This window comes from Chryseobacterium sp. CH21, from assembly GCF_004119445.1.
GTDB lineage: Bacteria > Bacteroidota > Bacteroidia > Flavobacteriales > Weeksellaceae > Chryseobacterium.
This window is the reverse complement of record NZ_QICI01000023.1, coordinates 1-57,671: the sequence shown is the minus strand read 5'-3', so window position 1 is coordinate 57,671 and position 57,671 is coordinate 1. Positions and strand designations below refer to the sequence as shown.

At 35.9% G+C, this 57,671-nt stretch carries 51 protein-coding genes and 3 pseudogenes (1 of these 54 running past the window's edge); 18 read left to right on the top strand and 36 right to left on the bottom strand.

Going from position 1 to position 57,671, the window contains the following annotated elements; translation table 11 throughout:
- Positions 1–606, bottom strand: the beginning of a protein-coding gene (locus BOQ62_RS04045) for a sugar MFS transporter (protein WP_129037337.1). It extends 816 nt beyond the left edge of the window; 606 of the gene's 1,422 nt are visible here — the first part of the coding sequence; it begins with the start codon at positions 604–606; its stop codon lies off the left edge, out of view.
- A 439-nt stretch (positions 607–1,045) separates the two neighbouring features.
- On the opposite strand from BOQ62_RS04045, the gene BOQ62_RS04040 reads away from it, so the two are divergent.
- The gene (locus tag BOQ62_RS04040) at positions 1,046–3,322 is read left to right on the top strand and encodes a polyribonucleotide nucleotidyltransferase (RefSeq protein WP_129037335.1); all 2,277 of its coding nucleotides are present in this window, start codon (positions 1,046–1,048) and stop codon (positions 3,320–3,322) included.
- A gap of 138 nt (positions 3,323–3,460) precedes the next feature.
- On the opposite strand, the gene BOQ62_RS04035 is transcribed toward BOQ62_RS04040, so the two are convergent.
- From BOQ62_RS04035 to BOQ62_RS04010, 6 genes are all read right to left on the bottom strand, one after another.
- A complete protein-coding gene (locus BOQ62_RS04035; RefSeq protein WP_129037333.1) occupies positions 3,461–5,881 on the bottom strand; it encodes a TonB-dependent receptor in 2,421 nt (806 codons plus the stop codon).
- Positions 5,882–5,887: 6 nt separating this feature from the next.
- Complete coding sequence (locus BOQ62_RS04030; protein ID WP_129037331.1) at positions 5,888–6,328, bottom strand: MarR family winged helix-turn-helix transcriptional regulator; 441 nt, start codon at positions 6,326–6,328, stop codon at positions 5,888–5,890.
- Between the two features lie 101 nt (positions 6,329–6,429).
- Positions 6,430–9,672, bottom strand: coding sequence for an ABC transporter permease/M1 family aminopeptidase (locus BOQ62_RS04025; RefSeq protein ID WP_129037329.1), 3,243 nt, complete (start codon positions 9,670–9,672; stop codon positions 6,430–6,432).
- A gap of 2 nt (positions 9,673–9,674) precedes the next feature.
- Positions 9,675–10,547 carry an ABC transporter ATP-binding protein gene (locus tag BOQ62_RS04020; protein ID WP_129037327.1) on the bottom strand — a complete coding sequence of 291 codons (873 nt, stop codon included), beginning with the start codon at positions 10,545–10,547 and terminating at the stop codon, positions 9,675–9,677.
- A 199-nt stretch (positions 10,548–10,746) separates the two neighbouring features.
- Positions 10,747–10,950 (bottom strand): helix-turn-helix domain-containing protein, encoded by a 204-nt coding sequence (locus BOQ62_RS04015; RefSeq protein WP_002980904.1) that lies wholly within the window; start codon positions 10,948–10,950, stop codon positions 10,747–10,749.
- Position 10,951: 1 nt separating this feature from the next.
- Positions 10,952–11,467 carry a DUF2975 domain-containing protein gene (locus tag BOQ62_RS04010; protein ID WP_129037325.1) on the bottom strand — a complete coding sequence of 172 codons (516 nt, stop codon included), beginning with the start codon at positions 11,465–11,467 and terminating at the stop codon, positions 10,952–10,954.
- Positions 11,468–11,807: 340 nt separating this feature from the next.
- Here BOQ62_RS04010 and BOQ62_RS04005 point away from each other — a divergent pair, with 340 nt between their 5' ends.
- On the top strand, positions 11,808–12,149 hold the full coding sequence (locus tag BOQ62_RS04005) for a TfoX/Sxy family protein (RefSeq protein ID WP_129037323.1): 342 nt from the start codon (positions 11,808–11,810) through the stop codon (positions 12,147–12,149).
- 160 nt (positions 12,150–12,309) lie between these two features.
- Here the strand turns inward: BOQ62_RS04005 and BOQ62_RS04000 are convergent, their stop codons facing one another.
- The 5 genes from BOQ62_RS04000 to BOQ62_RS03980 form a co-directional block, all read right to left on the bottom strand.
- The gene (locus BOQ62_RS04000; protein WP_129037321.1) at positions 12,310–13,401 is read right to left on the bottom strand and encodes a DNA polymerase beta superfamily protein; all 1,092 of its coding nucleotides are present in this window, start codon (positions 13,399–13,401) and stop codon (positions 12,310–12,312) included.
- Position 13,402: 1 nt separating this feature from the next.
- Positions 13,403–14,299 (bottom strand): HNH endonuclease, encoded by an 897-nt coding sequence (locus BOQ62_RS03995; protein ID WP_129037319.1) that lies wholly within the window; start codon positions 14,297–14,299, stop codon positions 13,403–13,405.
- Positions 14,300–14,471: 172 nt separating this feature from the next.
- A complete protein-coding gene (locus BOQ62_RS03990) occupies positions 14,472–14,804 on the bottom strand; it encodes a hypothetical protein (protein WP_129037318.1) in 333 nt (110 codons plus the stop codon).
- Positions 14,777–16,318: an ATP-binding protein gene (locus tag BOQ62_RS03985; RefSeq protein WP_129037316.1), complete on the bottom strand. Its 1,542-nt coding sequence runs from the start codon at positions 16,316–16,318 to the stop codon at positions 14,777–14,779. Before BOQ62_RS03985 ends, BOQ62_RS03990 begins: the two co-directional genes overlap by 28 nt.
- Before the next feature lie 85 nt (positions 16,319–16,403).
- Positions 16,404–17,156, bottom strand: a complete 753-nt coding sequence (locus BOQ62_RS03980) for a DNA polymerase beta superfamily protein (protein WP_129037314.1) — start codon at positions 17,154–17,156, stop codon at positions 16,404–16,406.
- Between the two features lie 330 nt (positions 17,157–17,486).
- Here BOQ62_RS03980 and cobT point away from each other — a divergent pair, with 330 nt between their 5' ends.
- A complete protein-coding gene (cobT, locus tag BOQ62_RS03975; protein WP_129037312.1) occupies positions 17,487–18,491 on the top strand; it encodes a nicotinate-nucleotide--dimethylbenzimidazole phosphoribosyltransferase in 1,005 nt (334 codons plus the stop codon).
- 55 nt (positions 18,492–18,546) lie between these two features.
- On the opposite strand, the gene BOQ62_RS03970 is transcribed toward cobT, so the two are convergent.
- On the bottom strand, positions 18,547–19,539 hold the full coding sequence (locus BOQ62_RS03970) for a hypothetical protein (protein WP_129037310.1): 993 nt from the start codon (positions 19,537–19,539) through the stop codon (positions 18,547–18,549).
- A gap of 179 nt (positions 19,540–19,718) precedes the next feature.
- On the opposite strand from BOQ62_RS03970, the gene BOQ62_RS03965 reads away from it, so the two are divergent.
- A complete protein-coding gene (locus tag BOQ62_RS03965; RefSeq protein WP_129037308.1) occupies positions 19,719–20,501 on the top strand; it encodes an adenosylcobinamide-GDP ribazoletransferase in 783 nt (260 codons plus the stop codon).
- Positions 20,486–21,040, top strand: a complete 555-nt coding sequence (gene cobC / locus BOQ62_RS03960) for an alpha-ribazole phosphatase family protein (protein WP_129037306.1) — start codon at positions 20,486–20,488, stop codon at positions 21,038–21,040. Before BOQ62_RS03965 ends, cobC begins: the two co-directional genes overlap by 16 nt.
- Positions 21,041–21,337: 297 nt before the next feature.
- Here the strand turns inward: cobC and BOQ62_RS03955 are convergent, their stop codons facing one another.
- From BOQ62_RS03955 to BOQ62_RS24215, 4 genes and pseudogenes are all read right to left on the bottom strand, one after another.
- The gene (locus tag BOQ62_RS03955; RefSeq protein WP_129037304.1) at positions 21,338–23,092 is read right to left on the bottom strand and encodes a hypothetical protein; all 1,755 of its coding nucleotides are present in this window, start codon (positions 23,090–23,092) and stop codon (positions 21,338–21,340) included.
- A 309-nt stretch (positions 23,093–23,401) separates the two neighbouring features.
- Positions 23,402–23,644: pseudogene (locus BOQ62_RS24225) on the bottom strand (RNA-splicing ligase RtcB); the annotation flags it as partial.
- A gap of 5 nt (positions 23,645–23,649) precedes the next feature.
- Entirely contained in the window at positions 23,650–24,135 is a 486-nt protein-coding gene (locus BOQ62_RS24220; RefSeq protein ID WP_410494178.1) for an RtcB family protein, read from the bottom strand.
- Complete coding sequence (locus tag BOQ62_RS24215; protein ID WP_410494177.1) at positions 24,132–24,782, bottom strand: hypothetical protein; 651 nt, start codon at positions 24,780–24,782, stop codon at positions 24,132–24,134. Before BOQ62_RS24215 ends, BOQ62_RS24220 begins: the two co-directional genes overlap by 4 nt.
- 159 nt (positions 24,783–24,941) lie before the next feature.
- On the opposite strand from BOQ62_RS24215, the gene BOQ62_RS03945 reads away from it, so the two are divergent.
- From BOQ62_RS03945 to BOQ62_RS22350, 3 genes are all read left to right on the top strand, one after another.
- Positions 24,942–25,277 carry a HopJ type III effector protein gene (locus BOQ62_RS03945; protein WP_129037302.1) on the top strand — a complete coding sequence of 112 codons (336 nt, stop codon included), beginning with the start codon at positions 24,942–24,944 and terminating at the stop codon, positions 25,275–25,277.
- A 70-nt stretch (positions 25,278–25,347) separates the two neighbouring features.
- A complete protein-coding gene (locus tag BOQ62_RS03940; RefSeq protein WP_129037300.1) occupies positions 25,348–26,367 on the top strand; it encodes a helix-turn-helix transcriptional regulator in 1,020 nt (339 codons plus the stop codon).
- 106 nt (positions 26,368–26,473) lie between these two features.
- Positions 26,474–26,611, top strand: a complete 138-nt coding sequence (locus tag BOQ62_RS22350; protein WP_164723343.1) for a hypothetical protein — start codon at positions 26,474–26,476, stop codon at positions 26,609–26,611.
- Between the two features lie 368 nt (positions 26,612–26,979).
- Here BOQ62_RS22350 and BOQ62_RS03935 read toward each other — a convergent pair whose 3' ends face one another.
- Together BOQ62_RS03935 and BOQ62_RS03930 are read right to left on the bottom strand one after the other, a co-directional pair.
- Positions 26,980–28,164: a DUF1501 domain-containing protein gene (locus tag BOQ62_RS03935; RefSeq protein WP_129037298.1), complete on the bottom strand. Its 1,185-nt coding sequence runs from the start codon at positions 28,162–28,164 to the stop codon at positions 26,980–26,982.
- Positions 28,165–28,317: 153 nt separating this feature from the next.
- Positions 28,318–29,700 (bottom strand): DUF1800 family protein, encoded by a 1,383-nt coding sequence (locus tag BOQ62_RS03930; protein ID WP_129037296.1) that lies wholly within the window; start codon positions 29,698–29,700, stop codon positions 28,318–28,320.
- A 375-nt stretch (positions 29,701–30,075) separates the two neighbouring features.
- Here BOQ62_RS03930 and BOQ62_RS03925 point away from each other — a divergent pair, with 375 nt between their 5' ends.
- From BOQ62_RS03925 to BOQ62_RS03900, 6 genes and pseudogenes are all read left to right on the top strand, one after another.
- Positions 30,076–30,639, top strand: a complete 564-nt coding sequence (locus BOQ62_RS03925; protein ID WP_121487098.1) for a hypothetical protein — start codon at positions 30,076–30,078, stop codon at positions 30,637–30,639.
- A gap of 116 nt (positions 30,640–30,755) precedes the next feature.
- Positions 30,756–31,805, top strand: coding sequence for a glucokinase (locus BOQ62_RS03920; protein ID WP_129037294.1), 1,050 nt, complete (start codon positions 30,756–30,758; stop codon positions 31,803–31,805).
- Between the two features lie 150 nt (positions 31,806–31,955).
- Positions 31,956–32,513 (top strand): YceI family protein, encoded by a 558-nt coding sequence (locus tag BOQ62_RS03915; RefSeq protein ID WP_129037292.1) that lies wholly within the window; start codon positions 31,956–31,958, stop codon positions 32,511–32,513.
- A 77-nt stretch (positions 32,514–32,590) separates the two neighbouring features.
- On the top strand, positions 32,591–33,217 hold the full coding sequence (locus BOQ62_RS03910; protein ID WP_129037290.1) for a YceI family protein: 627 nt from the start codon (positions 32,591–32,593) through the stop codon (positions 33,215–33,217).
- A gap of 118 nt (positions 33,218–33,335) precedes the next feature.
- Positions 33,336–33,977 (top strand): alpha/beta hydrolase, encoded by a 642-nt coding sequence (locus BOQ62_RS03905; RefSeq protein ID WP_129037288.1) that lies wholly within the window; start codon positions 33,336–33,338, stop codon positions 33,975–33,977.
- A gap of 107 nt (positions 33,978–34,084) precedes the next feature.
- Positions 34,085–35,427 (top strand): annotated as a pseudogene (locus tag BOQ62_RS03900) (ammonium transporter).
- Positions 35,428–35,593: 166 nt separating this feature from the next.
- On the opposite strand, the gene BOQ62_RS03895 reads toward BOQ62_RS03900, so the two are convergent.
- A complete protein-coding gene (locus BOQ62_RS03895) occupies positions 35,594–36,217 on the bottom strand; it encodes an FMN-dependent NADH-azoreductase (protein WP_129037286.1) in 624 nt (207 codons plus the stop codon).
- A 31-nt stretch (positions 36,218–36,248) separates the two neighbouring features.
- Positions 36,249–36,854 carry a Crp/Fnr family transcriptional regulator gene (locus BOQ62_RS03890; RefSeq protein WP_129037284.1) on the bottom strand — a complete coding sequence of 202 codons (606 nt, stop codon included), beginning with the start codon at positions 36,852–36,854 and terminating at the stop codon, positions 36,249–36,251.
- 181 nt (positions 36,855–37,035) lie between these two features.
- On the opposite strand from BOQ62_RS03890, the gene BOQ62_RS03885 reads away from it, so the two are divergent.
- The gene (locus tag BOQ62_RS03885) at positions 37,036–38,454 is read left to right on the top strand and encodes an L-serine ammonia-lyase (protein ID WP_129037282.1); all 1,419 of its coding nucleotides are present in this window, start codon (positions 37,036–37,038) and stop codon (positions 38,452–38,454) included.
- Between the two features lie 108 nt (positions 38,455–38,562).
- Here the strand turns inward: BOQ62_RS03885 and BOQ62_RS03880 are convergent, their stop codons facing one another.
- The 6 genes from BOQ62_RS03880 to BOQ62_RS03855 form a co-directional block, all read right to left on the bottom strand.
- On the bottom strand, positions 38,563–39,405 hold the full coding sequence (locus BOQ62_RS03880) for a prephenate dehydrogenase (RefSeq protein WP_129037281.1): 843 nt from the start codon (positions 39,403–39,405) through the stop codon (positions 38,563–38,565).
- Positions 39,406–39,674: 269 nt separating this feature from the next.
- Complete coding sequence (locus BOQ62_RS03875) at positions 39,675–40,148, bottom strand: hypothetical protein (RefSeq protein WP_129037279.1); 474 nt, start codon at positions 40,146–40,148, stop codon at positions 39,675–39,677.
- Between the two features lie 38 nt (positions 40,149–40,186).
- Entirely contained in the window at positions 40,187–40,912 is a 726-nt protein-coding gene (locus tag BOQ62_RS03870; protein ID WP_129037276.1) for a hypothetical protein, read from the bottom strand.
- Between the two features lie 193 nt (positions 40,913–41,105).
- A complete protein-coding gene (locus BOQ62_RS03865; protein ID WP_129037274.1) occupies positions 41,106–43,859 on the bottom strand; it encodes a glycosyl hydrolase 108 family protein in 2,754 nt (917 codons plus the stop codon).
- Between the two features lie 3 nt (positions 43,860–43,862).
- Entirely contained in the window at positions 43,863–44,714 is an 852-nt protein-coding gene (locus BOQ62_RS03860; RefSeq protein WP_129037272.1) for a PAAR-like protein, read from the bottom strand.
- Between the two features lies 1 nt (position 44,715).
- The gene (locus tag BOQ62_RS03855; RefSeq protein ID WP_129037270.1) at positions 44,716–45,738 is read right to left on the bottom strand and encodes a LysM peptidoglycan-binding domain-containing protein; all 1,023 of its coding nucleotides are present in this window, start codon (positions 45,736–45,738) and stop codon (positions 44,716–44,718) included.
- Positions 45,739–46,184: 446 nt separating this feature from the next.
- Between BOQ62_RS03855 and BOQ62_RS03850 the strand changes: the two genes are divergently transcribed.
- Positions 46,185–46,832, top strand: coding sequence for a hypothetical protein (locus BOQ62_RS03850; RefSeq protein WP_129037268.1), 648 nt, complete (start codon positions 46,185–46,187; stop codon positions 46,830–46,832).
- Between the two features lie 6 nt (positions 46,833–46,838).
- Here BOQ62_RS03850 and BOQ62_RS03845 read toward each other — a convergent pair whose 3' ends face one another.
- From BOQ62_RS03845 to tsaE, 9 genes and pseudogenes are all read right to left on the bottom strand, one after another.
- Positions 46,839–47,366 carry a hypothetical protein gene (locus tag BOQ62_RS03845; RefSeq protein WP_317127357.1) on the bottom strand — a complete coding sequence of 176 codons (528 nt, stop codon included), beginning with the start codon at positions 47,364–47,366 and terminating at the stop codon, positions 46,839–46,841.
- Between the two features lie 133 nt (positions 47,367–47,499).
- Complete coding sequence (locus BOQ62_RS03840; protein ID WP_228413658.1) at positions 47,500–47,901, bottom strand: hypothetical protein; 402 nt, start codon at positions 47,899–47,901, stop codon at positions 47,500–47,502.
- Positions 47,902–48,005: 104 nt separating this feature from the next.
- Positions 48,006–50,285 carry a cation:proton antiporter gene (locus tag BOQ62_RS03835; RefSeq protein WP_228413656.1) on the bottom strand — a complete coding sequence of 760 codons (2,280 nt, stop codon included), beginning with the start codon at positions 50,283–50,285 and terminating at the stop codon, positions 48,006–48,008.
- 267 nt (positions 50,286–50,552) lie between these two features.
- On the bottom strand, positions 50,553–50,756 hold the full coding sequence (locus tag BOQ62_RS22925) for a hypothetical protein (protein ID WP_228413654.1): 204 nt from the start codon (positions 50,754–50,756) through the stop codon (positions 50,553–50,555).
- 5 nt (positions 50,757–50,761) lie between these two features.
- Positions 50,762–51,262, bottom strand: a complete 501-nt coding sequence (locus BOQ62_RS03830; RefSeq protein ID WP_228413652.1) for a LytR/AlgR family response regulator transcription factor — start codon at positions 51,260–51,262, stop codon at positions 50,762–50,764.
- Positions 51,237–52,010: a histidine kinase gene (locus tag BOQ62_RS03825; protein WP_121487112.1), complete on the bottom strand. Its 774-nt coding sequence runs from the start codon at positions 52,008–52,010 to the stop codon at positions 51,237–51,239. Before BOQ62_RS03825 ends, BOQ62_RS03830 begins: the two co-directional genes overlap by 26 nt.
- Positions 52,011–52,027: 17 nt before the next feature.
- Positions 52,028–52,398: pseudogene (locus BOQ62_RS03820) on the bottom strand (hypothetical protein).
- Entirely contained in the window at positions 52,398–53,588 is a 1,191-nt protein-coding gene (locus BOQ62_RS03815; RefSeq protein WP_129037264.1) for an alanine dehydrogenase, read from the bottom strand. The pseudogene BOQ62_RS03820 and the gene BOQ62_RS03815 overlap by 1 nt, the downstream one beginning before the upstream one ends.
- A 67-nt stretch (positions 53,589–53,655) precedes the next feature.
- Positions 53,656–54,063, bottom strand: a complete 408-nt coding sequence (gene tsaE / locus BOQ62_RS03810; protein ID WP_129037261.1) for a tRNA (adenosine(37)-N6)-threonylcarbamoyltransferase complex ATPase subunit type 1 TsaE — start codon at positions 54,061–54,063, stop codon at positions 53,656–53,658.
- A gap of 280 nt (positions 54,064–54,343) precedes the next feature.
- Here tsaE and dnaG point away from each other — a divergent pair, with 280 nt between their 5' ends.
- Positions 54,344–56,329 carry a DNA primase gene (dnaG, locus tag BOQ62_RS03805; protein WP_129037259.1) on the top strand — a complete coding sequence of 662 codons (1,986 nt, stop codon included), beginning with the start codon at positions 54,344–54,346 and terminating at the stop codon, positions 56,327–56,329.
- Between the two features lie 113 nt (positions 56,330–56,442).
- Entirely contained in the window at positions 56,443–57,129 is a 687-nt protein-coding gene (gene clpP / locus BOQ62_RS03800) for an ATP-dependent Clp endopeptidase proteolytic subunit ClpP (RefSeq protein ID WP_027373257.1), read from the top strand.
- The last annotated feature ends 542 nt before the right edge of the window (positions 57,130–57,671 follow it).

The window sequence follows — 57,671 nt, the reverse complement described above, 5'->3', positions numbered from 1 at the left end:
CAGTAAAAGAATTCCTGCGAAAATAAGATAAGGAATTCTTGTTGCTACTGCACTGAATGATCCGTCCGGAGATGAGAAAAATTCAAAAATAAGGTGGCCTCCAAGCACAGGAGCAATCGTTGTTCCGAATGCATTGAATGCCTGAGTCATATTCAGTCGGCTGGAAGCAGATTCTTCACTTCCCAGCAATGAAACATAAGCATTGGCAGTAATCTGCAGCACTGTGAAACCCAACCCCAGAATAAACAAAGCTCCCAAGAATAGAGGATAATACGAAAACGTAGCTGCCGGATAAAACAGAACACAGCCAAAAGCCGCCAGAAAAATTCCGAACAGGATTCCCTTTTTATACCCTAATTTATTGATGGGATCTCCTTTCGTGATAGAGATCATAAAATAAATCAGTGATCCGATAAAGTAAGCTCCGAAGAAACAGAACTGCACCAGCATGGACTCGAAAAAGGTAAGATTGAAAAGTTGTTTCAGATAGGGAATCAGGATGTCATTCATACAGGTGATGAATCCCCACATAAAAAACAGCAGGGTGATGGTAATCAACGGCACCGTATAATTCCTGCTTTGAGATTGTACTTCTTTATTAATCATAAACATTTATTTATCTGTATTAAGGATAGTTCCTTAACTTTTTTACCTACAGCATTGTAATTGGTGAAGTAGGGCAAATATAGGGATCAGCCTATTGGTTTGCAATAATTTTATTGTTTTTTAGTTTAAAATAAATACTTTTTTTCAAACTAACACATTATTTTCATTTTTTGAGACAATAATACAAAAACAACAGGATTTTTCAATACATTATTCTCAAAAAACACTTTTTTATTTTCACAAATGATGAGTAAGTTGATATTACCCATACAAATTTTAAAACTTTCATCAATTGATAGCCAATTTTTTGTATTTTGAAAGTCTATTTATGCAATTGAAAAATTTAATATATCATTATTATATAGTACCTTTGCACACGAAATTTAAAGAGTTTAAATATTAATTCATACTCAATACGGAGTATTAAGAAGACAAATTTATGAGTATACCTCAAGCGTTTACAGAAATGATTACTCTTGCAGATGGCAGAGAAATCACTATCGAAACAGGGAAATTAGCCAAGCAGGCTGACGGATCTGTGGTAGTAAAAATGGGTGGAACAATGCTTTTAGCAACTGTTGTAGCCAATAAAGAAGCCAATCCTGGTGTAGATTTTTTACCATTAACAGTAGATTATAGAGAAAAATTCTATGCAGGTGGAAGAATTCCTGGAAACTTTTTCCGTAGAGAAGCAAGACCTTCTGATCAGGAAATTCTAACAATGCGTTTAGTAGACAGAGTTCTACGTCCGCTTTTCCCTGAAGATTTCCATGCGGAAGTACAGGTGATGATTTCATTAATTTCTTACGACGGAAAAACAATTCCTGATGATTTAGCAGGTTTAGCAGCTTCTGCAGCTATCGCTATTACTGATATCCCTTTCAACGGGCCTATGTCTGAAGTAAGAGTGGTAAGATTTGACGGAAAACTTGCAATTAATCCAAGCTATGAAGAATTGAAAAATTCTGAATTAGACATCATGGTTGGAGCTACTAAAGACTCCATCGTAATGGTAGAAGGAGAAATGAAAGAAATTTCTGAGCAGGAAATGTTAGAAGCTATTAATTTTGGTCATGCTGAAATTAAAAAGCAAATTGAAGCTCAGGAAAGATTAGCAGAAAAAGTAGGTAAGGCTTTCCCTAAGAGAGAATATTCTCACGAAACTCATGACGAAGAAATTCGTGAAAAAGTTTGGAAAGAAACTTACGATAAAGTATATGAAGTAGCAAGAACTCCATCTGGTAAAGAAGAGAGAGGAGATAAATTCAAAGCGGTTCGTGAAGAGTTTTTAGCTCAATATGCCGAAAACGAAGAAGAATTGGAAAGAGTAACTCCTTTCGTAAAAGTATACTACCATGATGTAGAGAAAGAAGCTATGCGTCAGATGATCCTTGAAGACAATATCCGTCTTGATGGTCGTGATCCTCAAACGATCCGTCCAATTTGGTCAGAAATTGACTATCTTCCGGGAGCTCATGGTTCTGCAATATTTACAAGAGGTGAAACTCAATCTCTAACAGCAGTAACTTTAGGTTCTGTGAAGGATGCCAATATGGTAGACAGCGTAATCACGCAACACGACGAAAAATTCTTCTTACACTATAACTTCCCTCCATTCTCTACAGGTGAAGCAAGACCTCTAAGAGGAACTTCAAGAAGAGAAGTAGGACACGGAAACCTTGCTCAGAGAGCATTACAGGCGGTTATTCCTGAAGAAAATCCATACACAATCAGAATTGTTTCTGATATTCTGGAATCAAACGGATCATCTTCAATGGCGACAGTTTGTGCAGGAACATTAGCATTGATGGATGCAGGGGTGAAAATTACAAAACCTGTTTCCGGTATTGCGATGGGATTGATCACAGATGCAAAATCTGGTAAATTTACTGTACTTTCTGATATCTTAGGAGATGAAGATCACCTTGGTGATATGGACTTCAAAGTAACAGGTACGGCAGATGGTATTACAGCTTGTCAGATGGATATTAAAATCCAGGGACTTTCTATGGACATCATGGAAAAAGCTTTGATGCAGGCTAGAGACGGAAGATTACACATTTTAAATAAAATTACTGAAACGATTTCTGAGCCAAGAGCTGACGTGAAGCCTCATGCGCCGAAAATGGTAGTAATGGAGATTTCTAAAGACTTCATTGGTGCTGTAATCGGGCCTGGAGGGAAAATCATTCAGCAGATGCAGAAAGATACTGATACTGTGATTGCTATTGAAGAAATTGGAGAAATCGGACGTATCGAAATTGCAGGAACAGACAGAGAGAAAATCAATGCTGCTGTTGCTAAGATCAATGAAATTACTTTCGTACCGGTTATAGGTGAAGTTTACAAAGGTAAAGTAGTGAAAGTAATGGACTTTGGTGCATTCGTAGCGATTGCTAAAGGAACAGAAGGACTTCTTCATATTTCTGAAATTGAATGGGCTCGTCTAGATAAAGTTCCTTATGCAGAAGGTGATGAAGTAGAAGTGAAGTTCATGGGTTATGATGATCGTAAGAAAATGAAACTTTCCCGCAAAGTTCTTCTACCAAGACCTCCAAGACCGGAAGGACAAGGTAGACCAGAAGGTCAAAGAAGACCAGAAGGACAAGGAAGACCTGAGGGACAGAGAAGACCGGAAGGACAAAGAAGACCTGAAGGAGAAAAACCACAAGGAGAAAAACCAGTGGAAAACGAAACGCCTTCTAACGAAGCTTAATAAGATTCATTCTTAAGCATAAAAAATCCCTCAATTTGAGGGATTTTTGCTTTTTTAGGTCATTGCAAAATATGTAGCATTGAAGCAATCTCACTTTTGGAAATTATAAGATTGCTTCGCCTTCAGCTCGCAATGACGTTATTTCGTTCCAATTCTCTGTTTCAGATCCTCAGCGCCTCCTGTCTTTCTTGGCTGTCCGTTTTTGGAAGAACCAAAATTATAAGTATAAGAGATTGTAGCCACGCGTGTATCTCTTTTTACTGCGAAGTTCTCTATATAATCATTATAAACTGTTTGGCCTTTGATATTACTTGTAAAAAACATATCGGTAAATGCCAGCTTTAAAACACTGTTGTTTTTAAATTTCTTTTGCGCTCCTATATTCAGATACCAGTTCGGGCTCATATTCAGGTAAGCGTAGACTTCTCTGGCCTTGTAATTTCCGGTAAGTTCGGCTGTGAATCCATTTCCCAGTTTAAAGGAGTTGATGCTGTTAATGCTAAATGTAAAGTTCCCCTTATTATTGATCTGAGTGCCGGAAATATTTCCCGTGTAGGAGCCATAGTAAAAATTGGCACTGTTGTTCATATCCCACCATTTGGTCACTTTCACCGGAGCAATCAGGTTTAAACCGAAATAAGAAGCAGAACTCAGGTTTTCAATCGTCTGTACCGTTACTACCTGTCCGTTTTCTATGACAGGTTTTAAGATGTCTGTGATGTTGTCAGAAGTCTTGCTATAGCTTAATGTGGCAAAATACTTATTGCTCAGGCTATAGGTCAGTTCATAATTCATCGTGATTTGCGGGTTCAGATCAGGATTTCCGGCTTTCAAAGTTGTAGGATCAAGATAGAATTTAAAAGGATTCAGCTGGTTGTAGCTGGGCCTTGTAATTCTTCTGCTGAAATTGATTTCAAGGTTGCTTTTTTCCGTCAGATCATAACTCAAAACAGCACTTGGGAATAGTTGAGTATAATTTCTTTTATTGATCTGATTGGTGGTGATCTGAGTTCCTTTTACATTCGTGTTTTCAAGTCTTAAACCTCCGGTAGCTTTGAATTTTTCCCATTTTTTGGAAACATTTCCGTAGACCGCATTGATGTTTTCCTCATAAATAAAATGATTGGTTTTATTAAGATCAGGAATGAGAGTGCCGGAAGTTGCATTGAAGAACTTCAGGTCATTATCTGTTTTAACAAAACTGGTTTTTACTCCACTTTCCAGTTTCCAGTCGTTGCTGAAGTTTTTCGTAAGATCAGATTTTAAAGAATAAATATTCAGGTTTCCATCCATATCTCCTTTAATAATGTCAAGATTATCTGCTCCAGTGGATATTTCATGCGTTCTTGTATCAAAACTCTGTAAAGATGAATTGGCATAATTGATGTAGTCAAAATCGGTAGAAATATCAGAACCCAGAGAATCAATCGTGTATTTATGATTAAAGTTGAATGAAAGATTGGTCCATTTGTCATTCGATCTGTTGACGGTGGTGAATGAGCTTTCCGGAAGATAGTTGCTGCCGAGCGTTACGTTGGAATTATCCCCGTTCACATTGAATTTGTTGGAAACCAATCCTACAGAAAATCCGAGTACATTTTTATCGTTCAGGTAATAATCCATTCCCGCTTTGGCCACATGGCTGTTGAATTTGAATCTCAGATAATTATCCTGTACATAAGCCTTTTTGAAATTATTGTCTTCATAAAAGTTTCTGTCGAGAACCAATCCATTGTAAGCTTCCCTGTACGCAAAGCTATAATTTCCGAAAATATTGATCTTTTTATTTCTATGATTGATGCTAAAACTGTTGTTGTTTTTCACATATTTACCGGTGCCTAAAGACGTAGAAATGCTTCCGTTAGTTCCTTTTCTCTGCTCCTTTTTAAGTTTGATATTAATAATGGCAGATCCAGCTGCATCATATTTTGAAGAAGGGTTGGTGATGAATTCTATCTTCTCAATGGTAGAAGAGGGGATCCCTTTCAGGTAATTGGCAAGATCAGCTCCGGTCATAGGCGTGTTTTTACCATCGATCTGAATTAAAAGGTTTCCTTTCCCGCGAAGACTGATATTATCGTTGTTATCAATATTCACTCCCGGTGCCTTTTCCAGAACTTCAAAAGCTGAATTTCCTGTGCTGGCAATGCTGTTTTCAACATTCATGATCATTTTTCCGTCCTGTCTTTCGATAAGAGGCTTGGCTTTTGTAATCGTTACTCCTTCAATAGATTTTACATTCAGGTCAATGGGGTTGAGGATTTTACTTTTGGTCAGTGAAATATTTTCCGAATGATACACTTCAGCACCATTTTTATTAATCTTTAGCTGATAAGTTCCTTCTTTTAAATCATTAAAATTAAACTTACCATTGCTATCGGCAACTTCTGTTTTGATTAATTTCTGCTCTGCATCAAAGAGATTAATTTCCATTTGTTCTGTTTTGCCGGATTGTATGTTTCCTGACAAAGACAAACTCTGTGCATTCTGTTGGGCTGCTAACTTACTGTTGAACAGGATCAGCATCCAGACAAGTAAGAGTGAAAATATTCTGGTCATAGCGTTTTACTTTTTAGGGTTGAGACAGTTTTCTGAAATTTTCAGTAAAGCAGAATACATCACTTCCAGTTCTTCATTGCTGATTCCCTTTAAAGCTATTTTACGGTTCTTTTCTACAATATTCTGAACCTCTTTGATCACTTTAACCCCGGAATCTGTCACTTCCAATTGGGTTTTTCTTCGGTCTTCAGGATGAACTTTTCTGATAATGTATTCGGATTTTACCATTAAATCAATTATTCTGGTCACAGAAGCATTGTCCTTAAAAACAAGATCACCAATTTCATTCTGGGTAATTCCCGGGTTTTCCAGAATCGCTTTGATGATGAGCCACTGATCAATGGTGATCGTGAAACCATGGGTTTTCAGCTGGCGCTGGGCATAGTTTCTGTAGGCTCGGATGGCTTTGTCTATGTTGTAGAATATAATTGAATTTAATTTTTCCATAATTTTAAATTTAAATTGATATATCAATTATTGATATATCAATTAATTAGTAAGTCATCATTTTACTTTGTTACAAATCCTGAAAAATAATTTATAAAAAATTAAAAACTGTTGGCTGGTTCTTTGGGTTTTGCCTTTACAGAAGCACTTTTATACCCTGAAGTAAAAGTTATATTTTCTATGGTTTTAAATAATCTGTCGATTTGTTTTCTGGTGTAAATATCCGGAGCAACATTATAAAACTCATTGATCAGATCCAGAGAGGTAGGTTTTTTGGGATATTGACTGTTGTTGAGAAAATTTTTCAATGCGATGTTCACTCTTTCTTCACCTAACAAATTACTCAATTGTACCATTGCTGCAACTCCTTTAGAATACGAGATATGAGGAACATCTCCGGTTGCTTTATAGATCGGGACATTTTCAGACAATCCTTTTTCATTATCGTAGATCTGCTGATGTACGTTGATTCTTTCCATCATTTTATCCTGTCCATGCATTTTTTTGTAAAGCATCATTTCGGTATACATCGCAAGGGTTTCGGTAAGCATCACAGCACCTTCTCTGTCATCAGGATTGATCTGGCTGTTTCCCCACCAGAGATGAGAAAGCTCATGTCCTGCAAGCTCATTGATAACATCCTGCTTTTTGTCTGCCTGAATGTTGGTGTGAAAAACCATGTCTTCCGGCATAAAGACAGCAGATGGATAGGCTGTCGCCGCAAAACCTCTTGTGAAAGAGGAAATTTCTGCAAAATTGATGGTTTTAAAAGGATATTTTCCAAAATTTTGCTGACAATAATCTAACGTAAGTTTTGCATTTTCAAGAAGGTGATTCACATTTTCAAAGTGTTTTTGATGATAAAAAATATTGATATCAATTCCTTTGTAATTCATACTTTTTATCTCATATTTTGCTGATGAAACGGCAAACCGGAAAGGAATCTGATCTGCTTTATACTCGAAATAATTACGTCCTGATGCTGACCATTTTTTGATGAGATCCCCTGTTCCTATAGCGCTCTGTCCCTTTTCAGTGGAGATGATCATATTCAAATTGATAAAATCTCTTTTTGAAACTTCAGGAGCTTCCGGTTTATTTAGTTCAGTGAGTTTTCTAAGCTTGAAACGGTTTCGTTCTTTTTCATCCTGAATTTCATAATCCTTTTGATAACCGATCGTTGGATAATATCTGCTGATCCTCATAAAAGATCCGTTTTCAATAACGGCATTGAAAGACTGGTGACCGTTTACGGCAAACCATTGATAAGATAGTGTAAAATCAAGGGAGGCTATTTTGCCCGGCAGAAGAGGCTTTTGTAACGAAACTTCGGTGATGTTTTTATGAATTTTTGTCGTTTCAGTACCTGATGTCATGACAGCAGATTCCAGTTTTAAATCCTCATTAAAATTGATGAGAATCTTATGGATAGGTTGATCTGTTTGATTTTTAAGCGTATATTTTCCAACAATCTGATAAGCATTTTCCGAAGGATAGAGTTTAATTTCTGTGATAATATCAGAAATATTAGGTTGTGGAAGCTTTTCATATTTCCGATAGTTTTTTTCATATGCTGCGGAACTTAAAATAGCTTGATCCTTATCTTTAGGAATATAACCTTTCATAAACTCTAGTCCTGCAAAGATTCCTGAAATCAGCAGAAGAATACTAAAGCCACTCGCAATGACAGGCACTTTTTTAATTTTTATAATGCTGTTGAAGATCCATAGAATACTGATAATACCCGCTCCAAACAGGAGCCTTTGAGCAAAAGCCTTTTCATAGATTCCATAGCCGTTGAAATCACTGTAAGTTCCCTTAAAATCGGAAAATATTCTGAAAAGAGGATAGGAAATCAATTTCCCTGAAACCGGCCCCGACAATACAAAAACAGAAAGTATCGAAACTCCAAGGGCAATGAATTTGTTGGGAATCCTGTCATTTATCAAAAGAATCAATCCGGAGAACAGAATTAATGGAAAAGTATTGAACAGAAAAACACCAAGATAAGCCTTCCAGTCTATATGAAAATACTGATAAGCTGCCTGAAAAATAATCCCCTGAATAATCAAAATACCAGTAAAGAAAAACAGTAGAAAACAGATGGAAATAAAATGTCCGGTTAACCGATTCTTTGATAGATAAGTACTGTTTTCAATCAGAGAAAATCCCGAGGTTTTGCTTCTCCAATAGACATCATTCAGAAAATAAGCTGAAATAAGAAGTCCGAGCAGATGAAAGTTTTCTGAGATGGTTGTCGCCATAAGTCCTGATCCTGCATATTTCTGGGGAAGACGAATCCCTTTTTCAATTTCGGCATACATTTCCATTCCTACACAAAACAATAGCAGAATAGAAACTGCCGGAACAGCAACACTTTTGAAGAGATATGTAAGATCCGTTTTAGCAAAAGAGAGTACAGACCGGAAAGAGCTCCACCCACTAAATATTGGTGCAACGGTGGAATATTCTGCTTCATCCGTTTCAGATAATGTGAGCAAATTTCCTATTGTTTTTACTTTCCGTCCGGAAGTATTGGAGAAAGAAAATAATTTGAGTGAAAGCAGAAGAATTCCAACAGATATAAAAAAGAATAAAGTTCTATTAAATAAAAGATAACCAGAGAAAGGAACCATGTGACTGTTTTTCTGATGAGCAGTAAGATCACGAGCTTCCATAAAATAAGCGGACAATCCAAAAGGATCTATTAAAGCCGAAAATTGCTGTGTTTCCAATGATTGAGGAAGGCTTCCCGCCATGAATGGTGAGTTGGAAAACAACAGGATAATCATATAAAAAACATACAGTAGCAATCCACCTATTACAACCAACAGTTTTTTCTTTACCGTAGCTGCAATGAAAAACAGAAAACTACAGACCAGCAGACTGTTGATAAAACCGAAGATGAATAAAGGATATATATAATGAAGAATATTAAAACTTTCCTGCATCTCACTTCCGGTACGCATCATCTGGCCTGTAAGAAAGCCTGTCATTAAGAAAGAAAAGCTTAAAAAGGTCTGTAGAAAATAAGTGCAGAATTTTCCTTTTAAATAAGTGAATTTTGAAAAAGGAAATGAAAAAAGAATAGTGTCAAATTTTGAATCCTGATCTTTAAAGAGCAGCTGCAATGCATAAACAGTAGCAAAAAAAATCACAGCAAGACTCAGCATTCCGGTCATAAAACCGATGGTATATGGTGAGTTTAAATAAATTCCTTCTCCTACAGAAAGATTAAACTGACTGCCGCAAAATATGCCCATTCCTATTAAAAGTAAGGCCACAAGATAGGTGAGCCAGTGCTTGGAAGAGCGTCTGGCTTCGAATAAAAATAGAGTGTTCATGATTAAGGTTTTTGGGTGAGTGTGTGGAAGTAAACGTGCTCCAGTAAAGGTGTTACAGGACTGAAGTCTTTCGGGGATTCTTCAGAAAATACCGTAATGTGAAGTTCTCTCTCCAAAAGCTGCCTGCTGATGATTTCATAATTGGAATGATAGCTTTCCAGTTCATTTTTGTGAATAGGTTTTGACCAGATTCTGTTGTCAAGCTCTGCAATGAGTTTTCCCGGATTTCCTTTTCTAAGGATTTGTCCATGATTCATCACCGCCATTTGTGAGCATAGATTTCTTACATCTTCAACGAGATGGGTGGACAGAATGACGATCACTTCCTGGCTGATATCGTTGAGCAAGGTATTGAATCGGTTACGTTCTTCCGGATCCAACCCTGCCGTTGGCTCATCTACAATGATGATTTTCGGATCTCCCAATAAGGCCTGGGCAACACCGAAACGCTGTTTCATTCCACCCGAAAAAGTATGGACTTCTTTTTTAGCAAAATCGGAAAGGTTGACTTTTTCCAGCAGACCTAAAATCTGATTTTTACGTTGGTTTTTATCGGTAATCCCTTTCAATAGGGCTATATGCTCCAATAGATCGTGCGCTGAAACTTTTGGATATACACCGAAATCCTGTGGAAGAAACCCTAGATTCTGTTTAATATAATCCGGATTTTTGACGATATCCACTTCATTGAAAAGCAGTGTTCCGGAGGTCGGTTTCTGAAGCCCGACAATGGTTTTCATCAAAGAAGATTTTCCGGCTCCGTTCGGACCAAGCAGTCCAAACATTCCGTTGTTGATGTCAAGTGAAATGTCTTTAATAGCCTGGAAACCATTTTTGTACGTGAGGCTAAGGTTGTTGATGGTTAATGTGTTCATAACGTTGTGTTTGGGGAATAGAAGGACAGGCGGCCTTTCGGCAGCGATTTTAGAAGTTAGAAGTTAGAAGTTAGTTGCTGGGTGCTGGAAGATGGAGGTTGGAAGCTAGTTGCTAGATGCTGGAAGTTAGAAAAAAACTTTTACACTCCCACTCTCAGACGCTCAAACTCTCCAATGCTCTCACTCTTAAACCCAACAACTACTCTTTAAATTCAAGAATATCTCCCGGCTGGCATTCCAGGATTTTACAGATGGCTTCAAGGGTATCGAAGCGGACTCCTTTGGCTTTGCCGGTTTTAAGGATAGAGAGGTTCACGGGTGTGATACCCAGTTTTTCTGCCAATTCTTTACTCTGCATTTTTCGTTTGGCAAGCATCACATCTAAGTTGACTATAATTGGCATTTTAAATAAATAGGTCTTGTTCGTTTTGCAAATGTAGTCCTTGCTTGAAGATATTCGCAAGAAACAGACAGAAAATTCCAAGCATAAAGTGAATAAACACGAGTCCCCATATCATACTTTCCACTTCTACGAAGAAACTCGCGATCATCACCAGTGGAAGTGGAAGAAAAATATTATACAGGTAAAATTTCTTAAGCTGAGTGATATTTTCCTGAGTAAACAGTTTCTGCTGGAAAAACACTTTGAAAACCCTGGCAGATAACCAGAAAAAGATTCCATAAGTGATAAGAACAAGTATAAAAGAAAATATCATATAAGGGTAATTGTTTTCGATATTCAGGAACGGCTGTTCTGTAAACGGAAAATTGATGTGAAGGAACTGTCCTTCTTTATAAGGTGTAACAGCATATCCGGTAATCAAACAGAATATGGAATAGGCAAGCGTGATTATGTATCCAGCCGAAAGTAAGGCACAGATATAAAATAAAATCCTTGAAATAATTTTGGTCTGGTTCATGGTACGAATAGTAATTGATATTGCAAATGTATAATTAATTATCGTAAAACAATAATTAATTTAAATAAAATTTTATTTTTTTGAAATGAAAATCCATCAATAGACTGAAAGAAATAGTGTGATAATCATGGTTTTTAATTAATTTTAATAACAAAAAAGTTAACCGACTTATCCCTTTTTATTAATACTCGAGTTTAATGATTAACAAAGGTTTTCTTATTGATAGCCCTTCGACAGGCTCAGGGTGACAACTCGAATACTAACCGAAATTTTTAAGTGTGTCAGGCTGAGCTTGGCGAAGCTATTATTACTAAAAGGAATAGGTCAAAAAATTGAAATCATGGCTTACAGTACAGAACTTGCCGACAGGGTACGTGAACGGCTTTCGATAGAAAAAAATATAGAAGTTGAAGAAAAGAAAATGTTCAGCGGGCTGTCTTTTCTGGTGAACGGGAAGATGTGCATCAACATCAGTCATGATAATCTGATGTGCCGCTACAATCCCGAACTGGAAGAAGAGGTTTCCGAGAAAGAAGGATTCCTGCCGATGATCATGAAAGGAAAACAGCTGAATGGCTATTGCTATGTAGAACCCATTGGTTTTAAAAAAGCAGATGATTTTGAATATTGGATTAAAATTTGTCTTGAGTATAACCCGTTGGCGAAGGCGGCGAAGAGATGAGTTGTAGAGTGAGAGAGTTTGAGAGTTTGGTGCGGGGTTTTTTGAGTTTCGGGATTCGGGTGACGAGGTTTGAGGGTTTTAGGTTGGAGAGTGTTTGAGAGTGGGAGTGCTGGAGTTTAACAGTCCCACTATTCATAACTTATCATTTATCATTCATAATTTATAACTCATCATTATTGTATAGCTTTTTTCTTATTTCAACCAGTATTTTTGTTGTTTTTTCCAGATCCGGATAGTTGGGTAGAGTGGAAGAGGAATAATGGTTTTCTATAGATTGTATCAGGGTTTCTGCTTTTTGCATGACGCTTTCATAAGATTGGTTTCCTGCTTTAATATCTAAGAGTTCATCACGGTTTTCTACACGGATCGTCAGAGAATTGGTTTTAAAAATCTGTTCGCAGGACTGCAGCAGTCGGATGGTGTGCATCATATTCTTGCTGTCGTAATTCTGTCCGTGAGTCTGATTGACGTTGTAGCGGTCTTCATTGCGATCAGCAACCCATTTCCAATATTCCCTGTAATCTTTGCAATACACAGAATAGGCATCCAGATTGCAGTACAGATAGGCAACCGGTTTCTCATCTTTAGGAACAGATGATAAGGAAACCTGATTAGCTTCTTCATTCTGAATAATTCCCTTATATCCCAATGTCCCAGATTCATCATAAAATAAGGCATACATTCCCTTGGTATGATCAATGCTTATCAAACCGCAATTTTCCTGTGATAGATCACTCCGCCCTGCAGATACAGGAAATTCATGCAGCCATTTTTTCAACGGTACAGAACCTTGTCCATCAAGGATAAAGCAGAAATCCAGTATTGATTTTCTTTCTTTATCAATCGGATTTAAAATCTTTTTGTTGAGACCCTTTGCCTTTTTGATCTGTGAAACAGCATAGCCTGCAAAGGTATCTTTGCACAGTTTTGACAGGAAATCTTCAGTTTTCAGCAGATCCATCAACGGATGTTTGTATTGAATGAAATCCTCCGGACTTGCCAGAATTTCCAGAATATTAGGATTATTTTTCTGAAGCAGCTCTACAAACCTTCCTATTTCATAATAGGTAAGATCATTTGTCTCATTGGAAATCTGCGGAATATAATTCAGTCCAAAGAATTCTTCCTTCGGCAGATAATACACCCCTCGGATATCCGTATCAGAATTCTCTGTTGCCAACCCAAAAGCCCGGCTTCCGGAAATGGCTTCGAAGAGGAGAAGGTTTTTATTTTTTAGGTCTTGGATGGTCATACTACTTTAATAATTCATCAAGAATATCTTTTTTAAATTTTGAAAAAGGTCTTTTATGATAATCTTCTTCTTTAGCTTCTATGCCGAAAACCATTCTATATGCCTCTTCTTTAGACATTGAGAATTCTTCTGTGAATGTTTTGTTTAACAAATTATCTAAATAATTTTGAGAATATTTATAGCGTAAATCTAATAAGTCTTTGAGCTCTCTAGTAGATTGAGTTTCATAAATCTTATCGATTTTATTAAATTCAATAGTTCTTTTTGCTTTTTCACTAGTTGATTTTATGATTGCCTTTGGTTGATTAATAGAACTAAAAAAATAGCTAAAAGAAAATATAGAAGTTTTATCATCTAAATATGGATGGTTAATGTTTTGTAATGCATTGTCCCAACCTCCATCTGGAGCATTATTATGTTTAATGTGATTACATGAATGACAACTTGGAATTAGATTATAAAAACTCAATGCAAGAATCGGATAATCTTCTTTTGGGAACCAATGATCAAGCTCGGCTCGTGCATTATTAAGTTTATCAAAATCTAATGTATAGTTTCGATTACAATATACACAGGTATCAATTTCTAATAAATTTAAAAATTCTTTATTTGGGAAATTATTATAACCAGTTTGAATAAAAAAACTTTTTATTAGCTTTAATTGATGACTGGATAGCCCCTTCTTTTCGAATTCTTTATTTATTTTAAGTAATCTTTCCGGCTTAGCACTTATTAGTTCATCTTTATATCTATCTAAAAAGTACAGAAATTCTGAGGCAAGATTTTTTTGAGTTTTTTCTCGTAATATATATCCCTTTTTAATAGTTTCCTTGAATAGCTTACTAACTTTTTCATTATGGAAATCAATTGCTTCTTTTGTTGGATTTATGTTTAACATGATTATCTTTGAATATTTAATCCTAACTCTTGTGCTTTTTTCATTAATTCCTCAATCTCTTTTTCTTTGTTATATTCTTCAGGAAATTTCTCGAAATACATATCTTCTAATTTGTATTTAAGAATTGGTTCGTCAATAATCCCAATTATTTTTTTTGCTTCAACATTTTCAGTTATTGGACTTTCATTACCATTAAATATTTAATAACCTCTTCAATTTTTTCTTTTGCAAAATCACCCATTAAACCATCTTTAATAAAGAAACTATCAGATAGTAAATCTGTAATGTTAGCACCAAAAGATTTTGTAGGTTTTTCATTTTCTGATAAAACCTCTGTTTTATTCTCTTCCTTTTTCAAATAGGCAACGTTTCTATTTGGAATATCTGATAGGGTCAAAGGGTCATGTGTTGTAAAAATAATTTGTATGTTTTTAATTTTATCTTTTACCGAATTTATCAGAATAGGTAAAGTGGTTGTCAGAGCATTAATATATTTTTTTTCCATTCTGGATGAAATCCTAAATCAGCTTCATCTAATAAAAAAATACAATTTTCATTATATTGATGGTCTCCAAATCTTTTCAAATAATCGTAGATTGAAGAATATAAATCTAATAAAGCTTTTTCTCCTGTTGATAATTTTTTTGTGGATTTAATTTCTAATATATCTCTACTTTTATTAGGAAGCGATTCTGTTAATTGGTCTTTAAGAAACTCGTATGTTTTGATAAATTTATTAAAAGCTTCTAAGTCTAACTTCTTAATATCTATTTCAAGCCCACCTTCAATTTCTGTAGTAGATTCTTCATCTATAAGTTGATTTATCTGTCTATAAAAATCTAGTATATTTTTGAAAATAAGTATATGATTTTTTATTATTCTATTGATAGGCTCGATTTTAAATCCACCAGGAAAAGTTCCATTTTTTAGGCTATTATTATCTGTTAATTCTTTTAATAAAATTTCAGAATCTTCAATATTTAGTTCATTTTTGCCTTTTAGTAAAATTCGATAAAAAGATTTGCTTGTTTGAGTAATGTATTTATTGAAAAAATGATGCAATTTTTCCGTAAAGTTTTCTGCTTCCAAAATTTTATTAAAATCGTAACCTCCATTATCATTATTCATTGCAAAGGTATCATTGATAACTAAAAATGATAGAATATTTACTTCTAAATTTTTTTTAAAATCTTTTCCATCGTGAAGGAGGTGAGAAGATTCTTCTGAGCTTTCATATATACTCCAAATACTTGTTAATTCTTCTTGTAAACCTTGGTTATTATTAAAAAAATCTTCTACTTCTTTTTCGCTTTCAAAACAGAAGCGTTGATATTTTGCTTTATCCATTAAATCATTTCTAACTCTGTAAAGGTTATTTCCTATAGTTGTTTGTATGTAAACCCTTTCAAAATCATCTTTATAGAGTTGGTTTGCTTTGATCGTTAATTTTTCATAAGAGGGAAAGTGTTCATATTTTGTTTTTAAATTTTCAAGTAGGTCTGTGTTTTTTAGAAAGAATAAATGTCTTTGAATATTTTGAATATAAAATGTAGAAATTGATTCGCTATGATGTTGTATCATGCTTATTTGTGAGTTAATATCAGTTAAATCATAATCAATAACAGGAGAATAATAAATTGTTTCAATTTCATTCTTCTTAATTTTAGCAACCTCATCAATTTCAAATTTTTCAGAGAAATAACAATAGCTGTCTTCTAATAAATTTTCAAAAATAAAAATAGAATTAGAGATTTTATCCTGTCTGTCATAGGGAGAAAATGTTTTATTTAAGTTTTTAAAAAGGCTAGTTTTTCCTGATCCATTTTCTCCTACAATTGCAGAGACTAATGATATATTATTACCCCAAAAATTTTCAATATGATTTGTATTTGGAACTTTGGTTATTTCATATTTATTATCTTGTTTATATTTAACATCATAAATGTATTTTCCTCCAAGGTTTAGTATTGTGTCAGAAAACAAAAAATGGTCTTTTAAGTATATTGCTACAAGTCTCATCGTTTTATAGAATTATTTAGTTTTTTCTAATATATTAATATTTCATTATAGTTTCTCAAAAATGAACTACGGTTTCCCGTAATCCTTAACATTTCTCCAATATCTCCCTAAAAACCCTCTCCATCTCACCCTTATCCGCCTTTCCTCCTGATAAACCTTTAGATTTTTCCTCATTATCTGCTATCGTTTTCTCAAGAAATTCAAACAGTTCCCAATCATTCGAATGGTAATAAGATTCTCCTTTGGTAGCTTTTAAGGCAACGAGATCTTCTATTTTTCGTTTGGTTGTATCATCTGTTAACACAAGTAGATCACTGAACAATACAGGAGGAACCGTTCCTTTTTCTATGATCCACTTTCCTGTTAATGTTGTTCGTAAGCAATAAAAATAACTTTTTAATTTTACTTCATCGCTTCTGCAGGCTTCCAGATATTTCTTGCTCATGCTTAAATAATGATAAGAAACCGCTACCGGAGAAAAGCAGGCATCAGCCAAGGGTTTAAAGAGTTCTACAAACCTTTCATCCGCTTTATAAACGATAGGAGAGTAGAACCAGCTCAGCAAAGCCGCATTCGATTTCAGTAAAAGATGAAAAGTCTTTCGCAGATCCCAGCCGGAGCCGTCCAGATCATCTTCTGTCATAAATTCTATCGTCTCATCTTTATCCCAGGGAGAAAGATACCAGTCTTTGTCATGACGGTATATGAAACGTATATCATAATCACTGTCAGGAGACGCAAAACCCCACGCTCTGCTTCCTGATTCTACTGCCAGAAGGACTCTTACCCCTTTTGCAGCTTCAACTTCTTTTATTTTTTCAAGTATTTTTGATGTCATTGTTTGTTATTTATAATGCAAAGTAAGGGGGTATGTACGTAATGTACTTGCGTAGCTTTTTTAAGTTTCGAGATCCGGGGTTCGTGGGGACGGGTTTTAGGGTTTGAGTGTGGGAGAGTTTGAGAGTTGAGAGTTTCGGGATTCGGGGGGAGGGTAAGAGAGCAGGAGAGTTGTAAGGATGAGGGAGTTTGTGAGAGGGTAGTTTTTAGCTTCTTGCTTCCTGCATCCTGCATCTAGCCTCCAGCTAATAAAAACTACAAACAAACACTGCAAAATATCCACCGTTTTACTAATATTGCATTTTTCCATTTAACATAACTATAAACATCCATGTTATCATCAGAATTACAGCATAAAATTGATTTTAAAACAAAACCTTTAGGGGCATTAGGACACCTTGAACATATTGCCCACAAAATCGGAATGGTTCAGAAAACCACTTCACCGAAGCTATTGAATCCTCATATGGTGGTTTTTGCAGCCGATCATGGGATTGCTACAGCAGGCGTAAGCGCCTATCCACAGGAAGTAACCTATCAGATGGTAATGAATTTCCTTGGTGGAGGTGCCGCTATCAATGTTTTTTGCAGGCAAAATGATATTAAAATCAAGATTGTGGATGCCGGAGTGAATTTTGATTTTCCGGAAGGATTGGATCTGGTGGATAAAAAGGTTAGAAAATCCAGTCGTAATATTCTGGAAGAACCTGCTATGACTCCTGAAGAATATCAGCAGGCACTTAAAAACGGAAAATCCGTAGTTACTGAGATTGCAGGAAAAGGCTGTAATATTATCGGTTTTGGTGAAATGGGAATCGGGAATACTTCTGCTTCTTCTTTGATGATGAGTAAGCTTTTTGATATTCCTGTTACCAACTGTATCGGACGTGGAACAGGATTGAATGATCATCAGTTGGACAATAAGATCAGTATTTTAAAAGAAGCTATTGAAAAATATCCGGTTGAAATGACCGAGGATGAAATTGCTCAAACCTTTGGCGGATTAGAAATAGCTCAAATGATCGGAGCAATAGAAGAAGCTTATCACCAAAATATGCTGATTATGGTAGATGGATTTATCGCCACTGTAGCGGTAGCCACCGTCTGGAAAAAGAATCCTGAAGTGTTGAATAACTGTATCTTCTGTCATGTAAGCAATGAAAATGCCCATCCTCAGCTGTTGGGATTGATGAGAGAGCAGGCTATTTTAAATCTTAATCTGCGTCTGGGAGAAGGAACAGGTTGTGCTTTGGCATACCCGATTATTCAAAGTGCAGTTAATTTCCTGAATGAAATGTCAAGCTTTGAAGATGCTCATATTTCCAATAAATCTTAGTTTTAGAAAATAATAAAGGGGCAATGAAGCCCCTTTTATCTTAAATTAATGACAATTAGTAAGTATGTGCAATATCTTTACCTGTAAACATCATTCTTACAGGTTTATTTTGAATAGCACCTTCATTGAATTTGTATGCATTAAATACAAACATGGTAGAAATATATCTGTATAAACCATCATCTACCAAATATAGTTTTCCGGTATTGGTGTTTCGTACCAGTTGGGTTCCTGCAGTGATATCAGGTCCTCTTTCTCCTGTATAATCTTCTATATTTACTTTAAATACCAAATAGGCTTTACCCTGTACAGCAAACAGATTATTGATCACTGCAAAGGATTCGATACGTCTCAATGTACTTTCAAACACAATATATAAATTTCCTGTAGCATTATCCTGGAAAAACTGCCCGTCACGAACACGGTATGCTTTAGGTTCAGAATCTTTTAAGTAGAAAGCAATACCTTCATAAACAAATCCATTTTTTCCATCTCCCAATTCATTCTTATCTCTGGTGTAGAAGTGAGTTTTTTTATCAGAATTAAAATACCTGTAAATCGGAAAACTTCCTGGCTCATCACCATTGTAGCTGGTACCAAGATCTCTTTTCTCCCAGTAACTTTGTCCCACTAACTCATTAGGATTAGTTGTTAATACCAGATCATTACTTCCTGTATGAAACCATCTTGTAATGACCGGACCCGGTCCATCTGCGGAACCTAATAATCTTTCCTGAAAGTAATAGCTTAATCCAGGATAGGATTTAGGAAGTTCGGAGGGTAAAGGAGAAGTATTATACAGATATTTTTTGGTCAGATCACTGTAAAATCCGTAAATAGGATTGGTTAAGTAAAAAGATTTTGACCAGATTCCTGCCGGAGGAGGAGTGGGGGTGTCCGGATTATCTCTGAAACCTCCTTTTGCTAATTGGTTAGGAGCAGATCCGTTAAGAGTTTGTGACTCATTTAAACTTTCCAGTTCATCACCCGGAGCTGAACAGCTAGCCAGGGACATAGCGCATAATGCAATGAAATAAGACTTTTTCATTTGATTTTTTTCGTGGTTATTACGGTACAAAAGTATAAATACTACCGAATGTAAAGGATAAATCGAAGGTGATAAGATTCATGTTTCTTATTTTTTTAATCGATCTCTTTACCATTGTTGAAAGCTTTCCTAATTTTACGGAAATTGATTAATCCAGTTTTTATATTAAAAAAGAACAGATGAAAGACCTCAAAAATGAATTGATTTACTTTGCTACGGCACTTATGTTTTTCACAAGAATTCCGGTTCCGTTTACCATTCCGTACTCTGGTGAGATTATGAATAAATCTCAGAAATATTTTGCCTGGGTAGGCTTGATCGTAGGGTTTATCAACGCTTTGGTTCTTTATCTTTCTACACTGCTTTTTAATCTTGAAATCGGAATTGTTCTCATGATGATTTCCAATGTTTTGCTGACTGGAGCTTTTCATGAAGATGGCTTTACAGATATGTGCGACAGTTTCGGGGGCGGATATGGAAAAGAAAAAATCCTGACAATTATGAAAGACAGCCGGGTAGGAGCGTATGGTACGATAGGGATCATTTTGCTTTTTGCTTTAAAATTTTATAGTATTCACGCCCTTGGAATGAGTAATCCGGTGGGAGTTTTACTCATTGTCATTTTAGGACATACGATAAGCCGTTTTATTGCGGGAACGATGATTTACACTCATCAGTATGTAACTGATATTGATGTCAGTAAATCAAAACCTTTAGCGAATAAACCGTTGGATAAGATGGCTTTGCTGGTAGGATTCATCAGTGTTTTAATTGCATTTGCCCTTATTCAGGACTGGCATTTGATTTTTGCTTTTGCGCTCGCGTATGTGGGAAAGATGTATATGGGCTGGTATTTTAAAAAACATATTGGGGGTTATACAGGCGATTGTCTTGGTGCCGTACAACAGGTTTGTGAAGTCTTATTTTATTTAGGAACAATCATCGTATGGAAATTCATGTAATCCGTCATACCGCTATAGAAAATCCTGAAAGCCTGTGTTATGGTTTTGCTGAAATGCCTTTACAAAAAGATTATATTGAAGATTTTAAAACGATGGATCTCGATCAGGATTATGATATAATTATTTCAAGTCCTTCTCAACGCTGTTATCGTTTAGCCGAATATTTTACATTTGATTATCAGACAGATGGAAGACTTCGTGAGATGAATTTCGGGAACTGGGAACTGAAAAAATGGACAGATATTCCTGAAGAAGAAATCAATCCTTGGTATCAGGATTTTGTAAGTGTAAAAGCTTCAGGCGGTGAAAGTCTTCTAGAAATGCAAACCCGGGTTCTCAGCTTTTGGAATGAATTGATTCAAAAAGATAAGGGAGAAAAAGTACTCATTATCACTCACGCAGGAGTCATTCGTCTGATTCTTCAGGCTGTACTTCAGTTTCCATTGGAGAATATGTTCAGTATTCAGATTGATTATGGTAAAAAAGTGATTATTAATGTGAATGAAGGAATACTTTGTGTTAAAAAGATGAATGTATAATATTGGGAAAGTTCTATACTGATATGAATTGTTTAGATTCCTACGAAATGACACAATTGGAATGATGTTCTATCCACACAGTTTGTCATTCCGTAGGAATCCAGCCACGATGCTGTAAAACACACAGCCAGAAACAGTACAATCCTGATCAATATCCCAACTGAAGACGTGAAAATTCCCCTCCCTCGGAGGGGTGGCAAAAATTCAAAGAATTTTTGACGGGGTGGTTCTCAACGTTTCCCTAACCCAGTCATCACAAAAAACGCCACCCGATACCATCAGATGACGTCATGGAATTTATTTAAAAATTCTGATAAAACTATCTTTCTCCAGGCTTTCCAGTGAGAAATCAAAATCAGCTTCCGCTTTTTCTGTGGTAATCTCACCTCCAAGTTCTTTGATAAGCTCATTGAAAGGCATGGCTTCATACCATTGCTGATACAATGCCGTGGTGGCCATCATGGAAACCTGGCTATTTCCTGAAACATGTGAATGTCCTGCTCCGAAATTCAACAGTACGAAACATTGCTTTTCGTTCTTTGTTACCAGCATTCCGAGAATCATTTGCTTCTGAACAGAATTACATCTGGCCTCAGCAAAGAGATGATTAGGATTCATCATATAATCATAGGAAATATCGTCTCCTTTTCCGATCACAATTTTATATCCACAGTTTGCATCTCCACTGAAAACGTTATTCATGACAAGTGTTGGTTCACAAAGACCTTTATTGGCATAAAGATATTCCACAGCACCGTTGGGAGCAGACGTCATATCTCCTGAGTACATCAACTGTCCGTTACCATGATTATAAGCGGCATTCCAACCAATTTTTCCAGCGATATTCAATCCTGAAAGGTCAAGGTCATTCGCACCCCATTGGTCTTCCCAATAAATACCTACAGCCAGTCTATCACCATAAAAACGCGTTCCGGTAGGAATATTTCCAACAAACATCTTTTCGGAAGTTGGTAACGCAAATTCTACATTCTCTGGGAAATAGAACTTCTTTCCGGAAAGGTTTTCATATTTCAGTTTCAAAAAGTCCAGAATGAAATCATAATTGAACTGATTCACGTAAGTTTCCTTACCTTTCTTAGTCCATGATTTTCCGTTTCGGACTCTGTAAACGAAAGTATCCTGACCGTACATTCTTGAGTAACACGCTGACAATGCTTTGAATAACGCAAACGGTGTCACATTTTCCAGCCAATGCCAATCGCTGTTTTCCAGTAATGTGTTGGTAGCATCATTCAAAGGATTTGATATCAATGGCTTATGATGAGTCTTAGATAACTTTGATATTTTATTGATCGCTTTTGGTGCTCTGTTTTTATAAGCAAGGAATAACGGCTTAAATCTGTTAAAAATTTCCGCCATTTTTTCCACTCCAAAGCTTTCAAACAGATAGGTTGGATTGAAGTTACTTTGCTTGATCAAATCAATCAAATCATCATTTTTAATTAAAAGCGTTGTGTTAGTGGTTTTATAAATAACATAACGGAAAAACTCAACCGGATTTTCAGGATAAATATCATAAAGATCAGCTATTTTTATAACCGCTTCTTTATTTCTGATGTTTTCTTTTCCGGTAAAATCATATTCCAGCTCCGTATGTAAAATAGAAAGCAAATCATCAATAGTTTCTTCTTTTAAAGCAATACCTGATCTTAACAAAGAAAGACATTTTTCCTGCATTTCTTCCACAGAGTAGGCTTTGATAACTTTAAAAACCAGCTTTATATCAGGAACATTCAAGATTTCATTGGGAATGTAGATTTCACTTTGGAAATCACTTCCATACGTTGAAATATAATGAGTGATCTGTTCAAAAAATAAATCAATTCTGGAAGTATTCTTTATTTTCTCCCAGGATTTATGAAAGGTCTTATTCAAATCATTTCCATTCAGTTTTTCCTTTGTATAAAAAGAGATGATTTCATTTTTTGCCCATAAAGCATCTGGTTCAATGATGAACCCATCATTAGAAATAAATGGCTTTTCATCAGATTTTCTGGCCAGTACTGCATTGAATAATTGTAGTGTTTTCATTGTTTAAAGTTTAAAAAATAAGTGAGGAGTAGATTCATTAAAAGTGAAGGGTATAGGAACTCCTTTTACCTATAGTTTATAAAAAGCGGGGAGTAATTTATCCAAAAAATATAGGAACTCCCTTTGCCTTATAAGTTGTAAAAAGGCGGAAAGTAAATCTGGAAATATAGGAACTTTCTGTGCCTTTAATTTTTTTAAAAAATAACTTTTTAGTGCTGTGAAATTTGGGTTATTGTTTTTATTCAAACCTTATGGGTTTCTAAAACCCGTAAGGTTTTTTTTATTAATTATAGATTTTGTTTTTTAAAATCATGCTTTTCTGAATTTCTTCTTTTTCTTCCACGGAGCATTTTTCTGAACGTCTCCAGCCATAATACATCCGTAAGGCATCACTTCATCCAGAACTTCGCAAAGTCCATATTCTTCTATCTGTGCTCTTACATTCTTTGCACTTTTATAAGCGCTTGGCAGTTCAGAAATATCAACCTCATTGGAGTAGAAACGGATATCTAATCCTGCTGTTTCTTCATTGAAAATTTCCTCAGTTGTTTTATGAGCTAACGATCTTTTATGCTGGCTTCTGCTAAAATTTCTTCCTGCTCCATGTGGGGCAAACCTAGGTTTCTTTCATTTGTTTTTCCCTGAACAATCAGTACCGGTTCTGCCATATTCAAAGGAATCAATCTTGGTCCCGTAATATCGGGCATGAATTTATCATCCAGTGGAGTCGCTCCTTTTGCATGATAGAACAGATCTCCATCTTTGAAAACAAAGTTATGCTCGTTCCAATATCTGTTTTCTTTCTCCATTTCCAGTTTATTCAGCACGGCATCATGAAGAGAAGTATGGTTTTCTTTTGTCCATTGTCTTATCAGCTGCAGCGCTTCCCAATAGGATTTACCTTCATTGGTATCATAAGGAATCCAGGCATTTTCTCTTAATGTTTCAGGAGAGATTTCCTGTCTGAAACGGTTGGCCACCTTCATTCCTTTATCATATAATGCTGCTCCCGGAGCTCTTGATCCGTGGTGCGTTACCATCATGGTATTTCCTGTATTTTTGGAAATTCCAACAAAAGGAAGTGGTTTCCGTCTCCCTGAGTTCCCATATGAGAACGGGCAATGCTGATCAGTTTTTCATCATTTAGGAATTCATTTTCTCTGAAAGCATCCATCAGTTCCTGGGACATCGGCATCTGTTCCCCTCTTGGTCTCCCTCCATATCCGAAATGAGTAATTGAATGTGCTGCATCCAAAACATCTTTAGGATTGGTTTTTCCAAAATCTGTCAGCATTACGGAACAACAGATATCAGCACTATGGAATCCTGGATGAATAGCATTTTGTGCAACCACTACACCTCCAACAGGAATCTGACCTTCAGGACCTGTAGGGCAGGCATCCGGCATTAAAGCTCCTCTAATCAGCGTAGGGGTTTTCATCAGAACTTTCATTGTTTTGATTACTTTTTCCACATTATCATTCTCACTTTCGTGCTCCGCACGTATGTTGATCATAAAATCTTTAGCTGTTTCATGAAGCGGAATAAGATCCGGCTGTTTGAACTTTACCAGATATTCTGTGATCTGATGTTCCTCCAGATTATTCTCGTTGATATAGCTAATGGCATCTTTAAACCATTTTGCTGGTCTATATCCTAATTCGATTAAATGATTTCCATTAAATTCCATTTTGTTTCATTTTGATGATGCAAAGTAATAACCTTGTTGCGCAATAGTTTTGCGCAGATAAAGAAATTTTAATTATTTTTACAAAAAGTTTGTGAAAATGACGAAAAAGTAGATTTACTAATTCGTAAAAATAGTATATAATTTAAAAAAACAAGGCTCATGGTATTATTAGAACAATTAAAACATTTCCCTGAAACAATTCAGTTCAATGATGTTATTGCTCACATTGATGAAAATTATGAATTTACTCCTACCGCATTTCAAAACGGAGACACTACCAATCAGGCAGGACAGAATAATGGTTCTTGTAAAGTGTTCAGCTTCGCAAGCATTCATGATCTGAAAAAAGAAGAAACCCTTTGGCTTTTTGGGGAGTTCTATCGTGAAGATGTTTTGAAAAACCCGGAGGGAACTGATCACCAGAATATCCGAAACTTCATGAAGTTCGGTTGGGAAGGGATTACTTTTGACGAAAATGCTTTGAAAGAAAAATAATCTTTAAGAAAAGAGCAGAAAAAAAGCAGATTTGCTTATTAAAAAACACCAAATCATTAAACACTAAGGTATGTCATCCAATAAAAATGCTCTGATCCGGTATAAAACATTAGATAAATGTCTTAAAAACAAATACAGAAAATATACCCTGGAAGATCTCATTGATGAATGTTCGGAAGCATTATTTGAATATGAAGGAAAGGAATCTTTTGTAAGTAAGAGAACCGTTCAGCTTGATCTTCAGAATATGCGGAGTGAAAAATTCGGATATGAAGCTCCTATTGAAGTCTACGAAAGAAAATACTACCGTTACAGTGATCCGGATTACAGCATTCATAATATCTCTGTGAATGACAGTGATCTGAAAGCGATGAATAATGCTGTTCAGATTTTAAAACAGTTCAAAGACTTTTCAATGTTCAAGGAGATGAATGGAGTGATCCAGAAACTGGAAGACTCTATCCACTCAACCAGTCAGAAATCGATTATTCATCTGGATAAAAATGAACAGTTAAAAGGCCTGGAGCATATTGATATTCTATATGAGAGTATTGCTAATAAAAAAGTACTGAAGATTCTTTATAAAAGTTTTACAGCAAGAGAATCTAATATTTTTACGGTCCATCCGCAGCTCTTGAAGGAATTCAACAACCGTTGGTTTCTGATCTGTCTTTACAAACAGAAAATGTACAATCTGGCATTAGACAGAATGGAAAGTATTGAAGTAGATGATAATCTTCAGTATATTGACAAAGATCTGGATGGAGATGAATACTTTAAAGATATTGTAGGAGTAACGGTTTCAGAATCAATGGATCCAAGAAATGTAGTGTTCTGGGTAGATGCCGGAAATGCTCCCTATGTAAAAACCAAGCCGCTGCATAAAAGTCAGGAGATTATAAAAGAAGATGTTGAAGGAACTTTCTTTAAAATATGTGTTCAGATCAATTTTGAATTAGAAAGGTTGCTTCTTGGGTTTGGTGACGCTTTGATTGTTCATAAACCTCAGAAATTAAGAGTGAAAATGGAAGAGAAATTTAAAACAGGAAGTAAAAATTATCAGAATCTGATTGTACCTGATGAAAACTAATCTGTTTTGAATGTACCATCAATAAAGGATTATTACAGATAATTTATTTTTACATTTTATCTTGGCTTGGAAATTGTACTAATCATCCAATAATACCAAGTTAATTATGAAATCAAGAATATTTAAAGCATTAATTGCAATCTTAGCACCCATAGCGATAGAATATATTGTTAAAAAAATATCTGAAAAACTTGACAAGAAAGAAGATCAGAAAGAAAAAGAACCAAAGCAAATTACGGCTTAAACGTAAAAGTAGTTAAAATTTAAAATTATTTAAAAAGAGACTGTCATGAGGATGTACGGTCTCTTTTTTTTTATTGATGGATCTTTTTGATGAATGCTGAAAACCACCCCGTCAAAAATTCTTTGAATTTTTGCCACCCCTCCGGAGGAGGGGAATTTTTACGTCTTCAGTTGAGGTATTGGCCAAGGTTGTAATTTTTCTCTTCATACCTATTTCTGGATCATTGTGGCTGGATTCCTACGGAATGACAAACTGTGTGGATGGATCATCATTCCAATTGTGTCATTCCGTAGGAATCTAAACATACTTATTATCCATTTTTTTAGGTCAATGCTTCTAAAAAAACTTTTGTGACTTTTGCGGTTTCCCTACACAAAATCATAGATACCGTCTTTCCATCCCAATACCTTGGAGGAATCCGCTTTAAGCCAGTTTTTCAAAATGGTAGCATATACTTTTCTGAAATCTTCTTTGTAGATAAGATCGCCTTCATTCAGATTTTGTAGATCAGGAAGCGCATTCAGTATGCCTTTTCTCTTAAGGTTTCCGCTGATAAAGAACATCTGGTTGGCGGTTCCGTGATCCGTTCCGTTGCTGGCATTCTGAGCTACACGACGACCAAACTCTGAAAATGTCATCAGCAGTATATTTTTGAAGAGTCCATTACTTTTCATATCGGCCACAAATGATTTTACCGCTTCATTGATGTCATCGAATAATTTTTTCTGTCTGTCATTCTGATTGACGTGCGTATCAAAGCTTCCTACAGAAAGATAGTACACCTGAGTATTGATATCAGATTTTATCAACGAAGCAACGGTTTTAAAATCCTTTCCTAACTGAGAATTGGGATAGATTTGTTCTGTCTTTTTGGCTTTGCTTTTTTCAAAAATATAATCAGCATTATTGATGGTAGAACCTAAGGTCTGATATAGATAAGACACTGTTTCATCATCGTGATGATGGTCGTAAAGAGATTTAAAATATTTTTCCTGACTGGTTTGATAAAGTCTTTTAGGATCTTTAAAGGCAAAAGCTTTATTATTTTCACCTTTTAAGGCAAGACTTAGCATGTCGTCAACTTCCAAAGCCTGGGTTGGATGATCACAACGATAGCATTCTTCATCCAAAAAACGTCCTAACCAGCCTGTTTCCAGAAACTGATCGCTTCTGCTTGCCGATTGCCAGATATCCATGCTTCGGAAATGAGATTTGTCCGGATTGGGATACCCTACGTTATTCATCACGGAAAGCTCTCCATTATCAAAAAGTTCTTTAAAATAGGAGAGTGACGGATTAATTCCTGCTTCATCTGTCAACGGCATAGAATTCTGAATGGCCAGTGTTTTCCTTTCCCTGAAATAAATATCATTTTTAGTGGGAATAATCGTATTCAGGCCATCATTTCCGCCTGTAAACTGAAGAACTACCAGAATATTCTGATTGGGATTCAGCGCTTCATCCAGGGTCATGGCTTTTAAGAAATTCGGCATCAGCATAGAAGCGGTGGCCAATGAACTTATTTTGAGGAATTCTCTTCTTTTGATTAACATAATTTTGCTTTTTTAGGATAAAGGTGGCAGGTGATAGGTTGCAGGTTATAGTGCTAGGTTGTATTTATTAAAATTTATTTGATAATATATAGATGGCAGTTAAGCTATACTGAGACAGCAATTACCTACTACCTGCAACCTAAAATCTTTTCCCTACATTAACTGGTATTCCGGAGTAGACATCAGGTTGATGACATTCATTTTTATGCTCTTATCAGAAAAGTTCTTGACAGAGTTCATATCGAGACTTTGAGTATTCTGCAGAAGATAGTCTTCACAGTTTTTATGGGCAAAAAGCTTTTCTATACGATCCCAGTCGATGGTGATATTCGGGTTTTTAAAGCTTTTGTTTAGAACGGTTTCACGGGATTTCATGCCCATGTCTATGTCATCATCCTGTCGGGGACTGTATTCTAAAGGCCGGAGACCGGACCATATCTGCGGAACCTGAAGTCTCAGCATCAAAGTTGAGCTGTCGATCCATGATTTTCCGTTGGGCCAACCAGCTACGTTGGGAGGATAAAGCAGCATTTGTCCCAATAATTTCTGATACACGATGAGGTTTTCAGGATTTTGAATTTGCATAGGGAGAATTCGCATAATCCCAGCCATTAGCTCTATGGGTGATTTTATACGATTTCCCATATTCTTTTGATCATAAAACCATGAGCTTGAGAATATCTCAGTCATTAGTTTCTTGATGTCATATCCTGAATTATAGAAATTGGTACTAAGTTTACTGATCATTTCCTGATCAGGTTTTTCATTGACGAAAAATTTGTAAATCTTAGTAGTGATAAATTGTGCAGTGGTCTTTTGTTCCAGAATAATATTGAGCACATCACTTCCATCGAAGTTTCCGGTTTTTCCTAAAAAAGTTTTGCTGCCTTCATCATGAAGGTTTTTTCTTTCCTTAAAATTTCCTTCCTTATCATAGCTCCATCCTGTAAAGGCTCTGGCTCCTTCTCTTACATCTTTTTCAGTATAATTGCCTCTGCCCATGGTAAAAAGTTCCATGACTTCACGGGCGAAATTTTCATTAGGATGATCCTTTTTATTCTGCTGATTGTTAAGAAAATTAAGCATCGCAGGCGACTGGCTTACTTCAAAAAGCAGATCTTTGAAATTTCCCAGTGCATTTTTTCTGATCGTATTTAAAAGCTGTTTGTTGAACCTCGGATTTTGTACTCTTGATGCAAAATGGCCATGCCAGAAAAATGCCATCTTTTCTCTCATCTGTTCCTTACTGTTAACGATTGTGTTCAGGAAATTAAGATTCAGTTCGTTATTTTGTTCCCTGTTGATCCGCTGCATTTCTTTCTTCTTTTCTGCAGGAGCTGTACTGCTCATATAATCTGCCGTCAAATCAGGATCTGGAGTATCATAAGTAATTTCGATGAAGCTCCCTTCTTTCAATAATTCATTCATCAACGTTTTAATGTTTTTATTTTTCAAATCGTCAATTTGATTAACTCCAACACCAAAACCTGCCCGCCAAAGAAGATGCTTGTTTTTTAATAATGAATCAGCTATCATGAGAGAATTTATTTTTTTGATGTATTTCGAAGATAAAAGTTAAAATAATAAACGGGTTAAGGTTTGTTAATATTGCAGAAGGCAGGAAGCAGGAAGCTGGAAATTATTAGGTATATTAAAGTAGGATTAGTTTTGGGTGGTATATTTCTTCCAACATCCAGTCTCCAATTTCCTTTCCGATGTGAAATTTTCTATTAACTCACTTTTTACTATCATTTTTGATAATTTTTGTTAAACAAACATTTAAATTTTGTTAAAAATAATTCATTGATATTCATTGTTTTATGAATTATTCGAGTGTTAAAATCAAAGAAAAACCCTTGCTTGGCATGATTTTTACATCTTCTTGTTTAGTAAAATTTAAAAATTAGAGTTATGAAAATGTTTAAACAAGCAATAGTACTTGCTGGAATTTTAACAGCAGGTATAGCAAGTGCCCAAAGTTCTCAAATGAATAATATGATCAAAGTAGGCGCAAATGTTGGTTTAGCAGTTCCTTCAGATAATCTTTCTGCTGCAGTAGGAGTGGATGTAGCTTACCAGAACCTGATTACACCAGGATTCGGATTAGGTATCGCATCAGGATATACTCACTATTTTGGAAAAGAGAACAACGGATATAAAAACAATGATGTAGGAGTAGTGCCTGTGGCAGCTTTAATCAGAATTTACCCAAAACAAACAGGTTTCTATTTCGGAACTGATTTAGGATATGGGTTCCTGGTTGGAGATAAAACAGTAGCATCCAACACTAATGTTGAAAGAGCAAGCGGAGGTTTCTACATCAAACCGGAGATCGGATACCACAACAGAGACTGGAATTTCTTCGTACAATACCAGAAGGTTTTTGTAGGAACAAAAGGAGATTTGCCAGGTCAGGACTATAATGTGGGGAATATCGGTGTAGGATTCGGTTACAATATTCCATTAGGAAAGTAGTTAGATTTAATATATAAACAATTATTAACCAAAACCTTTTCACGAAAGTGGAAAGGTTTTTTTGTTCTGTGCAGGATTTACAAAAACAATTATTATATTTGGTAAAATTTGAGGTTATGATTCTGAATCCAAAATTTCCACTTTATTTACCAGGAGTAGAGAACAGTAATAATGATAATGTTTCTATCATTGGGGCAAGTCTCCGTGAAGATATAACGATCTTAGGCTATTTCATTTCCGGGAACGGAGGTCTTGAGATACAAGTACAAAATAAATATGCAACTAAAGAATATGCTTCTTTTTCAGATATTTTAAAGAAGTTTATTCAGGATAATCAGTTGCAGAATGTAAAACGTCTTGGAATGGCTGTACCAGGCCCTGTATTGGACGGAAAGAGTAGTCCTGCAAGATTGGGCTGGAATTTAGATGTTGAAGAATATGCCCGTGATTTCGGGTTTGAAAAGGTGGATATGCTAAATGACCTTGAAGCTTCTGCTTACGGAATGGCTCTTCTTGAAGATAATGACCTTGAAGCCATTTATACAAGCGGACATCTTGAAAAAGGAAATGTAGCCGTTCTTGCTCCCGGCAACGGATTAGGAGAAGCGGGATATTTCTTTGATGGAAAATACCTGAGACCTTTCGCAACAGAAGGAGGGCACTCAGAATTTTCACCAAGAACGAACGTAGAAGTTGAGTTTTACCAGTTCCTGAATAATATCTATGGTATTGTAAGCTGGGAAAATGTACTTTCAAAGTCTGGGTTATTCAATATTTACAGATTCTTAAGAGATGTAAAAAGACACCCTGAACCGGAATGGTTAGGAGAACGTCTTGCACAGGGAAATTTTGTGGAAGAACTTTATAAAGCTGCTGTAGAGGAGAATGTTTTGATCTGCAGAATTGCTTTAGATACTTTCCTTGAGTTCCTGGCAAGAGAAGCTAACAACCTTACATTAAAGCTTAAAGCTACCGGAGGGTTACTGATTGCTGGAGATATTCCACAGATGATCGCAGAATATATCGATAAGGCGAAATTCTATGAGAAATTCAAGATCAGTGATAAAATGGAGGAAATGCTTAAAAATACTCCCATCTATCTGGTCAAGCAAAATCATACAGCATTAAATGGTATAGCACTTTATACGGCTTACTACCAACTATAAAATACAACTCCGGATTTTCCCGGAGTTTTTTATGGGATGATATTATTCATGAAAATAATAATTTTTATTGATATACATCAATGAAATCTATTGAATAAGATACTTACATTTGTATCGTTAAATAAGTAAACAACTCTATTCAATGAAAAAATATTTTTATTAGCAGTTTTAGCTGGTGGATTAGCATTCGGACAGTCAAAGAAAGTAGTAGCGTCTGATGTACACTGGTGGGGATATAAAGTAGCAAAATCTGAGGCTAGCTCTCACGACGGTACTGTAAAAGTAAAGTCTGGGGATATGGTAATGAAAGGAAACCAATTGGTAGGCGGAAGCTTCGTATTGGATATGACTTCTATCAATGCTACTGACCTTACAGGAGAATATCAACAAAAACTGAACGGGCACCTTAAGAATGGTGACTTCTTTGAAGTTGAAAAATTCCCTACAGCAAGCTTCAAAATTACAGGAATAAAGAAAAACAACGATAAAGTGTATAACTCTCTTGTAACCGGAAACCTTACTGTAAAAGGAAAAACAAGCCCAATCTCTTTCCCTGCTAAGATTTCTTACAGCAAAGGAGTAGTAAGTTTAGTATCAAACAAATTCTCTTTCGACAGACAAAAATTTGACGTAGCGTACAAGTCTACAATGCAGGATGTTTTTGTGAAAGATGATATTGATATGCTTGTAAAGGTAACTGCTCAATAAATTAATCAAAAAAAGATTATTAAAAGTGTAGAAGTTCTACACTTTTTTTATTTTTGTTGAATTGTAAATAAAAAAGAATGAAAAGATTACTATTGTTTGCTATGGTGTGCGCAAGTATATCATTTGTTTCTGCTCAAAAGAAATTTGATAAGGTTGCAAAAGTGACTTCATCAGAGATCAGATGGTGGGGGTATAAAGTGGTGAAAACCGAAGCTTCTTCCCACTCAGGAACGGTAAAGCTAAAAAGCGGAAAATTCAATTTTGACCATACGGTTCTGGTAGATGGAGAGTTTGTAATAGATATGAGAAGTATGATAGCGGGAGATGTTTCTGATGAAGATCAGATCAAGCTTACCAACGATCTGAAAAGTACCAACTTCTTTGAAGTAAAAAAATTCCCTGTTGCAAAATTCCATTTGACTAAAATTATTCCTTTAGCAAACAGTGAATACAATTCTACAGTGTACGGTGACCTTACCCTTAAAGGAGTGAGAAAAACAATTTCTTTCCCTGCAAATGTATATGTTACTCAGTTTACAACATCTATTGAATCTGCAAAGTTCTCCCTGAACAGAAGAGACTTTAAAGTATTCTATCAGTCTTCATTGAAAGATTATTTCATCAAGAATGAAATGGACATCCAGTTCAAAGTGACGACTGAAATGTTGGATAACGAGAACAGAATTCAAAAGAAGAAAAAATAAGATCTATTTTATAAATACAGAAGAGCAGTTCGTGAGGGCTGCTCTTTTTTTATGTTTCATTGAATAAAGATTACGTGCGGTCATTCCCTTGTTTCTGTATTTTTCATAAATTAGTGGTATGAAAATTTATATTGTAAGTGGTCTGGGAGCAGACTTTAAAGTCCTTGAAAGAATAGAGTTTCCCGAACACTATGAATTAATTTTTATAGATTGGCTTATTCCTGAAAAAAATGAACCTTTTGATACCTACGTTAAAAGAATGGCAGAAAAAGTAGATGATTCTGAGCCGTTCTGCCTGTTGGGGTATTCTTTTGGAGGAATTATGGTGCAGGAAATTAATCAATTGAAACCTGCAGAGAAAGTAGTCATTCTGGGAAGTATAAAATCGGATAAGGAAAAGTCTAAATTTATTAAGACCGGTGAAGTTACCAAAATCCCAAGAATATTGCCTGTGGGTTTATTCAACGATAAAGCAGCCAATGTATATGCTGTTGTCCGAAAACTTTTTGATCCTAAAAATCCTAAACTTTTACAATATTTTAAAGTCAGAGATCCTTATTATCTGAAATGGTCTGTAGAAAAGGTTTCCGAATGGAAGTTTGAGGAAAATCCTAATGTAATTCAGATTTTGGGAGATAAAGATATTGTTTTTCCCATCCGTTATTCCAATCCTGATTATGTAGTGAAAGGGGGAACTCATCTTTTCCCGGCTACCAAATCTAAAGAGGTTTCCAAAATACTGAAGGAGGTGTTTTCTTAAAAAAATAAATATTATTGATTAAATAGTGTTTTTATAGGGGTGTCTGTTTAAAAATATGATTTTTATGAAATTTATGTTTAAATTTGATAGGGTTAAATATAAATTTTATGAAAGTAGGATTAAAGTGGATCGTTTCATTCTCTGTTATTTCACTTGTAGCTATCGGAGGTTTATTCTGGAATCCGGCTTCAGGTATTCCTGATACGGGAGAATTTCTAAGTGAAGATAAAATTGTAGGCGCTGATGTAGCCTGGATTTTGGCCGCGGCCGGACTTGTTCTGCTCATGACACCAGGTCTTTCTTTCTTTTATGGAGGAATGGTCGGGAAAAAAATGTCATTTCTACCATGCTGCAGAGCTTTATTGCTTTAGGAGTGATCTCTATGGTTTGGGTGGTCTTAGGTTTTTCTTTGTCATTTGGTGAATCCCTGGGCGTTACTATTGCCGGAAAACATTATGGAATCATTGGAAATCCCTTAAGTTATCCATTTTTTAACGGGGTAGGAAATCTGCCTCATAAACTGATGGCACCTACTATTCCGTTTATTCTGTTTGCCCTGTTTCAGATGAAATTTGCCGTTATTACTCCGGCTATTATTACCGGATCTTTTGCAGAAAGGGTTCGTTTTATTTCTTATTTATTATTTATTGTTCTTTTCAGCATCTTTATTTATACTCCTCTTTGTCATATGGTGTGGCATCCTGACGGCCTTTTGAACAAATATTTTGGAGTGAAAGACTTTGCGGGAGGAACCGTGGTACATATGAGTGCAGGTTTTGCAGCTCTTGCCGGAGCTATGGTGGTTGGCAACAGAAAAAATCCGCATCATGAACCCTCCAATATTCCGTATGTACTTCTGGGGACGGGAATGCTGTGGTTCGGATGGTTTGGTTTCAATGCAGGATCTGCACTGAGTGCTTCTGTCTCTGCGGCTACTGCTTTCGGAACAACCACTATTGCTTCTGCTTCAGCAATGATGACCTGGATCTTTTTTGACAGAATCAATGGGAGAAGCGTTTCTGCTTTGGGGGCTTGTATTGGAGCAGTTGTAGGGCTGGTGGCCATTACTCCGGGATGTGGTTTTGTAAGCATTCAGGAAAGCCTTTTTATTGGATTTATCACAGCAATAGTTTCTAATATAATGGTGAACTGGAAAGGGTTAAAGAAAATAGATGATACGCTGGATGTTTTTGCCTGTCATGGAGTAGGGGGAATTATGGGAATGATTCTTACCGCTATCTTTGCTCATGGTGAAAAGGCAAGCTTATTACATGGAGGGCTAGAGGTTTTTCTTCATCATATGGCAGCATTAGTTTTGGTTTCTGGTTTTACATTTTTCGGTTCATTGATTTTATATAAAGTGACAGATGCTATCATTACTCTCAGAGTTTCTGAAGAGTCTGAAAATAAGGGGCTTGATCTGTCACAGCATGAGGAAAGTTTCAGCTGAGAAAAAGAGTAAACTGTCTCAAAAATGTCATTCTGAATGAAATGAAATGTAGTGAAGAATCTTACCAGTCTGGTTATTAAAGATTATTCCTTCGTTAGAATGATAAATGCCCAATAATTGAGCTTTTGAGATAGCCTGCTGAGTGTTATATTAAATCAAAAATACTTTATTGAATGGATTCAATGGCTTCGAAGATTTTATTCTTAGAATTTTCAAAGACTTCACCTCCGAATTCTTCATTATCTAAGGAATGAATGGTGACATCATTCACGCCCATAATTCCGAAAATATGTTTCAGATAAGTCGTTTGAAAATTGATGTGGCCGTTCTTTTCATTTTCTCCATATCCGGTATCACCACGGGTTGAGAGAATAAAAAGCTTTTTATTTTCAAGAAGTCCTACATAATCACCATCCGGAACTCCAGATTTGAATTTCCAGGTTTCATTAATCCGCATCACCTGATCGATATAAGCTTTCAATCCGGACGGAATAGACCAGTTGTACATGGGAGTTCCAATCACATACACATCATGTTCCTTGAGCTCTTTGACGAGTTCATTGCTCAGCTGTAAAGGTTTTTGGTTTTCTTCAGTTTTATCTCTAGATCTTTTGAAAGCTCCTGCAATCCAGGATTCATCAATATTGGGAATCGTATCAGTTCCTGCTTCTCTGTAAGTGAACGTGTCAAGAGGATATTTGATTGTCCAGTTTTCAACGAAAAGCTGGGTTAATTTTCTACTGTAAGATCTTTCATTTCTTACACTGGCATTAATAATCAGTATTTTCATTTGTTAAGAATTTATACTACAAAATTCCTAATTATTTAATCCTGAAAAATTGATCTAGTTCAAGAGGATTTATTTTTTTCCTAATTCTGCTGATGAATTCAGGAGTTACACCAAGATAGGAAGCAATCAGGTACTGAGGAACTCTGGAGGAAATGTCGGGGTAGATCTCCAGAAAATCATAATACTTCTGTTCCGCTTTGTGCATATGATTGAACACGACTCTTTTTTCCAGGGTTCCAAGATAGCTTTCCAGAATGATTCTGAAGTATCTTTCTAAGGACGGAATTTCCTTCAGCATTTTTTGAAAGGACTGATGGCTGATCTGTAGGAGCTTTGTTTTTTCTACAGCCTGAATATTATAAATGGAAGGTTTCTGTTTTGAAAAACTGGCAATATCTGTAGCCCACCAGTGATCAATAGCTAAAAAGAGAATTTCTTCATTTCCGTTGTCTTCATTGATGCAGAAAGCTTTTAAAACACCTGAAATGATATAACTGTCATGGCGGCAGATTTCCCCGTTTCTCAGTAGAAAATCACCTTTTTCCAATGTTTTTTCTGTCCAGAAACTTTTACAGACCGCTATTTCTTCCGGACTTAATTGTACATGTTGCAGAATGCTTTTAATTAATGTTTCCATTTAAAAAAAATAATTAAAAAGAGCAATGTGATGATAGATCTGATTGAAATTCATAGGATCAGTTCAATTACAAAAATACTTATTTTATGCACTGTCAAAACCAAATAAATCTGGGATTTTGCTATGCATATATTAGGATTTATCATGTATCTTTGTTTTTGAGGAAAATGACGAATCATTTATGGAATCAATATCGGTTTTTGAGATTATTAAAGTAGGAATAGGCCCGTCCAGTTCGCATACGATGGGACCTTGGAATGCAGCAGCTGCATTTATCAGGATTATAAAAAGAGAAAGATCAATAGAAGAAGTTAAAGAGGTTTTTCTTGAATTCTTTGGCTCACTCGCCAAGACGGGGATTGGGCATGGGACTGATATTGCGGGAATGCTTGGGTTGAACGGAGAAGATTTTAAAACCATCAATACTTCAAAGATTGATGAGAAAATAGAGTATATCAAAAGTACTCAAACCATTAACCTGGGAGGAGAGAAAATTATTCCATTTGTTTACGGACATCATTTGATTTTAAATATGAAAAAGAGCCTTGATTTTCATCCTAACGGAATGATCTTCAGAGCTGTTTTCGAAGATGGGACAGAGTTGGTGCAGGATTTTTATTCTGTAGGCGGAGGTTTCATTGCGAGCCAGGAAAAAAACTCTATTCAAAAGCAGTGTGTACGTACATTATATCCTTGCCATAAGGCTTCGGATATTGCAAAATATTGTGAAAAGCTGGGATTTGATAAAATATCAGATTTGATTTTCATGAATGAAGAAAGCTGGAGAACTCACGAAGAGACGAGACAGGAAGCGCTTTATATCTGGCAGCAGATTAAAGAATGCATTTATAAAGGCGTTAATAAAGAAGGAATCCTTCCGGGCGGACTGAATGTTACCCGAAGAGCAGCAGGAATCAACAGAAAGCTGTTAGGAGACAAGATTTATAAAAATAAAGATGAATGGTTCCAGCAGGTTGTAGATGCTGAAGAAAACTTCACCAATATCAACAAATGGATTGCCTGTTTTGCACTGGCAGTAAATGAAGAGAATGCAAGTTTCGGAAGAATTATTACAGCACCTACCAATGGAGCGAGTGGGGTAATTCCGGCAGTATTGATGTATTCTCAGGCATTTACACCATTTATCAGTGAAGATGATATTGTGAGATTCTTACTTGTGGCAGGAGAAATAGGAACCTTATTCAAGAAAAATGCGACTATTTCAGCAGCGATGGGAGGATGTCAGGCGGAAATCGGAGTGTCTTCTGCAATGGCAGCAGCCGGACTTACAGAGATTCTGGGTGGAAGCGTAGGACAGGTATTGATGGCGGCAGAAATTGCAATGGAACATCATCTTGGATTAACGTGTGACCCAATTAAAGGACTTGTACAAATCCCATGCATCGAAAGAAATACAATGGGTGCTATGAAAGCAATCACTGCTGCTAATATTGCACTGGAAAGTGATCCAACCAAGGCAAAGGTAACATTGGATGAGGTGATTCTTACGATGTGGGAAACCGCTCAGTCTATGAGTGACCGTTTTAAAGAAACTTCAGAAGGCGGGCTTGCAATTGCCGTGAACGTTCCGGAGTGTTAACAGAAATGACATTGTTTTAAAAATAAAACCCTTAGTCAGTAATGTCTAAGGGTTTCTTAATAAAATAAAAGTAAAAACCGCTGGGCTTTTAGTATCGTGTGGAATTGCTTACCTTAAAATTCCTCTGATTCTGTTGGCATTGGTGATCAGTTCTTCAAGGTATTCATAATTCTCTTTTTCAAGGGCAGATTTGAATTTTCTCAGCTGGGAAATATGTTCGTTCAGCACATCCAGCACATTTTCTTTGTTTTGTTTAAAGATGGGAACCCACATTTCAGGATGCGATTTGGCAAGACGTACCGTACTTGAAAAACCTGAACTTGCAAGCTGAAAAATAGTTTCTTCCTCACGTTCTTTTTCCAGTACCGTATTGGCAAGGGCATAAGACGTAATGTGGGAAATATGGGAAATATAAGCGGTATGGACGTCGTGATCTTGTGCATCCATGTAAATCATGTGCATATCAAGGGCATTAACTACTTGTTCAACAATGTTCAGCGCATCTTCTGCAGATTCTTCTTTGTTGCAGATTACTCCAGCCTTTCCTGAGAAGCTTTCTGCAATAGCGGATTTCGGACCGTTATTTTCTGTTCCCCACATCGGGTGGAAAGCTACAAATCTTGAACGCCTCGGATGGTCTTTTACTGCATTTACAATTCCAGCTTTTGTAGAACCTGCATCCATTACCGTCTGCTGATCAGTTACTAAATCAAGAACAGAGGGCAATAGCTTTCTGGCAGCATCTACAGGAATTGCAAGGATAATCAGATCAGAATTTTTAATTCCATGCTCAAGATCTACTCCGGCATCAATGATTTTAAGTTCTAATGCGTCACTGATATGCTGTGTATTGTTATCGATTCCGTAGATGAAGCTGGCGATGTTTTTCTCCCTTAATTTCAAGGCCATTGAACCACCGATTAATCCTACTCCAATAATACTTATTTTCATCTTTTTCTATTGTTTAAAATAAAAAAACCTCGTCCCTAGGACGAGGTTTTAAATTATATTCATAAGAATCCCTATCCCAGAGCTGAGGTAAAAATTCTATAATAATATGTTCCGTTGTTAAAATTCACTTAGCAAAGGTAAAAATATTTTTTAAATGAAACGAAATTTCTTTTCTAAATTATTTATAGATGGGATGAATTGGTTTTGTTAAAGAGCTGACTACTTATTTTTAAAGGTTTGAAATTTCTAAATAAGATATATTGTAATAATTATTTAAATATTACATTTTTTAATCCATACTTTTTTTCTGTGTACTCACTCTCAAACAATAATTTGCCTTTATCATATTGAAGAATACCAAAATAAAGCGGTTTATCTGCATCACCAGTATATCCATTAATCACCTCTGAATATTTTAAAAATATTTTTCCATCAACAGTTTTATCTTCTTTAAGCAGATATTGATTATACATTTTTCCCATATTTCCAGATTCTGTATAAATGATAGAATCTTTCTCAATTTTCAATGAAACTCCATAATCATCCAACTTCTCGTTGGTTGCAAAATATTCTCCCGATGGAATTGAAATCTGTTGTTTTGATGATGAAATACTTCCGGTAATTTTTTGTAAATCAGATTCAAGACTTTGATTATTAAGGGTGTCCTTTTTTTCTTCTCTCTTCTGTTCACATGAGTATGATAGAAATATGAGCGATAGTGAAATTAAAAAGTTTTTCATCATTTGGTTTTTAGTCTAATTAGAATTAGGTTATTCTTATTTCAAATTTTGGAAATAGTACCATTAGCTAGTATTTTATATTTTTCACTTTTTTTCTTATTTAGCTTGTCTGCAAAACTAATTTTGTAGATATCAATAGTCATATCCGAGTTAATGATAAAAGAATCATAAGTATCTTCTTCAGGCATTGCATAACCTATTGATTGGCGACTGATAACTTTATTATTATTATTATTATTAATTGTAACGATTTCTTGTGAACTGGAATCTCCTTCAAAATTGAAAATATATATATTAATGTTGCTTTGGGGGATTGGCTTTAGAGAAAATATAGATTCTGGAGCACCCTCTTTAATATCTATAATTTTTATTACTTTGTTATATTCTGTCTTATTCAAAGAAGGATATCTCTTTTGACAATCAATAGTATTTGATTGTATGCAAACTTGTTTATATTTTTCATAATCAAATGGCAGATTAATACTATTATTAACTAATTCTTTCTCTTTTTTTAGAATACACTTATTGGGGGCATAATATTCACCATTTGGTATTTTAAGAATAGTCCAAATTAAAGCGTTGTCATTTATTTTTATAAAACATGTTCCCTTTCCCGAATTGAAAAAACTTTGAAAATTACCAATATATGCTTCTTGGCTCTTATTAAAAGCTGCTTTTATATTAATGTTTTCTTCAAAATCACAGTCGAGTTTTTGTCCATTGTTGTATACTGCACAATATTGTGCGAATAATGAGTCTTTGGTCATTTTCAGAATTTTCAACGTGAACTCTTGACTTTTGTCTTCTGACTTCCATCGCCATACTTCAGGGAGCTTTCTTTCGTTACTTACAGTAGCATTACTAACAACTTTATTTTCTTTGGACTCGTGACCTTTGCACGAAATTATACTACCTAGAAGGCAAACTAATACTAAAAATCTATATATCATAATTTAAAATCTATAATGTGTAATTTAAGCATTTATCAACTCTTATTTTAAGACCTTTTAAATAATCTTCTGAGAACCAATTTTGAGAAGCTCCATAATCATAATAAGCTTTTCTAATTTCACTTATTCTAGTAAGCAATTTTTCTTGATCAGCAGGTTGATTTAAGGCATTTGCAGTTTCTTTTCCCATTCCTCCATCAATAGTGATGGTTTGGTTGAATTCACTAATAAGTAATTTCTGAACTTCTTTAATTGCACCTCCCGAAGTAATACTCCAATCATATACCATAAGTGCTACTTTTAAATTCTTCACTTCACAATAACCTTTAGGTTCCCAATATCTTTTCCTGTAAATAATGGTAGCTTGTTCTTCAGTAATCTTTTTTTGATTTTCTTCAGTAGGTTCAACTCCTAGATCTTCTTTTGCATATTTTTGCCAAACAGGCCATGATATCCCTTTATTAGTTGGATCTCCTTTATCTTTAGAAGGTTCATTTTTATACCCTCCTTCATGTTCCAAAATTATTGGAGCTATTTTTTTGAATTTATCTTCACAAGTGCTAAGAGGAGAATTGCTTGGTTTGTTTTGTTGCGACTGATAGGTTTCATAACAATTGCAAGTATTATTATAACCTAATTCAATTGCTAGTTGAACAATACTTTTCCCATTTAGTGTTACTAAACTTGTGCAAAAGTATTTATCTTCTAAATATTGCGAATCAAATTGCCTTACATCCATATGAATCCAGCTAAAAGTGTGATCATATCTTACCTTTCCTTTATTATTATAAAGTAAATCAATTGGTTCGATTGAGAACAAATTTGGGTTAGGCCATTCTTTTTGAGCTCCTAAATATTTAACAAAAATAGAATCTCTCATTGATCTTAATTCCACAAGGTTTTTCTTGTTTTCACCTCTTATTTGCCAATTACCTTTACTGAATTGTATGTCAATTGCTTTTCCTTGGTGGTTGGTTGTTGTATAATTTTTGAAGCGACATCTATATCCCGATGTAAATTGATCAATTTTATAAGTAGCTTGTTTATTAAAATAGAATTGCAATGCCTTAAATCCAAATAATAAAGATCGATGAATACCTGGATACTCATATTTATTATTGGCTTCAGTTTTTGCAGTACCTTTATATGTGTTTTTTCCTGTACGATCTCCAAACCCTTTACAATTATTAATTTCTAGAATTCCTCTTAATGTACTTGTTACTTTTTTACCTTTTGTACTACACGAGCATTTTAATTGATTCCATAATATTGTATTAATTTCAAAATTTTTAGAGAATTCATCAATAGCTCTCAAAACATTACCACATACTTTTCCAGTTTCTGTCACCTTCATGTAATCTCTCTGAAACTGTTTAACCATTTTTTTAGTTCTGTCTGTAAATTTATCTGTAGGTACATTTCCTCCAAAACCAGCTAAGCGAATATTAATTTCTCTAATTAGCTCACTAGGAGTAGAGTTTTTATCAATGCAATATTTGCCACCACATCCTTTATCTGCCTTCGGCTGCTTCTGAACTGCAGCCGCACTCTTCATCTTTTCCACTTCCATCAGTCCTTCCGAATTTACCCCAAATTTCTGAGATTCCGCAGAAAGATCTTTGGAGATAATTTCAATGAAATAGTTTTGTTTATCGGAATCCGGATCACCGATACGGGAGTCTATTCCTTTTCCAAAAATATCTTTAGTAATGATAAATCCTGAAGTATCACATACATCGGCAGGAATTTTAATGTTTCCACTTCTGTAAACTTCATCATTGGAAGTGGTATCATATTCCCAGACTACATATTGGATGTGTTTTCCTACCATGTTTTTGGAATGAATTCTTACCCTTACTTTATCACCTACAGCGACTTTGGAAAGCTCTCTTCCTGTATCATCAATGAAAACGGCTTCTATAATATTACCTTTAGGATCCGGCTGTTTGGGAGCTCCTCCTTGTCCGGCCGGGAATTTGGGTGTATGTTTCTCAGGTTGCGGCTTAGGTTTGGGCTGGTTTTGGGGCTGCCCTTTATAATCCGGATTGGTTACATTTACATTCACCTGGCTGGCTCCCTGGATTTTCCCTGAATAGGTTGCCGTAACATAATACTCATGGTTGGCACCTTCACTTTTATCACCTTTCATCATAAACTGATTGGCCATCTGGCGAAGGATTTTTTCATCAGACATCAAAGGTATTTGTACTTCTGCAATCCCTTTTTCATTGACGCGAGCTTTGTAGCTGCGGGTATGGCGGTTATTTTTATTGATAACAGAGTCATGACCTTTTCCAGGCGCATCATCCTCCCAAAGATGGAATTCAATCTCTTTATTAAACATGGCGATGCAGTGAGCCTGCGCGATAAGCGTATCACGGTAACTGGCTTTATTAACGTCTTTTGCACCTCTGTTGAAGAGGATTACTTTATCTATTTTTGAAACTTTGTTACTGGCAGGAATCAATATAAGACTAGCCACCAATTCTTTGGTAGCAGGAAGTCCCGGTAAAATACCTTTTTTAGTTTCATAGACTTTCATTTGAAATTCTATTCCCAGCGCTATTTCTCCAAATTTGTAGGTTACTTTTTCGCCTTTTTTTGGTTGGCTGGTAATGTCTTTCCAGCTTCCGTTCTTTTGTTTCTTATAAAGATACCATTCGTAATCACCTTTCAATCCGAAGGAGAGAATGGAAGGTTTTACTTCGTAGGAGTAGGTCGTTCCTACCAGAGGATTCTGATTCCCGATAATATTTCCTGTCATGGCTTAGCTGTAATAAAGTTCGTCTGTACCTTTCGTATCTTCCTTGAATTCATCAAAATCCACAACGGGATTGTAAACCTGCTGTTCCTGGGTATTCGCTTTTCCCACATGGCTTTTGCCTGCCTCACTTTGCTGCCCGTGCTTGAGAATCGTTATTTTTCCTCCTGTGCTGCACATCAGTTCTGAGATTTCTGTAAGACAGCTTTTTTCCATTACCTTTACTTTTTCATACGTTTTTTGCCATTTTCCGGCAGGAGCGTAAGAACAGGGAAGATAGCCTCCCGAGGTTGGCTTAAGTTTACACTGTCCGAATGGTTGTGCAGCAGGATCAAGCTGAAGGTCATCTTCAGTTACAGCGAGATAATCAGCTTGTCCTTCCTCATCATTCCAGTAATGCTTTTGGTGGCTGGTTACTTTAAATTTTGGAAATTTAAATCCCTGATTGCATTGCACGATTCCTTTTTGCACGATGAAATATTTTCCTTCGTGAGGACTGGATCCACTGTCTTCTTTTTTATCTTTTTTTTCCTCTTTATTAGATTGTTGTTCTGTATTTTCAGATGTCTGTTCTCCGCCTTCAGGCTGCTCTTCTGTAGCGTTTTCTTCACTTTCGGGCATTTTCTCTGTAGCTTCCTCCTGTGAAGAAGTGGAGGTATTTTGAGGTTCTGCCTCTTCAGTCATAAGCTGTGGATCTTCCGGAATTAAAATGGTTTTTCCGGGAACAGGTTCCTGCATGACCTCTTCCGGCGGGCAGTGAAGATTATGATAGGTTTTTAAAATACCTTCATTTTTCAGTTTGAACTGCCGGGCTAATGAACCGAATGTATCGCCTTTCTGTGTGACATAATTTTTCATATTATCCTTGTGTTATATTGATGTGGTGTTGGTGAATAAATTCTTCTTCATGACCAAGTAAAACCGAAGCTTTTGCCTGGAGAAGATTTTTATTTTTGATATGAGTGGTGTATTCTAATACGATAGTTCCTGATGCTGGTTCAGAAGCTGATTCCTGAAGTTGAATACCGCGCATGATCTCTTGCGGAGTGCACAATTCAATGATTTTGCCATTCAAAATGGTCGAAACAGAGTCTTCCTCTATATTTTCCTGTTCAATAGTAATTTCACATGGTACAGGAAAGGAATTCTGTACAAAATAGAAAGATTCTTTCCATTTTGTTTTCTTTTGAAACCAATCTATCCTAGGGAATAGAGTCTGAAATAGAAGTGTACTTTGAAACTGCTTTAATAAAAACATTTCGTCGTTGATGCTTCTTTCAAATGTATCCATATAATGTTGAGATACTTCTCCTATATAGAATTCTTCAAGTTCTTTACGTTGTTTGGAAAAAGTATCCGTAATTCTCTTATGGTTTTCAAATCCGGTGATTTTACCTTGTTCATTAAGAATAAACTCAAGAGGCATAATGCTTTGCATGCAGGCAATAGAAAGACTGCTTACCTTATCATCAGAAGTATCTCCATTGGATTTAAAACCTTTCTGAAGATAATTCAGGATATGCTGACCTGTATTTTTGTTTTTTCGAAGAGTGAGTTCAATGATGTAATTGATGTTAACTGAAGATTCGAACGAATTTTCAAAAGTTTCATTGACCGTATATGTTTTAGCAAAAAAAGAATCGGATAGTTGGTTGGGCAGGGTATTTTTTCTTTCCTGCTCTTTTTGTTCTTTGGTTTTAAAATCTGTAGGGACAAAGATATGTTTGACTTGATTAAGGTTTTCAAACCAAACCTTATCCATTTTTTGACAATGGGAATTATGAAACAGCTTCAGTTCCTCGCCAGTCATGCCCAGCCGGGAAGCGATAGAGGTTAGCGTGTCTCCATTTCGTACCTGATATTGTAAGAAATCAATTTCCATCCCATGTGAATTATCTGATAAAGCTATTAAAAAACTCTATTGGAAATTATTTTTTGGATTAAATTTTAAAAATTGTAGTAGAATTACGACATGAAATTGATGGTGTACAGAGAACCACCCCGTCAAAAATTCTTTGAATTTTTGCCACCCCTCCCTCGGAGGGGAATTATAACGTCTTCAGTTGTGATGCTAGTCAGGATTGGAGTTTTTGTTGATGCTTTCTTGTTGGTTTAATGCAGTTGGATTTCTACGGAATGATATAATTGGAATGATAGTTTATCCATACAGTTTGTCATTCCGTAGGAATCCCAGCTCTTATAATGATTTTTCAAAGCTTGAGTTGTAACTTAACACAAGCAAACAAGAAACTTTCGTGACTTTTGTGGTTTCATGATATACAATACAACCAAAAGTTATTATTAATTTTAAAGCTATAAAAAAACAATATGAAGAAGAGATTCTTACACGGAGTTTTCATAATATTGATCAGTTGGGGCTCTGTATATGCTCAGAAGTCCGGCGATCAGGCGTCTGTTTTTTTTACCACTAAAGCACAGGATACAGTAAAGATTGGGGAAACATTTAACGAGAAAGATACTACGGGCAGTAAAAGTTTAAAAAATAGGATAAAACCTATTCAGGCTAATTTTAAAAGTATCAATTCTACGACAAAATGGACTTCTGTCAAAAAGAAGAATATTGAAGGAGAATCTGCAGAAGGAGGAGAGGCAGCATTTTATTATACAGATAAAGGATTGGAAAAAGTTATTGCCAGACATTATGGAGAAATGGGACAAATGCTGATCGAATATTATCTTCTTAACGGACAGCTATCTTTTGTTTTCGAGAAAGAGTACAGGTATAACCGACCGTTTTTCTACGATACTAAAGCAATGAAAGAGAATAATGATACGGAAGCCTTTGATTTCAATAAGTCAGAGGTTATCACAACCAGGAATTACTTTGAAAATGGAAATATCATTATGATCAATAATACTGCAGGGCGTGGATTTAATATCGATGCTGATTATCCATCTGAACAGGAAAAAAACTTGACAGAGAGTTTCAAAAAGCTTCTGAAACTGGCAGAATAATGTCTATTATTTCTGTTGATCAGCTTTGATAATATTCAGCCTTTCCTCTACTTCAGTAATCCTTTTAAGCCAATAATTAATGCCTTCCTGATTAGTCACTGTTTCTTTAAAAGCATTGCGGTTAACGGCCCATAGATGGCCACTGTTTTTTTGATAATCCAGTTCGCGCTCCTTTTTATTTTCGGGTTCTATGCGGTATCTCCAAAATACCAATGCATGCATATATTCTGAACGGATTTTTTCCAGATAATGAATAATAGCTTTTCGATCCTGAGGAATATATCCGGGGCCAGAACATCCACATGAATGAAAAGTGATTCCAACTGTATACAAATCACGGATGTGAGCCCATTGTTTATCGTCATTTTTTGCCGGCGATTTAAAGTCAAGTCCCATATTGGCCATCAGACTTCCGCATTCCGGACACTTGGCTTCCACAGAGACCTGAGCATCCCGATCCACATCTTTCAGATGGCGGCGTTTGAAAGTTTTCTGGCAGTTGAAACAGGCATAATGACCTTTATAAACCATCATGGAGTATCGGCACATAGTATTATCTTATTCTTTGGTTATAAGTTATTTTTTATTTGTTTTTTTCCTCTTCATTAAAGTTGATTCCCATAAAGCTGCTGGCACTTCTTGGATCGTAGACCGACCATATATTTCCTCAGGGAAATTGGAAGGTGCAGCTTGGGTAAGGTGTTTTCTTTTTTTGGGTGGGTGGTATTCCAAGAACTTTGGACAGAAAAGAGTTATTCCGGTAGAAAACGTTCATTTCTTTTTCTTCTGTCCAATCATTCCAGTCTTTTGCATCCGTCTTTTCCCAGGTGTTCATATGGACACTATCCAGCTGATCTCCGAAAAAGCATATACTGAAAGATACCTGGTAGCCTGCTATTTCTATACTCTTAAAATAATACCACACATATCCGGTTTTTACATCCCAGAGAGTATGATATTTTTCTTTATAAAAATCAGACTGTTTCAGCTGATCAAAACTCATTCCTTTATAAAGTGTGGTAGCAAAGTCTTCCAGCTCTATAACTCCATTTTCACTGTTAATCAGCATGTCCCAAAAAATTGAAGCTATAAATATACCCGTTTTTTCTTTACAGACAACGAATAATATTTACAGCTTCAATAGAAATAGAAATATCGGTGTGTTATTTTATGCTATGGATTTGATATTATTAATGTTGATGGAATATCAGACAGCCAAAGACTCTTCGTATCAATCAGATTTTTCCAGCTTTTGCTGCTGATCAGCATCAGATCCTGAGAATTCAGAAAATCTTTCTCAATCTTTTTCTCATTGTACAGGGTGATATGATTAGGAGCTACCTGCTCAATGCTTCTGATCAGTTCTTTCACCTCAATATTATTTCGGATCTGTCCTGCAGCATCCAGAATGATAATTTGAGAATTATTGTTATTGATCAGCCTTTTAGCATATTCAAGAAGATAAAAATCGCTCAGGTTAAAAATCGGAACAAATACTTTATCTGCGGCTTTAAAGTCTTTTTCTACCAAAACTCCTACAGGAATATTGGTCTTGTCCAGAATCTGAAGGGTGAAATCGTCAAAAGGAGAATTGTTGAATATATTTCCTTTCCCTTTTACCGTGTTCAGAAGTTTTTCAGGATTAATGATTTTGGTTGTAAAACCCAGTAAACGGCCTAACAGACTTCCTTCATACATTGATTTTCCAAGCATGATGAGCAGGATGTCATAATGTCCTTTATTGGTAATACTGGTAAGATCACTTTCAATATCGGTAGAGGCTTTGAAGAGGGTAGTAACTTCCAGATTAAGGTCATGAGAAGTTTCAATCACATTCTGAAATTGGGAGTCTTCATATTCATTGATATCGTAGGCATGCATTTCATCTACCGGAGCAATATTCATAGCGGTGATGCTTTTATTGCCGTTCATTTTATGGGTAAAATTGTGTGCAAGCTTCAACAAAGTACTTCCGGATTCCGGTTTATCAAAAGAGAGGAGAACGCGGTACTTGGAATCATTTTCGTGACTAGGCTCGTCCTGATTTTTTTTAGATTTAAAAATAAAATTAATGAAGTCTAACGCAGGCCCTGTCATGAAAGTAGTGAAAAGTGCCATAATGACAAGCATTGCAAAAATTTCAGGGCTTAAAACGCCGAGATCATATCCGATATTCAGTACAATAAGCTCCATAAGTCCTCTGGTATTCATCAAAGCTCCGATTGTTAAGCTTTCTTTCCAGTTGATGCCTACAAATCTGGCGGTAAGGGCGCTTCCTGCAAATTTTCCAAGAACAGCAGTCAGAATAATAAATCCTGTGGTCATCCAAAGATGGCTGTCGTTCAGAAGCCCGATTTGGGTACGAAGTCCTGTAAATACAAAAAATAAAGGAAGTAAAAGTACCAAAGCCACATCTTCTACTTTATCAATGAAAAGTGTACGGAATTTTGCATTCTCCGGCATAATCGCTCCAGCCATAAAGGCTCCGAATAAAGCGTGAATACCAATTACTTCAGTAGCATATGCTGATAAAATCAAAGTCAGAAAGAAAATAGCCACCATAGGTTTGCTGATTGTATTTTTTCCTGCCTGAAGGTCTCCGATTCTTTTCAGGAATGGTCTTACAATTTTAATCATTAAAAATACATAGGCAATGGCCATGATGATCACATAGATAGAACTTGCAAAAGAACCTGCTTTTACAATAGCAATTACGGCAGCAAGAATACACCATGCAGTAATATCATCGGCAGCAGCACAGGTGATAACAATGGTTCCAAGCTTGGTTTTCTGAAGGTTTCTCTCCTGTACAATTCTCGCCAATACCGGGAATGCCGTAATACTCATAGAAATAGCTATGAATAAAGCGAAGGAAGTAAACTGAATGCCCTCTGGTGCAAATTCCTGATATACAAAATAAGAAAGCCCAATTCCCAAAGCAAAAGGAATAATAATACTGGCATGGCTGATGACTACAGCATCATGAGCTTTTTTTCTTAATACACTCAGATCCAGCTCCATGCCTACGATATACATGAAGAGAATAAGGCCTATCTGGCTCAGAAACTGAAGGTTGCCTAATGATTCTTTTGGGAAAAGAAAGGCTGAGAACTCAGGGAAGTACATTCCTACTAATGAGGGGCCTAGCACAATACCTGCAATCATTTCTCCGATTACAGTGGGCTGCTTTATTTTCATACAAACCCATCCGAAAAGCCTGGCGGTCATGATAATAGTAACAATTTGTGCCAATAATAAAGCAAGAGGATGGTGAAGATTGGTTTTAAAGGATTCCAGGAAATTTTCCCAGGTAGAGCCGCTGCTGGTATTGGCAACGATATTTTCTTTTACTTCCAGTGTCTGTCCTTCGATAATAAAAAAATACATTAGGCACGAAAAGACTGCGATGGTTGTAATGTAGAAAATTAAATTTTTGTATTTCCCCAAATTCATGATTCCTATATTTTATGCAAAGTTGAAAAGAATATAGTTATGTTAAATACTCTTTTTTTAAAATGTAATGAATGTTCTAAAAAATGTAATAAAATCTATTTGAATGAATAACCGAGTCCAAAGCCTATTCTTCAGTTCTCATTCTAATCTGCTGTTTAGCATTATAATAGATTGGAATCTCGAAATTAATGGGGTTAAATATTGAAAAAGAGGAGTTGTAATAAAGGACATATATTCTGTAACGAAACCGGAAAGAGTTGGGAAAGTCTATTTTCCGAAGAGCTCCATTAGGGAATTTTTATAAGCATCCCCAATCTGAAGTTTCAGGAAAGTGTGTTGTTCTGTAGGAATAGTCGTAATAATTTCGTTGGTTGAAAATACTTTAATGGAAGAAAGTGCAATGATCTCTTTTTTGTTGACCTGAGCGAAATCTTTTGCAGGAAGCATTTCCAGAAGGTTTTTAAAATTCAAGTTTTTTAAAACGATGGTCGTTCCGTCGCTGAGGATGATATCTTTATCCCTGCTGTCGATCTCAGAGGTTTTAATATAAGAGATTTGTTCTGTGAAGATAACCGTTTTCCCAATATTAGTATTCCACTCGATGAAGGCTTTTTTGGCGTGTTTTCCACCAGTTCTTTTGCTTTTTCGAAGGCCTGGATAAGTCTTTCTTTTTTGATAGGTTTTCTTACATAATCCACCACATTCAGATCAAAAGCTTCTGCAGCATATTCTTTATAAGCTGTTGTAAAGATGATCTTTTTTGACCCAGAAATAATTTCAGCTACCTGAAGACCTGTCATTCCAGGCATTTCAATATCCAGAATACACACATTACAGTCGAGGCTGTCTATTTCGTTCAGAAAAATTTTAGGATCATTGAATGCTTTTACTACTTCTACGTTCTCAATCTGTTCGCATAAAAGTTTCAAATAACTGATGGCCAGTAATTCATCATCCAGAATAACGCATTTTATCATAGAATTCTCCTAAATTGATTTTTAATTCCGCTGTAAAGATTCCGTTTTTTGAACTTCTTTCCAGTTGATAATACGTACTGTAGATCATCTTAAGCCTTTGGTCAAAAGACTGGCTTCCAAAACCGCTTTTCTCCTTTTCCAGAATGTTTTTCAGAGAAGCTTTATTACTGACTTTCATCGTGAAAATACCGTTTTCAAGCTCCATATAAATGGAAATAAAAGAGTCTTGAGCCAGAAAATCCGTATGTTTGAATGCATTTTCTATAAGATCCACAGAAATCAGCGGTGCGAATACCTTTTCTTCATACAATGCATCAGATTTATTAATCCTTGATTTGATCCTGAAGTCAAAAAGTGGATTGATCTTGATTTTATTAATCTCAATAAGGCTTAACGCAAAATTGAGCTCTTCTTTCGGGCTTACATACTTATTATTGCTTTCGTATAAAATATAATCCAGTACATTCGCCAGCTTATCCAGAGACATATACGTCTGGTAAGCGTGAGATTGCACCGAATTGAGAATGTTTTTAAACAAATGTGGATTCAGCTTTGTCCCGATATGTTCCAGGCGGACTTCATTCAGGCGCTGTTCAATAAGTTTGTTGGTTTCAGATAACTTGGTATTTCTCTGTTTCAGCTTTTGATTCTGGCTGAAAAGATAAATGCTGACCGTCAGAAACAGAAAAATGGCAAATACTCCGATGAATATCAGATAATCATGAATCATGTAGTAGTTGCCTTCCATAGTTTATTTTTGAACAACTATTTAAGTTTCTTAAGCTCTTTTACTGTTACGGTTTCCTCACATTTTTCAAAAGTGATCTCGTAAGAAGGATTTTTTTCAGGGTAAGTTATAAGATAATCCGGACATGGTTTCTTTTGTGCATGGCTGCGGTCAAAATCTACTTTTCCGTTGGTAATGATGCTGTCTTTTATAAATTTCTCATCAATCTTGTAGGTCGTCATTGCATTTTTAGCTTCTTCAGAATATTTGAATTCTTTGGAAAGGCTTTCCGCAATTACACGGCTGTTGGGTAAATACCCGCTGCAGCTTGCCCCTTTTTTGTTTAAAATAAAAATACGATCAAAAGCCCCGGAACGAAGCCTATTGCATAAAATTTCAGTTTTTTCATTAGAAAATTAAAAGATTGATATCGTGGTACGTAAGTCCGAAACGGTCGCAGATGATCTTCTTGGTATGTCTTCCTTTGTACATGTATAAGCTCTGCTTCATTTCGTTTTTGCGGATCAGCATGTTTTCAAAGCCGCCCTCTTCGTCATAATTTAAAATATAGGAAAGGAAGAAATTCGAGATAGCCTTGGTGGTGGTTCTCGGCATTCTTGAGGTAAGGTTCGGAAGTCCGCAATGGATAACACCGTGTTTGATGATGTAAGGATCTTCCATGGTTGTTAATTCAGAAGTTTCAATCACTTTACCATTATCTATCGTGATATCAATGATGACACTGCCTTTTTTCATTTTCATGACCATATCTTCAGTAACGATAGGTGTCATGTTTAATCTTGGAAGTGCCCCGATCACTACATCAGCACGTCTTAAGCTTTTGCTGAGTTCTTTAGGATCAATAATAGAAGTCGGTACACGGCTGTCAACGATAGTATGAAGTCTTCTCAGTTTGGATAAAGAGTTGTCGAAAACCTTTACACTAGCTCCAAGACCTATTGCTGCTTTCGTAGCAAATTCGCCTACAATACCGGCACCAAGAATCACGACTTCAGCAGGTCTTACTCCTGTAATCCCTCCAAGCATTAAACCATTTGATAAGGCTAATAATTCAGAAGCGTATAAAATAGAAACGGTTCCTGCAATTTCACCGACTAATCTTACCAAAGCCAACTGCTTGTATTCATCAACGATAAATTCAAAAGCAATGGCGTTTATTTTTTTCTCTGCAAGCTTTAAAAAATATTCCTTGTCTCTAAGGTTGATCTGAAGTGCCGAAACCAGATACGTATTAGGTTTCATGTACTCAATTTCATCTTCTGTAGGAGGATTCACCTTCAGAATAAGATCCTGCCCGAAAGCTTCCTTAGGGTCATTGGTGATCTTCGCTCCAGATTCCGAATATTGTAAATCTGTAAAGAATGAACCTTCTCCGGCCCCTGCTTCAATAATGATCTCATGGCCGTGCTCTACCAACACCTGTACGGCGTCGGGAGTAATGCAGGTTCTCCTTTCGTTGAGACAGGTTTCTTTAGGAATTCCAATACTGAATTGTTTTCCTTTTTTTATAACATCCAATTTTTCCTCTTTCGGCATTAATTCTTCTTCTGTGAAAGGAGTAAAAATATTTGTACTCATCCTTAAATTAAATTATGTCTTACAGATTGTTTTTTACACTCAATTAATGAGCAAAGATACATAATATTTAATCGAATGAAATTTCTCTGTTTTCACCCGTATTCACAATGCTCATTGTATGGTAGTTAAGGCCGTAAAGCTCTTCTTCATAGACTTCCGGCCATTCGATGATGCATAAAAAAGAATTATCCAGATATTCTTCAATACCGATATCATAGACTTCTTCAATATTTTTTAAACGGTAAAGATCAAAATGATATATTTTTCCTTTTTCTGTATTGTATTCATTCACAATAGAATAAGTAGGGGAGTTTACTTCATCTTTGCTGCCCATATTTTTAAGCAGAAATTGAGTAAATGTTGTCTTCCCTGCTCCCAGGTTTCCTTTTAATAAAAGAATATTATGTTGTAATTGAGGAATGATGCTGTCAACAACTTCCTGCCAGTCTTCGATTGTATTGATAGTGAACTGCATATACTAATTTGTTTTGCAAAATAATGATTTATGAGTTTTTATGAGATGTTAGAAGCTAGAAATTAGAAATTAGTGGCTGGAGGTTGGATGCTAAATGAGCACTTTCAAACCTCAAACCTTGATAAATCGAATCTCGTCCCAACAAAACCGAAAAATTCCCACTTACTAACTCTCCAACCCTAAAACCCTCTAACTCGAAACCCGAAACCTGAACCCCGTAACTCGAATCTGAAACTCTCAAACTCTACCAACTCTGCATAAAAATACTTAATTTTACAGCATGATTTCCAAACAGACCATTGATAAGATATTCTCCACGATCCGCGTTGAAGAGATTGTGGGTGAATATGTGCAGTTGAAAAGAGCAGGGTCTAACTACAAAGGACTCAGTCCGTTTCATGAAGAGAAGTCTCCAAGTTTTGTGGTTTCGCCAAGTAAACAGATCTGGAAAGATTTCTCAACAGGAAAAGGGGGGACAGCCATTTCTTTCCTTATGGAAATTGAGAACTTTACTTATCCTGAGGCACTTCGCCACGCTGCAAAAAAATATGGAATTGAAATTGAAGAAGATCAGCGTGAAATTTCTGAAGAAGCAAAAAATGCCCAGACAGAGAAAGATCTTTTATATAAGATTCATGAAGTTGCCAATACTTATTTTCAGGAGATCCTTTGGGATGATCAGGAGGGAAGAAGCATAGGTCTTTCTTATTTCAAAGAAAGAGAGCTTAAGGATGATATTATTAAGAAATTCCAACTAGGATATTCTCCGGAAAAGAAAAACGCTTTTACGGCTTATGCACTTGAAAAAGGATACACCAAGGAAATTCTTGAAAAATCCGGACTTTCTATTTTTCCGGAAAATACTCCTGCAGGGGTAGACCGTTTTAGAGAAAGAGTTATTTTCCCTATTCACAGTTTTTCTGGGAGGGTTTTAGGATTTGGCGCAAGAATTCTGAAGAATAATGTCAAAACTGCGAAATATCTCAACTCACCGGAAACGGAGATTTATCATAAATCCAATGTTCTTTACGGATTAAACCAGAGTAAGCAGGCTATTTCCAGAAAGAATGCCTGTCTTTTGGTGGAAGGATATATGGACGTGATTTCACTTCATATGTCCGGAATTGAAAATGTGGTGGCAAGTTCCGGAACGTCTCTGACAACAGAGCAGATTAAACTGATTAAGAGGCTTACAGAAAACGTAACGATTCTTTTTGACGGGGATAATGCCGGAATTAAAGCCAGTTTCCGAAGTATTGATATGCTCCTGACGGAAGGCATGAATATCCGTGTTTTACTTTTCCCTGATGGAGATGACCCGGATTCCTTTGCCAGAAAACATCCGCAGGATTACGTTGAAAAGTACATCGAAAATGAAGCGATGGATTTCATCGACTTTAAGGCGGAAATTCTGTTGAGAGATATCGGAAATGATCCTATCAAAAAGGCTGAAGCCATAAGGGATATTGTAAAATCGGTTTCTTTTGTACAGAATGCGCTGAAAAGAGAGGTTTATCTGAAAGAAGTATCCAATAAATTCGGACTTTCAGAGCAGAGCCTTTTCAATGAACTGGATGTTCAGAAGCAGATTACACAGAATCAGACGCATCATGTTCAGCAGCAACAGAAGGAAAAAGCAGCAGCTCCGAAAATGGAAGTTGTTCCTCTGGATAAGGAGAAAGAAGATCCTTTCCTGTATGATGTATTGTTCATGGAGAATAAACTTGTTGAACACATGCTGGCATTTGGAGATATTATTCTGAAACGTAGAAATGAACAGGGTGAAGAATATCAGATTACAGTAATTGAGGAAATTCTTCATCATTTTGAAGAAGAGCAGTATGCATTTTTAGTCAAAGGAAATGAGATTATTATCACTCAGGTGAGGGAAGGAATTCAAAAGGATGAATTGAGAAGTGGAAACTTTTTTGTATCTTTTATGGATGAGGAGATTACCACAAAGGTTGTAGATGCCTTAATTCCTTTGGATGAGCTTGAAAACTGGGCTTCCAGAAATATTTATCCTCCTAATTATGGTGATAAAGTGGCAGACCAGATTCAGGGAGATGTTTTACTGCACAAATACAGATATATTGATTATTTAATCACAGAAACAGATAAAGAGCTGGACGTGTACAGAGATACTGATGAAGGAAAGTACTATGAGCTTATCAAGAAAATTACGTTATTGAAACAAGCTTCCATGCGATTGAGTAATATCATCGAATATTCGCCTATCAAAGGAATCTATGGTAGAAAAAGATAATTTGAAGTCAGATTTCTTTTGGTATTCTGTGACAAAAAGTCCTATAAAATTTTAGGAATAAATATTGTAATTTAAACCTTGAGAATATTTAAAAAATAATACATAATAGAAATATGGACATTAAAAAAGAATTCAGAGATTTCTCTGTAAAACATTTAGGAAACAACGGTTTGGTTACCGATCAGTATATGGGAATGTATGGCCCAACGAATCTTACTCCGTACATCATGGAAGAAAGAAGATTAAACGTTGCTCAGATGGACGTTTTCTCCCGTCTGATGATGGACAGAATTATCTTCCTTGGAACTGGTATTGATGATCAGGTAGCAAACATCGTTACAGCTCAGCTTTTATTCTTAGAAAGTGCTGATCCGTCAAAAGATATTCAGATCTATATCAACTCTCCTGGTGGAAGTGTATATGCAGGTTTAGGTATTTATGATACCATGCAGATCATCAAGCCGGATGTAGCAACAATCTGTACAGGTATGGCTGCTTCAATGGGAGCTGTATTATTGGTTGCAGGGGAAAAAGGAAAACGTTCTGCGCTTAAGCATTCAAGAGTTATGATTCACCAGCCTTCAGGAGGTGCTCAGGGAGTTGCTTCTGATATGGAAATCAACTTGAGAGAAATGTTGAAATTGAAGCAGGAACTTTATGAAATCATTGGTCATCACTCAGGGCAAACGTATGAATGGGTTGAGAAATCTTCTGACAGAGATTACTGGATGACTTCTGAAGAAGCGAAAGGCTACGGAATGGTAGATGAGGTTTTACAAAGATCTACAGAGAAAAAATAATTGATGGTAATATCATAGGAAACCGCACCAATCTGGTGCGGTTTTTTTGTTGGATTATAATATTGTAATCACTCATTTCAAGTTATTTACAATATACTTAGCTTCCTACGGAATGACACAATTGAAGCGGTGGTTTATTCATGCAGTTTGTCATTCCGCAGGAATCCACCCATCATGATCCAAGAATAGATGTGAGAGAAAAATTAAAATCCCAATCAAAGTTTCAACTGAAGACGTAAGAATTCCCCTCCTCTGGAGGGGTGGCAAAAATTCAAAGAATTTTTGACGGGGTGGTTTTATATATACTCATAAAAAAAAGCGCCTTAAGGCTAGTCATGGTCGGAAGATTTTTTCTTCCGACTTTTTGTTTTTAGATATTCAATATTATTATTTTAATTAATTGATTATCAGCCATTTAATTTGTTTTATTATTTCATTTTTTGTATCTTTATTGCTGATAATCAATTGTTTATGTCAGTTTTTAAAGATCACAAAATATCACTTAAAGATGTTTTAGAATTTATTCCCGAAGCACTTTTAAG

Coding starts and splice junctions, on each gene's coding strand:
- BOQ62_RS03825 (WP_121487112.1), bottom strand. CDS start 52,010: ATGGAAGGCAACTACTACATGATTCATGATTATCTGATATTCATCGGA.
- BOQ62_RS24215 (WP_410494177.1), bottom strand. CDS start 24,782: ATGGAATTTAATGGAAATCATTTAATCGAATTAGGATATAGACCAGCA.
- BOQ62_RS03880 (WP_129037281.1), bottom strand. CDS start 39,405: ATGAAAATAAGTATTATTGGAGTAGGATTAATCGGTGGTTCAATGGCC.
- BOQ62_RS04030 (WP_129037331.1), bottom strand. CDS start 6,328: ATGGAAAAATTAAATTCAATTATATTCTACAACATAGACAAAGCCATC.
- BOQ62_RS03835 (WP_228413656.1), bottom strand. CDS start 50,285: ATGAATTTGGGGAAATACAAAAATTTAATTTTCTACATTACAACCATC.
- tsaE (WP_129037261.1), bottom strand. CDS start 54,063: ATGCAGTTCACTATCAATACAATCGAAGACTGGCAGGAAGTTGTTGAC.
- BOQ62_RS04035 (WP_129037333.1), bottom strand. CDS start 5,881: ATGACCAGAATATTTTCACTCTTACTTGTCTGGATGCTGATCCTGTTC.
- BOQ62_RS03840 (WP_228413658.1), bottom strand. CDS start 47,901: ATGCTGATTAACAGTGAAAATGGAGTTATAGAGCTGGAAGACTTTGCT.
- cobC (WP_129037306.1), top strand. CDS start 20,486: ATGGAAATTCATGTAATCCGTCATACCGCTATAGAAAATCCTGAAAGC.
- BOQ62_RS03865 (WP_129037274.1), bottom strand. CDS start 43,859: ATGACAGGAAATATTATCGGGAATCAGAATCCTCTGGTAGGAACGACC.
- BOQ62_RS04005 (WP_129037323.1), top strand. CDS start 11,808: ATGGCTTACAGTACAGAACTTGCCGACAGGGTACGTGAACGGCTTTCG.
- cobT (WP_129037312.1), top strand. CDS start 17,487: ATGTTATCATCAGAATTACAGCATAAAATTGATTTTAAAACAAAACCT.
- clpP (WP_027373257.1), top strand. CDS start 56,443: ATGGACATTAAAAAAGAATTCAGAGATTTCTCTGTAAAACATTTAGGA.
- BOQ62_RS04015 (WP_002980904.1), bottom strand. CDS start 10,950: ATGCCAATTATAGTCAACTTAGATGTGATGCTTGCCAAACGAAAAATG.
- BOQ62_RS03980 (WP_129037314.1), bottom strand. CDS start 17,156: ATGACATCAAAAATACTTGAAAAAATAAAAGAAGTTGAAGCTGCAAAA.
- BOQ62_RS04020 (WP_129037327.1), bottom strand. CDS start 10,547: ATGAACACATTAACCATCAACAACCTTAGCCTCACGTACAAAAATGGT.
- BOQ62_RS03860 (WP_129037272.1), bottom strand. CDS start 44,714: ATGAAAAATTATGTCACACAGAAAGGCGATACATTCGGTTCATTAGCC.
- BOQ62_RS03855 (WP_129037270.1), bottom strand. CDS start 45,738: ATGGAAATTGATTTCTTACAATATCAGGTACGAAATGGAGACACGCTA.
- BOQ62_RS04040 (WP_129037335.1), top strand. CDS start 1,046: ATGAGTATACCTCAAGCGTTTACAGAAATGATTACTCTTGCAGATGGC.
- BOQ62_RS03895 (WP_129037286.1), bottom strand. CDS start 36,217: ATGAAAATACTGATTATTAATGCCAGTGTAAGAAATGAAAGATCTTAC.
- BOQ62_RS03830 (WP_228413652.1), bottom strand. CDS start 51,262: ATGATAAAATGCGTTATTCTGGATGATGAATTACTGGCCATCAGTTAT.
- BOQ62_RS03990 (WP_129037318.1), bottom strand. CDS start 14,804: ATGGAAAAAAAATATATTAATGCTCTGACAACCACTTTACCTATTCTG.
- BOQ62_RS03925 (WP_121487098.1), top strand. CDS start 30,076: ATGAAAATGTTTAAACAAGCAATAGTACTTGCTGGAATTTTAACAGCA.
- BOQ62_RS03920 (WP_129037294.1), top strand. CDS start 30,756: ATGATTCTGAATCCAAAATTTCCACTTTATTTACCAGGAGTAGAGAAC.
- BOQ62_RS03945 (WP_129037302.1), top strand. CDS start 24,942: ATGGTATTATTAGAACAATTAAAACATTTCCCTGAAACAATTCAGTTC.
- BOQ62_RS03905 (WP_129037288.1), top strand. CDS start 33,336: ATGAAAATTTATATTGTAAGTGGTCTGGGAGCAGACTTTAAAGTCCTT.
- BOQ62_RS03815 (WP_129037264.1), bottom strand. CDS start 53,588: ATGAGTACAAATATTTTTACTCCTTTCACAGAAGAAGAATTAATGCCG.
- BOQ62_RS03890 (WP_129037284.1), bottom strand. CDS start 36,854: ATGGAAACATTAATTAAAAGCATTCTGCAACATGTACAATTAAGTCCG.
- BOQ62_RS03940 (WP_129037300.1), top strand. CDS start 25,348: ATGTCATCCAATAAAAATGCTCTGATCCGGTATAAAACATTAGATAAA.
- BOQ62_RS03995 (WP_129037319.1), bottom strand. CDS start 14,299: ATGTTAAACATAAATCCAACAAAAGAAGCAATTGATTTCCATAATGAA.
- BOQ62_RS03845 (WP_317127357.1), bottom strand. CDS start 47,366: ATGATGGTTTATAAAGGTCATTATGCCTGTTTCAACTGCCAGAAAACT.
- BOQ62_RS04025 (WP_129037329.1), bottom strand. CDS start 9,672: ATGAACACTCTATTTTTATTCGAAGCCAGACGCTCTTCCAAGCACTGG.
- BOQ62_RS03965 (WP_129037308.1), top strand. CDS start 19,719: ATGAAAGACCTCAAAAATGAATTGATTTACTTTGCTACGGCACTTATG.
- BOQ62_RS03885 (WP_129037282.1), top strand. CDS start 37,036: ATGGAATCAATATCGGTTTTTGAGATTATTAAAGTAGGAATAGGCCCG.
- BOQ62_RS03985 (WP_129037316.1), bottom strand. CDS start 16,318: ATGAGACTTGTAGCAATATACTTAAAAGACCATTTTTTGTTTTCTGAC.
- BOQ62_RS04000 (WP_129037321.1), bottom strand. CDS start 13,401: ATGACCATCCAAGACCTAAAAAATAAAAACCTTCTCCTCTTCGAAGCC.
- BOQ62_RS03910 (WP_129037290.1), top strand. CDS start 32,591: ATGAAAAGATTACTATTGTTTGCTATGGTGTGCGCAAGTATATCATTT.
- BOQ62_RS03850 (WP_129037268.1), top strand. CDS start 46,185: ATGAAGAAGAGATTCTTACACGGAGTTTTCATAATATTGATCAGTTGG.
- BOQ62_RS03970 (WP_129037310.1), bottom strand. CDS start 19,539: ATGAAAAAGTCTTATTTCATTGCATTATGCGCTATGTCCCTGGCTAGC.
- BOQ62_RS03875 (WP_129037279.1), bottom strand. CDS start 40,148: ATGATGAAAAACTTTTTAATTTCACTATCGCTCATATTTCTATCATAC.
- BOQ62_RS22350 (WP_164723343.1), top strand. CDS start 26,474: ATGAAATCAAGAATATTTAAAGCATTAATTGCAATCTTAGCACCCATA.
- BOQ62_RS03955 (WP_129037304.1), bottom strand. CDS start 23,092: ATGAAAACACTACAATTATTCAATGCAGTACTGGCCAGAAAATCTGAT.
- BOQ62_RS03935 (WP_129037298.1), bottom strand. CDS start 28,164: ATGTTAATCAAAAGAAGAGAATTCCTCAAAATAAGTTCATTGGCCACC.
- BOQ62_RS04010 (WP_129037325.1), bottom strand. CDS start 11,467: ATGAACCAGACCAAAATTATTTCAAGGATTTTATTTTATATCTGTGCC.
- dnaG (WP_129037259.1), top strand. CDS start 54,344: ATGATTTCCAAACAGACCATTGATAAGATATTCTCCACGATCCGCGTT.
- BOQ62_RS03870 (WP_129037276.1), bottom strand. CDS start 40,912: ATGACCAAAGACTCATTATTCGCACAATATTGTGCAGTATACAACAAT.
- BOQ62_RS24220 (WP_410494178.1), bottom strand. CDS start 24,135: ATGATGGTAACGCACCACGGATCAAGAGCTCCGGGAGCAGCATTATAT.
- BOQ62_RS03930 (WP_129037296.1), bottom strand. CDS start 29,700: ATGATAGCTGATTCATTATTAAAAAACAAGCATCTTCTTTGGCGGGCA.